We start from the raw sequence: 44911 nt of genomic DNA, 5'->3' as shown, positions 1-44911 counted from the left end.
CTAGCACCACTTACACTCACCCACTTGCCTTCCCTAGCGTCATATAGCAGTATCTCGCTTCCTTACTGACATTATTGAAAGCTACGGAGCGAGCCCATGCCGAGCTACAAGGCGCCGGTCGAAGATTTTCTGTTTCTCTTCCACGAACTTCTCGAGATCGAGAAGCGGACCGACCTGCCCGGCTTCGCCGAGCTGACGCCCGACATGACGAGCGCGATCCTCGAGGGCGGCGCGAAGTTCTGCGAGGAAGTCCTCCAGCCGCTCAACCAGTCTGGCGACGAGGAAGGCTGCTACCTCGAAAATGGCGTCGTGCGCACGCCCAAGGGCTTCAAGGAAGCCTTCAAGGCCTATGCCGATGGCGGCTGGAACAAGCTCGGCGTGGCCGAGGAGCTGGGCGGCGCGAACCTGCCCTCCGTCATCACCTTCGCCTTCTCCGAAATGGGCTCGTCGTCCAATCAGGCCTTCGCGATGTATCCCGGCCTCACCGGCGCGGCGCTCGGCGCGCTCTGGGCGACGGGCGAGGACTGGATGCGCCAGCATGTGGCCCAGCGCATGGCCGATGGCGACTGGGCGGGCACCATGTGCCTCACCGAGCCCCATTGCGGCACCGACCTCAAGCTCATGAAGACGCGCGCCGTCAAGCAGGATGACGGCACCTACCGCATCACCGGCACCAAGATCTTCATCTCGGGCGGCGATCAGGACATCACCGAGAACATCATCCACATGGTGATCGCGAAGCTGCCGAACGAGGAAGGCAAATATGTCGACGATCTGTCGACGGTGAACTTCTTCATGGTGCCGAAGCTCCTCGTCGATCCCGAGACCGGCGAGATCAAGGGCCCGAACGGCGTCACCTGCGGCTCGGTCGAGAAGAAGATGGGCATCAAGGGCAACGCCACCTGCGTGCTCAACTTCGACAATGCCGTCGCCTACCACCTCAAGGGCCGCGCGCCCGAGAAGAAGGCCGAGGACGGCAAGGTCGTGAAGTCGAAATCGGCCGGCATGGCCGGCATGTTCGGCATGATGAACGGCGCGCGCATGGGCGTCGGCATCCAGGGCATCGCCGCGGGCGAGGTCGCCTATCAGAACGGCGTCGCCTATGCGACGGAGCGCCTCGCCGGCCGCGCGCTCACCGGCGCGAAGAACCCGGACGGCCCGGCCGATCCGATCATCGTCTTCCCCGATGTGCGCCGCCTGCTCATCGCCTCGCGCTCCTTCGTCGAGGGCGCCCGCGCGCTCGCCATGTATGTCTCCTTCCTCTTCTCGGTCGCGCGCTCGAGCCCGGACGAGAAGGAGCGCCAGGAGGCCGAGGATCTGAGCCAGCTCTTCACGCCGGTCATCAAGGCCTATTTCACCGACAAGGGCTTTGAGGCGGCCAATGCCTCGATGCAGGTCTTCGGCGGCCATGGCTACATCCGCGACAACGGCATGGAGCAGTTCGTGCGCGATGCGCGCATCAACCAGGTCTATGAAGGCGCGAACGGCATCCAGGCCCTCGACCTCGTCGCCCGCAAGATGACCATGAAGGGCGGCCGCGCCACGCTGACCTTCTTCGGCAAGCTCGAAGCCTTCATCAAGGAGAACGAGGGCGACGCCGAAATGGCGCCCTTCATCGCGCCGCTGAAGACGGGCTATGCACGTCTCGGCGAGGCGGCCGGCTGGCTCATGCAGAACGCACCCAGGAATTACGACAATGCGGGCGCCGCTTCCTATGACATCCTCAACATCTTCGGCACGGTGACGCTCGCCTGGATGTGGGCGCAGATGGCGAAGGTCGCGCAGGCGAAGCTCAAGGCCGGCACCGATCGGCCCGACTTCTACAAGCGCAAGCTCACGCTCGCCCGCTACTGGATGGAGCGCGAAGTGCCGATGACGGCCGCCTGGCTCGAGCGCGCCAAGGCCGGCGCCGACGGGCTCATGGAACTCGACGTCGTCAATTTCTGATCCGTCACATTCCGGAACGCCGAAAGGGCGCTCCCCTCGCAAGATCGGGGGAGCGCCCTTTTTCTTTCGGCCCGCCGCATCGCCGCCATCTTTTGCTCCTATGTGCTGCGCACCGGCCGGGGCACTGTTCACGGCCCCGACTTCACGTCAGAATATCGCCCGTGCAGACCATCGTTCCGATCTCCCCGCCTGCGGATGGCGCGGCGCTCATCGCGCCGATCGTCTTCCTGGCGGCTGCCGTCATCGCCGTGCCGATCTTCAGGCGGCTGCGGCTGGGGAGCGTTGTCGGCTATCTCGCCGCAGGCATCGCCATTGGTCCACAAGGGCTCGGCTTCTTCAGCGACTCGGAGGCCGTGCTCGCCTTTGCCGAGCTTGGCGTCGTCATGCTGCTCTTCATCATCGGCCTCGAGCTCAAGCTCTCGCGGCTCTGGTCGATGCGCCGCGACATTGTCGGCCTCGGCCTCGTGCAGCTTTTCGCCTGCGGCGCGGCGCTCGGCCTCATCGCCCATATGGCGGGCCTCGGGCCCCGCGGCGCGATCATCGCCGGGCTCGGGCTTGCCCTTTCATCCACCGCCTTCGCCGCGCCGCTGATGGAGGAGCGCGGCGAACTGACCGCGCCCTATGGGCAGCGCGCCTTCGCCATCCTGCTCATGCAGGACCTCGCCATCGTCCCCCTGCTTGCCCTCGTCGCGCTCATCGCGCCGGGCGAAAAGGCGCCGACAGGCGGCATCGGCCAGACGCTGATCGAGCTTGCCGCCGTCGCCGCCGTGGTGCTCAGCGCGCGCTACCTGCTCAATCCGCTCTTCCGCATCCTCGCCAATGCGCAGGCCCGCGAGATCATGACGGCCGCCGCCCTTCTCGTCGTGCTCGGCGCGGCGATGATCATGAAGGCCGCGGGCCTCTCCATGGCCATGGGCGCGTTCCTCGCCGGCGTGCTGCTCGCCGAGTCGAGCTTCCGCCATGAACTCGAGGCCGATATCGAGCCCTTCCGCGGCCTGCTGCTCGGGCTCTTCTTCATCGCCGTCGGCATGGGCATCGACCTCGAACTCGTCGTCGCCAACGCCGCCTTCGTCGCCCTCGGCGTGCTGATCCTCATGCTCGTCAAGACCGCGCTCATCTATGGCCTCGCGCGCATCTCCGGCTCGCCTCACAATGACGCGCTGAGGATAGGCAGCGTGCTGTCGCAGGGCGGCGAATTCGCCTTCGTGCTCTTCAGCGCAGCCGCCGCGGCGAGCGTGATGACGGAGAAGAATTCGAGCCTCCTCATCGCCATCGTCACGATCTCTCTGGCGCTGACGCCGCTCGCCTATGCGCTCGCCAATCGCGCCGCCCGCCCCACCGCCGACCACGAGCCCGATGCCGATTTCTCCGACGCGCATGGCAAGGTCATCATTATCGGCTTCGGCCGCTTCGGGCAGGTGGTGGCGCAGTTTCTCATGTCGCAGGGCGTGGAGGTGACGGCGATCGACCATAATGTCGAGCAGATACGCGCCGCCGCCCGCTTCGGCTTCCGCGTCTATTACGGCGACGGCACGCGGCTCGACGTGCTGCGCGCGGCAGGCGCGGCGGACGCCTCGCTCATCGCGCTCTGCGTGGTGAAGCCCGATGTGGCGCTCCGTATCGTCGATGTCATCCAGGCGCATTTCCCGCTGGCCAAGCTCTATGTCCGCTCGCGCGACCGGCGCCACGCGCTCGACCTGCTCAAGCGCAATGTCGATTACCAGATCCGGGAAACCTATGAATCCGCCGTGGCCTTCGGCGTCGACGCGCTGAAGGCGCTCGGCTTTTCGCCCGAGGCCGTGCGCAATGTCGAGGCGGAAATGCGCCGCCGCGATGAGGAGCGCCTCGCCCTCCAGCTCGCCGAGGGCATGATGGCGGGCGCCCACCTCATGCATACGAAGCCCGTCGTACCGGAACCGCTGATCGAGCCACGCCATCAGGGCCGCGCGCTCAACCCGGAGGCGGAAGCCGCGACCAAACCCACCGAGCCGCTCCCCTCCAGCGTCGGCGGCGTCGCCGGAAACTGAATTTTCCTGAGCGGCATTCGAGAGGTGACGCAACGGCCGGGCCACGATAGCTTCCCACCATCGACACTCAGGCGGGGAAGTCTCCATGAAAAATCTGTTCAATATCGAAGGCAAGGTCGCGCTCGTCACCGGCGGCTCGCGCGGCATCGGCGAGATGATCGCGACGGGCTTCGTCGAAGCCGGCGCCAAGGTCTATATCTCGGCGCGCAAGGCGCAGGCCTGCAACGAGCTTGCGGAAGAACTTTCGAAAAAGGGCACCTGCATCTCGCTTCCCTTCGATCTCGGCACCATGCAGGGCATTGAAGGGCTCGCAAGCGAACTCGCCAGGCGCGAGGAGAACCTCGACATCCTCGTCAACAATGCGGGCGCCGCCTGGGGCGAGCCCATCGACCAGTATTCCGAAAGCGGCTGGGACAAGGTGATGTCGATCAACCTCAAGGGCCCGTTCTTCGTCACGCAGAAGCTGCTGCCGCTGCTGCGCAAGGCTGCGACCTATGAAGACCCGGCGCGCGTCATCAACATCGCCTCGATCAACGGCATCCAGCCGCCGGAACTCGAAACCTATGCCTACTCCTCCTCCAAGGCCGGCTGCATCATGCTCACGCGGCACCTGGCGGGCCGCCTCGCGCGCGAGAACATCCTCGTCAATGCCATCGCGCCGGGGCCCTTCCCGAGCCAGATGATGAAGGCGACGCTCGAAACCTTCGGCGATGCGATCAAGGCCTCGAATCCGAGAAAGCGCATCGGCACGCCCGAGGACATCGCCGGCGTTGCCATCTTCCTTTCCTCGCGCGCCTCGGCCTATACGACGGGAGCGGTCATTCCCTGCGACGGCGGCGCGGCGGAAATCTGATCATATGGCCTTCGGTCATCGGACCGACGCGAAACCATGTCACGATCGGTCCGGTGATCGAAGGAGACTTGTCATGAGAAATATGCTGTTTGCCGCGGGGCTCCTCGCGGCAAGCCTCGCCCTTCCGGCGGGCGCGTTCGCGGCGGATGAGCCGGCTGTGCCGGATCTGCTGAAAATCCTGCCCTGCCCGCCGCAAAGCGATGTGAAGCCCGGCGCAGGGATAACCTGCGCTCAGGACCCCGCCCTTCAGAAGCGCGACTATCAGGCGGTCCTCGACGCGCAGAAGAATGCAAGCGAGGAGGAAAAGAAGCTCGCCATCGCCGATGCCGCGAGACCCTCGCTCGCCCAGTTCGGCCGCCCGATCTGGCAGGAGATCGCCGCGCCCGCCTGCGCCATCGCGCCGGAGATCGCCACCGCGCCGGACGACCAGGCGCTTGCCGCGACCCTGCCCGCGACCGTCGATCTCATTCACGCCATGACCAAGGACAGCATCATGGCCGTCGATGGCGCGAAGCAGGCCTTTGGCCGCCTGCGCCCCTATCAGGCGGAGGTCGAGGGCCTGCCGCGCATCTCCGCGCTGCTGCCGACCGACAATCTGAAGAAGAGCCCCTCCTATCCGAGCGGACACACCGCCTTCGCCTATGAGACGGCGCTGGTGCTCGCCAGCCTTCTGCCCGAGGAGCAGGACAGGATCTACGCGCGAGCGGCGCAATACAGCCACAACCGCCTCGTCGCGGGCGTTCACTTCCAGAGCGATGTCGAACAGGGCCGCCTGAGCGGCGAGCTCGTCGCTGCCGCTTTCATGCAGCGCGAGGATTTCCGCGCGAAACTCGAAAAGGCAAGGCCGGAACTGCGCAAGGCGCTCTGCCAGTAGCGCGTTTCCGGAAGAAGTGGAAGCCGACCGCTTACGGTTCGGAAACGCGGCAGATCAGAAAAGCAGGAGCGGGCTCACCACCACGCGAAAGAACGGCGGCTCCCAACCCTCTCCTTCATCGTGGAAGCGAGAGGGTTGGGTCGCCGCGCGCTCAGAGCCTCAAGCGGGCACGATCGCGCGACGGAAGCGCCGGAACATGCGCGAGAACGGGCCGGGTTTGCCGGCTTCGTCATTCCGCGTCGCGGAGCCTGCTTCCACAGCGGGCCTCGGGCCCGTTGCCCGCTCGGCCGCCGCGACGATCGCCTCGGCGATCGTGCCGGCAAGCGCGGTCGGAAGATCGTGGCCCATGCCGGGCACGACGCGAAGCTCGGCGCCGGGAATGGCCTTCGCCGTGTCCTCGCCCGCCGCGACCGGAATATAACGGTCGGCCGCGCCATGCAGCACCACGGTCGGCGCCTTGATCTTCGCCAGCGCCGCGCGCCGATCGCCGCCTGACATGGCGGCCGCCATCTGGCGGAGGATTCCCGCCGGATAATAGGCGCGCAATGCGTCGCGCATCGCCCATTCCTTCAGCGTCGCCGCCTCGGTCGGATAATCGGGGCTTCCGATCAGCCGGTTGAGCTCGATGTCGCGCGCGACGATCCCGTCGAGATCGCTGACGACCGGCGCCGGGCTGAGCATCAGACGCAGCACGTCCTCGTCCGGCCCCGGCAGGTCGGGATTGCCGCTCGTCGAGCTGATCGACGTCAGCGACAATGTGCGATCGGGATATTCGGCCGCGATCGTCTGCGCGATCATGCCGCCCATCGCCATGCCGACGATGTGAGCCTTGTCGATCTTCAATCCGTCGAGAAGACCGATCGCGTCCGATGCCATGTCGGCGAGCGAATAGGGCGCGAAATCGGACTTGCCGTCGCCAAGCGAAGCAAGCATTTCGGAATAGCTCAGCTTGCTGCCCTTGGTGATTTTGCTCGAAAGCCCGACGTCACGGTTGTCGAAACGAATGACGCGGTAGCCGCGTTCAACGAGCTTTTCGCAAAGCGCAGCCGGCCACTGCGTGAGCTGCGCACCAAGGCCCATGATGAGCAGGACCGCCTCGCTCTTTGCAGAGCCAAGGCTCTCATATTCGATCCTGAGTCCATTTGTCTTGATACGGGGCATGTCCTCTCCTACCTCGGCGCCGACATGGCGCAACCCCCTATATCGGCACCGGGGCAGGAAAGTTGAACGGGGCATAAAGGCACTATGTGTGGCTTATATGCAAAGCACTATTCGGCAGCGTTTTCCTTTTCCGCTGCAAGCGCGTGTTCCGCGATGAGTTCGACGAAACGCGGACACAATTCGGCGGGCAGATCATGTCCCATGCCTTCGATCAGCTCGAGATTTGCGCCGGGTACGGAATTTGCGGTGTCGACCCCGCCTTCCGGCGGCACGAGCGGATCGGCGAGCCCGTGAATCACGAGAAAAGGCACGCGCACGGCCTTCAGCCGCTCCACGCGGCTGCCATCGCCGACGATGGCCGCATATTGCCGCGAGGCCCCTTCGGGATAGTACATGTGGTCGAATTCCGCCGCGCAGCGCGCATAAAGCGCTTCGTCGGTCATCGGATAGGCTGGGCTTTGATAGACGCGGCGGCCCTTCATGCGATGGCGGATCACGGTTTCGCGGTCCTGCGCGTGCGGCTGCTCCTGCAACGCGGCCATGGCGGCCTCGCTCGCCTTCGGCAGATCGGGATTTCCCGTCGTCGACATGATCGAGGTGACGCTGAGAAGACGGCCCGGATGATCGATCGCCATCGTCTGCACGATCATGCCGCCCATCGAAATGCCCATGACATGCGCGCGGGCGATGCCGAGCGCATCGAGAACGCCGATGCCGTCGGCCGCCATATCGGAAAGCGTATAGGGGATGTCGGGCCTGCGACCCTCGCGCACCGCCGCCGCGACCGCCCGAATATCGGGCATGCCTTTCAGCTTTTCGCTATGCCCGACGTCGCGATTGTCATAGCGGATGACGCGGAAACCGCGCGCCCTGAGCCCGTCCATCAATTCGGCCGGCCAGCTCATCATCGTCGATGTGTAGCCGTTGACGAAAAGGATGGGCCTGCCGTCGGCAGGCCCCAGATCCTCGAAATTGACGGTGATGCCGTTCGCTTGCGTTTGCCGCATCCCCATGCGCGTCACTCCGCCGCGCGGGCGGCAGCCGCCCGTTTCGTCGCCGCCGTGATCGCATCGGCGAAAGTGCCGACGAGCGCGACCGGGAAGTCGTGCCCCATGCCGGGAACGATGCGAAGCTCGGCGCCGGGAATATTGGCCGCCGTATCCTTGCCACCCTCGACCGGCACGAGCGGATCGTCCGCGCCGTGGAGCACGACGGCCGGAACAGCGATGTTCTTCAGCTTTTCGCGCCGGTCGCCATTGGCGACGATGGCGGCCATCTGCCGGGCGACGCCGACGGGGTAGAAGCTGCGCTTTGCATCGCGCATCACCCATTCGCGCAGGATTTTCTCATCGGTCGGGAAGCCGGGGCTGCCGATGGTCTTCCACGCCTTGATGCCGCGCGCGATGATCGCCTCCCAGTCACCCTCGGGCGCGGCCGGCGACATCAGCACTTCCATCGCCTCGGGCTTTGCCTGCGGAAGCGCGGGATTGCCCGTCGTCGACATGATCGAGGTGAGCGACAGCACGCGCTCCGGATGGTTCGCCGCGACGAGCTGCGCGATCATGCCGCCCATGGAAGCGCCCGCTATATGCGCCTTCTCGATGCCGAGCGCATCGAGAAGCCCGACCGCGTCCGCCGCCATGTCGTCGAGCGAATAAGGCGCGTTGGCCTTCTGCCCGCTCATCAGCGCGCCGAAAATCGCCGCCATGTCGGGCATGCCCGCTTCGTCGAACTTGGTGGAGAGCCCCACATCGCGATTGTCGAAGCGGATGGCGCGATAGCCGCGCTGCACAAGCTCGTTGCAAAGCTCGGTCGGCCACATGGTGAGCTGGCCGCCAAGCCCCATGATGAGCAGAACGGTCTCGCGATTGGCCGGGCCGAAGCTCTCATACTCGATGGTGATGCCGTTCGCCTGAACTTGCGGCATGGAAACCTCCGTGATTCTTGTGTGTTTTGCTGAAGCTTATCAGCGCGACTACGAAGCGGGCACAGTAAAAGCGCATTTTTAATGAAGATCATTAAGGCGGCAAGGAGGAAGCGGCAGGCCGCCTTTGGCCCGCGATCAGGCGCTTGCCTTCGCGGCGCGCCGGCCGCACATTAATGAAATCCATTATCCGGCCGCCGGACGGCCGGGCCGCCCCCCAGGAAAGTTCCTCATGACCCTCGAATACGACCTCTTCTGGTCCTTCCGCTCGCCCTATTCCTATCTCGTCACGCCGCGCCTCATCGAACTCGAGCGCGATTATGACGTGCGCTGCAACGTCCGGCCGGTCTATCCGATCGCCGTCCGCATCGAAGGCTTCTTCAAGAAGGTCAACCCGATGTGGCCGCCCTATCTCATGAAGGACACCATGCGCATCGCCGAAATGCTCGGCCTGCCCTATGCCTGGCCCTCGCCCGACCCCATCGTCATGAATATCAGGACAGGCGATGTCGCCGCGGAGCAGCCCTATATCCACCGCCTCACAAGGCTCGGCGTCGCGGCCACCGAGGCCGGAAAAGGTCTCGCCTTCCTCCGCGAAGTGAGCGGCATCGTCTTCGGCGGCGTGAAGAACTGGCATGAAGGCGACCATCTGAAGGATGCCGCCGCGCGCGCGGGCGTCGATCTCGCCGCGCTTGACCGCCTCGTCGAAGCCGATCCCGATCGCTACGAGGCCGTCATCGCCGCCAACGAGGCCGCGCAGAAGGAAGCCGGCCACTGGGGCGTGCCGCTGATGGTCTTCGAGGGCGAGCCCTTTTTCGGCCAGGACCGCGTCGATCACCTCCGCTGGCGGATGGAAAAGCGCGGCCTGAAGAAACGGGCCTGACAGCACACTGGACCGGCCGCCGCTCTGCCGGTAGCCTCGCCCGCAAGCCTGACAAAGCGAGCGGAATTCCCATGCAGCGCGATCTGAAGAAAATGAGCGCCACCGAATACGATCTCGTGATCGTGGGCGGCGGCATCAGCGGCGCCTCGATCGCATGGGACGCGGCGCTCCGGGGCCTCAAGGTGGCCCTCCTCGAAAAGGAAGACTTCGCCCATGCCACGACTTCGGGCTCATCGAAGCTCGTGCATGGCGGCCTTCGCTATCTCGTCAATGGCGAGCTGAGGCTCGTTCGCGAATCGCTCCGTGAACGGCGCATATGGGAGAATATCGCGCCGCATATGGTTCACCCGCTGCCCTTCATCCTGCCGACCTATGGCTACGGGATGAAGGGCGGGCCCGTGCTCGCCATCGGCCTCGCCTTCTACGATCTCCTCTCCTACGATCGCAATTTCGTCTCCGACGACGACAAGAAGATCCCCGGCTTCCGCTCGATCTCGCGCGACGAGGCGCTGACGCTCATGCCGACGCTGAAGCGCGAGGGGCTCACCGGCGCCAAGATCTATTACGACTGCCAGATGTTCGCGCCCGAGCGCCTCTGCCTCGAATGCATCGAGGGCGCGGTCGAATTCGGCGCCGATGCCGCGAATTACGCCGAGGTCACGGGCTTCGAGATGGAGAACGCGGCTGGCGCGAGCCGCCGCATCTCGGGCGTCCAGGTGAAGGACCGCCATACCGGTGAGACGCACCGCATCCGGGGCCGCATCGTCATCAACGCCGCAGGTCCCTGGGCCGACACGCTGATGGGCCTTGCCGAAGGCGGCAAGCCCGCCCGCCGCCTCATCCGCTCCAAGGGCATCCACATCATCACGCGCGAGATTTCGGGCAGCAACGCGCTCGCCATCCAGTCCGATATCGGCGGGCATTTCTTCGTCATTCCATGGCGCGGGCACACGATCATCGGCACGACCGACACGGTCTTCGACGACGATCCCGACAAGGTCGGCGTCACCGAGCAGGATCTGCGCGATTTCCTCAGCGTCGTGAATGATGGCCTTCCGGGTCTCGACCTCAAGCGCGAGGACATTCTTCACTTCTATGTCGGCATCCGCCCGCTCGTGGATTCAAGCCCCGCCTCCGGCGAGGAAGAGGGCAAGGATTCCTACAATGCGAGCCGCGCCGCCGAAGTCCTCGATCACGAGAAGATCGACGACACTTTCGGCTTCATCTCCGCCATGGGCGGCAAGTGGACCACCTCGCGCCATCTCGCCGAGCAGGTCGTCGATCTCGCGCTGATGAAGCTCGGCCGTCAGGCGAAATGCGAAACCCACTGCACGCCCGTCTATGGCGGCGAGATCGGCAGGCTGAAGAGCTTCATCGCCCGCGCGCGGAAGCGCCACCCGCATCTGCCCGCCGAGGTCGTCGAAAATCTCTGCAACTACTACGGCAGCCGCATCGACGAGGTGCTGGCGACGGCCGACGAGCGGCCGGGCGAACGCGAGGAGCTTCTGCGGCGGCTCGCCGGCAATACGAGCGTGCTCGCCGTGCAGGTGATCCACGCCATTCGCCATGAAATGGCGCGCCATCTCTCCGACGTTCTCTTCCGCCGCACCGGCCTCGGCACGCTCGGACATCCCGGCGTGCCCATCGTCAACCGGGTGACCGAGCTGATGGCGCGCGAACTCGGCTGGGACGACACGACGATCGCCAATGAAATCGCCGACGCGCTTCGCCTCTTCGGGACGCAGCCGCCCGCCAATGAAGGCGGCATGAAGGGCGCATCCCTCGCCGAGGCGACAAGGAGCGCGGATCGGTGATGACGATGCCGGGCATGCCCCATATCGCAGCCATCGTGAACCCGCGCTCGGGCGGCGGACGCACGGGCCGCGCCTGGCGGCTCATTCGCGCGACGCTCGAACGCGAGCTTGGGCCCGTCCGCGCGCATTTCACGCAAGGCGCCTCCACGCCCCGCTACCTTCCCGCCGCCGCCCTTGCCCGGAAAGCGCTCAAGGAAGGCGCCCAGCTCGTCATCGCCGTCGGCGGCGACGGCACGATCAGCGAGGTCGTGAACGGCTTTTTCGAGAATGGCGCGCTCATCAACCCCGAGGCGCATCTCGCCATTCTCAACACCGGCACGGGCGGCGATTTCCGCAGGAGCTTCGGCCTGCCGGACGAGCTTGAAGCCTGCGTCGCCCGCATCGCCCAGGGCACGACGCGCCGGATCGACATCGGCCGTCTCACCTTCGTCGCCGAGGATGGCGGCGAGGCGGCGCGCTATTTCAACAACATTGCGAGTTTCGGCCTTTCGGGCGAGGTCGTGCGCGCCGTCAACCGCGCGAAATTCTCGAAACTCTTCGGCGGCAGCTTCGCCTTTCTCTGGGCAACGCTCGTCACCGCCGCGCGCTACAGGCCCCATGCCGTCCGTATCGTCACCGATCAGGGGTTCGACGAGGTGGTGAATGTCGGCGTCGGCGCCATCGCCAATGGACGCTTCTTCGGCGGCGGCATGATGATGGCGCCCATGGCCGAGCCCGATAGCGGCCATTTCGAGGTCATCATCATGCGCGACACGACCTTCGGCGACATGCTGACAGGCTCGAACGAGCTGCGTGCCGGCACGCATATCCACAATCCGAAAGTCCTCCACATCCGCGCGACGAGCCTGACGGCGACGCCCATCGGCGACGCGCCCGTGCTCCTCGATGTGGATGGCGAAGCGCCGGGCCGGCTCCCCGCCCGCTTCGAAATTCTGCCCTCCGCCATCACGCTCCGCTGCTGAGAGAAGACAAGAGGTTCCGATGACGATCGACCGCGCATCGCTTCGCTGGAATGGCTGGGGTCCGGCCGCACAGGAAAACGTGCTGCCCGACGGCGCGCCGCAATGGGAGTGGATCAGGACGACGCTCGGCCTTTCGCGCCTTCCCGCAACGCCCGCAAAGCCGCTGTCGGAGATCCGGATTCCCGCCTGCCGCCTCGACACGCCGCAGCTCGACCGGCTGCGCGCGATCGTCGGCGCGGAGCAGGTGAAGCTCGACGATTACGAGCGCGCCTTCCATGCGCGCGGCAAGAGCTATCACGATCTCCTCTATCTGCGCGCCGGCATGCTCGACATGGTGCCCGATGCCGTCGTCTATCCCCGCAGCGCCGATGAAACGCTGGCGCTGGTGAAGCTCGCGGCGGAAGAGGACATCACCCTCATTCCCTTTGGCGGCGGCTCTTCCGTCGTCGGCGGCATCAACGCCATGCCGAAATCATTGGGCGGCGCCGTCATAACCCTCGACACGACGCTGATGTCGCGCGTCATCCAGATCGACAAGATCGCGATGACCGCGACGGTGGAAGCGGGCATATACGGCCCCGCGCTCGAAGCGGCGCTTCAGCAGCATGGCGTGACGCTCGCGCATTATCCGCAGAGCTTCGAGTTCTCGACGCTGGGCGGCTGGATCGCGGCGCGCGGCGCGGGCCAGCAGTCGAACCGCTACGGCAAGGCGGAGAAGTGGCTCGTCTCGGCGAAACTCGCGACGCCCCGGGGCTTTTGGTCGACGGAAACGACACCCGCCTCGGCGGCAGGCCCCAATCTCAACCAGCTCGTCGCGGGCTCGGAGGGAACGCTCGGCGTCATCTGCGAGGCGACGGTGAAAATCCACGCCCTGCCCGCGCGGAAGGATTATCGCGGCTATCTCTTCAAGAATTTCGAGAGCGGCATCGAAGCGGCGCGCCGCATCAACCATGCCGATATTCCCGTCGCCATGGTGCGCCTCTCGGACGCGCCGGAGACGCATTTCTTCCAGGCCTTTTCATCGACCTCGTCGCCGACGAGCCTCAAGGCGCGGGCGCAGCGCGCCTATCTCCGCCTCAAGGGTTTCGATGAAACGCCCTGCCTCATGCTGATCGGCCATGAAGGCGACGCCGACACGGTCGTCTGGGCGCAGGCGCAGACACAGGCGATCTGCAAGAAGCTCGGCGCGCTGGCGCTCGGCACCGGCCCCGGCCACAAATGGTATCACGGCCGCTTCCACGCGCCCTATTCGCGCGACCCCATGCTCGACCACGGCATCGGCATCGACACGCTCGAAACCTCGACGCGCTGGTCGAACATCGCGAACCTTCACAAAGCGGTTGTCACGGCGATCGAGGGCGCGATGGCCGCCAACATGCCCGAGCGCGGCGCGCGCGGCATCGTCATGGCGCATGTGAGCCATTCCTATCCGGACGGGGCGAGCCTCTACTTCACCTTCGTCTTCCCCCGCCAGCTCGACCGCGAGGTCGAGCAATGGCAGGCGATCAAGCGCGCGGCCTCGGATGCCATTCTCGAACATCGCGGCACGATCAGCCATCACCACGGCGTCGGCATCGACCATGCGCCGTGGCTTGCCGAGGAGAAGGGCCCCGTCGGCTATGAGGTGCTGAAGGCGCTGAAGCGCGAACTCGACCCGGCCGGCGTCCTGAACCCCGGCAAGCTCATCGGCTGACGAAAGCCACGCCGGTCAGCTCCCGGCGTCTTCGCTCTCCAGCGCGTTGCGAAGCTCGGCCTTGGCGATCTTTTCAAGCGTCGAGCGGGGCAGCGCATCGACGATGCGGATATCGCGCGGCACCTTGAAGTCGGCGAGCGACTTGCGGCAGGCAGCCATGACGCGCTCCTTGAGATCGCCGGGCGCCGCCGCCTCGCCGCCCGGCACCAGCAGAAAGGCGACCGGCACCTCGTCGAGCATCGGGTCCTTGCGCCCGACCACAGCGCATTCCTGAATGCCGCCGACCGCCATGATCACGGTTTCGATCTCCGAGGCGGCGACATTCTCGCCGCCCACTTTCAGCATGTCCTTGTCGCGGTCGGCAAAGCGGATATAGCCATCCTCGAGAAGCGTCACCCGGTCGCCGGTGATGAAGAAGCCCTGCTCGTCATAGCTCGATGCCGTCGCTTCCGGATTGTTGAGATATTCCTTGAAAAGCGAGAGCCCCGGAATGCCGCGAATGAGCAGCGCGCCCGTATCGCCCGCTTCGGCAGGCAGGCCGTCCTCCCTGATGATCGCGATCTCATAGGCAGGCGACGGCTTGCCGATCGTCATGGGCGGCGCGGGCACGAAGGGATCGCTTACGATGCCATGGGTGATCGTTTCGGTCATGCCCCACCAGCCCATAGTCCGCACACGGAAATGCGCGTCGGTCGGCAGCGACGCGATGCCGTTGCCCCAGAGCCTGTAGTGATGCGCCTTCGGCACCTCCTGCCCCATCAGCGCGCGCACGCAGAACGGCACCATCGAGGTCCAGGTGCAGCGATGGCGGAGAGAAACCTCCCAGAAGCGCGAGGCGGAGAAGCGCGGCTGCACGACCACCGTGCCGCCGACCCAGAGCGTCGCCAGCACCGAATAGGACTGCGCATTGGTGTGGAAGAGCGGCAGATAGACGAGGTGAACGTCCTCCGGCGTCAGCGTTTCGTGCATGGCGCAGAGCTTCGCGCCCCAGAGCGCATTGGCATGCGTCCAGACAACGCCCTTCGGCCGCGAGGTAGTGCCGGATGTGTATTGAATGCCGACATTGGCCATGGGATCGGGGGCGCGCATCGGCACCGTCGCCGGATCGCCATGGAGCGCGGCGAAGCTCTCCGCCTTGCCGGGCCGGTGGCCTTGCGCGGCGGGCGCCCCATTGTCCGTCTCGGTGATGGCGAGCCATTTGATGTCATGACAGCTCGACTGCACGAGCTCGGCGAATCTCGGCTGCGTGATGGCGCCGACCGCCCCCGCATGAGCGGCGAAATAGGTGAGTTCGTCCGCCGCCGAGCGCGCATTGGTGGTGACAGCAACCGCGCCGAGATGCGCGCAGGCATACCAGGCGATGAGCGCTTCCGGGCAGTTGTCGAGATGGAGGAGCACGCGCTCGCCGAACTTCACGCCGCGCGCCTTCAGCCCCGCCGCGACCCGCGCCACCTCATCGGCGAAGCCCGCATAGGTCCAGACGCGGGACGGCCCCTCGAAGGGCTCCCAGATCAGAAACGGGTGATCGGGCCGCGTGGCCGCGTGATGGGCAAGCAGGCGCGGCACATCGAACCCCGAAAAAGGGTGGATGGCGGGCGAACGCAATCGGGGCGAAGTCGGGACTGGCATCTCTTCCTCCTCGGGCTTTTTTTGTTCTCTATACCATGCTTGTCTGACGTTCCATTCAGGTTCTAGACTCGCGCTCCCGCAAGGGGCGGCAGGCGAGGACCCCATGGGCGCCATCAAGGGACTGCTGCTCGATGTCGACGGCGTGCTCTATCAGGCCGAGAGCGCGCTTCCGGGCGCGGCGTCCGCTCTCGCGCGCCTGCGTGAAGCCGGTTTCCCCTTCCGCCTCGTCACCAACACCACGCGCAACTCGAAGGCGGGCCTTCTTGGAAGGCTCTCCCGCATGGGCCTCGACGTTGCGCCTTCCGAACTGGTGACCACCGGCGAAGTCGCCCGCGCCGCGATCGCGCGCGACGGCGCCCGGCCCTTTCTCCTCGTCCATGAAAATCTGCGCGTGGATTGCCCGCCAGAGGCGGACGAGCCCGACAGCGTGCTCATCGGCGATGCGGGACCGGGCTTCACCTATGAGCGCCTCAACCGCGCCTTCCGCATTCTCATCGAGGGAGGGCGCCTCTACGCCCTCGCGCGCAACCGCTATTTCCGGGGCGCGGACGGGCTCGATCTCGATGCGGGCCCCTTCGTCGCCGCGCTCGAATATGCAAGCGGCGCGAAGGCACAATTGCTCGGAAAGCCCGACCCCGCCTTCTTCCTCGCCGCAGCCGCAGGCATGGGGCCCGATCCCGCCGAAACGCTGATGGTCGGCGACGATGTCGATGCCGACGTGCTCGGCGCGATCGCGGCGGGCTTCGAGGCCACTCTGGTGCGGACAGGAAAATTCCGCGAAGGCGACGAGACAAGGGCGATGAAGGGCGGCGGCCGCGTGCTGCCCTCCATTGCCGAGGTCGTGGACGAAGTGCTGGGCCGCTCGCCTATGCGTTAGGCGAGCGCGTCCTTCAGCGCCTTTGCGGCTGCCTTCACCGCATCGCGCGCGACATCGAGCACGGCCTGCAGATTGAAGAAGCCGTGGATCATGCCTTCGTAATTGACATATTCGACGGAGACGCCCGCCGCCTTCAGCGCCTCGGCATAGGCGCGGCCCTCGTCGCGCAGCACGTCATGTCCGGCCGTGACGACATAGGCGGGCGGCAGGCCCTGAAGCGAGCGCGCCTTGAGCGGCGCAAGCCGCGGATCGGCGCGGTCGGCCTCGCCTGCATAGTGATCGAAGAACCAGACCATCCCGTCGCGCTCGAGAAAATGCCCCGTGCCGAAGGCGCGATAGGAACCTGTATCCGTATCCGTGTCCGTCACCGGATAGATCAGCATCTGAAAGGCGATGCGCGGCCCCTTCGCGTCGCGCGCGAGCTGCGAGACGACGGCGGCGAGATTGCCGCCCGCGCTGTCGCCGGCAACGGCGATGCGATTGGGATCGACGCCGATGGAGGCCGCATTCGCTTCGACCCATGAGACGGCGGCAAGCGCATCCTCCGCCGCGGCGGGAAATCTGTGCTCCGGCGCGAGACGATAATCGACGGCGACGACCTTGCAGCCGCTTTCATTGGCAAGGCTGCGGCAGAGCGCGTCATGCGTCTCCAGATCGCCGATCACCCAGCCGCCGCCATGGAAATAGACGAGCACGGGCAGCGGCGCGCCGCCCGCGGCGACCGGCGTGTAAAGGCGCACGGGGATCTCGCCCGCGGGCCCGGCGATCTTGCGATCCTCGATCTTCCCGATCGGGAGGCCCGAGAGATCGAGCTGCGCCGCCATGGCGCGGTAAAGTTCGCGGGCGCCGGCCGGCGGCAGATCGATGATCCTCGGCGCGTCCTTGTTGGCCGCCATGCCGTCGAGAAGAGCCTTTGCCTGCGGGTCGAGCGCCATATCCATTTCCCCCTTTGATCGAAAATCCGGAGGATGGTTTTAGCGGCGCAGGCGCGGTTTCGCAAAGCGATCCCGGAAAGGAGTGCCGGACGCTGCGTCAGCCGCGCTTTGTCAGTGCAGAACCTCGCCGTCGCGCGAACGGCGGCCCTCGATCATGTCGACGACGACGCGGCGCAGGCTCCGCCAGGCTTCCGCCCTGGTCCGCTCGCCGATCTGCTCAAGCTCGTCCACCGCCGTGTCCGCATACTGAAGCGCCTTCGCGCCATGCGTATCGAACATGTAGGCGGCGAGAAGATTGAGTTCGTGATCGGTCATCATGGGACTGGACTCCGGCTAGGCGAGTGAACTGCCCATGACACTGCAACCGCCGGGCCAGACCCGTTCGTAAGTGGAATCAATGCGTTATGAGGCATGCGCCGGGCCGGGCGGCAAAGCTTACCGGAAAGGAAATGCCTTCGGCCCGGCAGATTCTTTCCAATCCGGCGCGGATTAAGTTCCCTTTTACGGACCCACGCTAAAACCGCTGTTCAAGAAAGTACCTCTAGGGGAGAGGCGCTGCATCCACCAACGGTCACGAGGTGCAGGACGATGAAGCTGACGAGCCCGACGAAATTCAGCATGCCGCGCATGCCGCGTCTGCCGCGTATTCCCACCGACCGTCTTCCGACACTGCGCATCGCGATCAAGATGCAGCTCATCGTCGTCTCGGCGGCGCTTCTGCTCGCCATCGGCATCGGCGTGTCGAGCTACATGGAGGCGGCCAGCAATACCAACAAGGAAATCAAGGAACGCTTCGACGCCCTCCTCCACGGACGCAAGGCCGCGCTTCAGGATTATCTCGCCTCTGTCGATCAGGATCTGCGCTACATGGCGCAGAGCCCGTTCGTGCAGGACGCCATGTACGACTTCGCCTCCGCCTGGCGCTCGGCAAAGAATGACAGCGACCCGGTCGCGCATTTCCGCGAGCTTTACAAGAACGGCAGCGAAGACGTGATGACGGACGGCACCGAATATGCGGGCCTTCACGACGGCTACCACCATGGCTTCCGCAAGTTCCTTCAGGAACGCGGCTATGAGGAACTTTATCTGATCGACCAGGACGGCAACGTCGTCTACACGGTCAACAAGGGCGCCGATTACGGATCGAACGTCTATCCGCCTTCCGTCACCAGGAAGGACCGCACGGATCTCTCCTACGCCTTCGAAGTCTCCGACGGCGAGAGCGACCCCAACAATCTCGTCTTTTTCGACTATGCGCCCTACGGGCCCATCGGCGACAAGCCGGCAAGCTTCATTGCCGCACCGATCTTCGATCGCGCGGGCGCGCGCCTCGGCGTCATCGCCTTCCGTGTGCCGGTGAGCCGTTTCAATGCGATCATGAACGTCACCGAGGGCCTCGGGAAGACGGGCGAGCTGATGCTCGTCGGCGAGGACTTCCTGATGCGCAACAATTCGCGCCTCATGAAGGAGCCGACGATCCTGACGCGCGAGATCGACGCCGACGCGGTGAAGATGCTCTTCAACACCAATACACATACCGAGCAGGTCGGCGAAAACACTTTCAGCATCGACAAGGGCACGCTCGGCTACGAGGTCGAGACATTCGCCACGCCCATCGAGTTCAACGGCGTTCGCTGGGCGCTCGTGGCGCAGGTGGCGACGAGCGAGGTCAAGGCGCCGCTCATGGCCATGCGCAACACCATGCTCGGCGTCGCGCTTCTGCTGCTCATCTGCGTCTCGGCGGGCGGCGTGTTCTTCGCGCGCCAGATTTCCAAGCCCATCAGCAACCTGACCGGCGCGATGCGCCAGCTCGCCAATGGCGATACGTCGGTCGAACTGAACGGCGCCGACCGCCGCGACGAGATCGGCGAGATGACCGCCGCCGTCGAGATTTTCCGCGCCAATGCGATCGAGCGCCAGCACCTCGAGCGGCAGCAGGAGATCGAGCGCGCCGAGAAGGAAAAGCGCGCCGCCGCGATCGAGACGATGATCGCCGACTTCGACGCCTCGATGAAGGAAATGCTCGGGAGCGTGAGCACGGCCGCATCCGAGATGGAGCAGACCTCCGTCGCCATGACGCAGACGGCCGAGGTCACGAACGAGCGCGCCTCGATGGTCGCAAGCGCCTCCGAACAGACGACCGCCAACATCCAGACGGTGGCAAGCGCTGCGGAGGAGATGGCGATCTCGATCGAGGAAATCCGCCGGCAGACGGCGAAATCGAACGAGATCGGCGCTCAGGCGAACTCGACCGCCGTCGAAACCAACGCCAAGGTCGAGGCGCTCACCACCGCCGCCCGCCAGATCGGCGAGATCGTGACGCTCATCCAGCAGATCGCCGGCCAGACGAACCTGCTCGCCCTCAACGCCACCATCGAGGCGGCGCGCGCGGGCGAGGCTGGCCGGGGCTTTGCCGTGGTTGCAACCGAAGTGAAGGCGCTCGCCACCCAGACCGCGAAGGCGACCGAGGAAATCGCCCAGCAGATCGGCGCCATTCAAGGCTCGACCGGCGAAACGGTGGCCGCGATCCAGCAGATCAGCCACATCATCGCGCAGATCAACGAGATCGGACGCTCGATCTCGGAATCGGTCGATCAGCAGAACGTGACGACACGGGAAATCTCGCGCAACGTCTCCGAAGTCGCGGATGGCAGCCGCGAGGTGGCGAACAATATTCTCGACGTCACTGGCGCCGCGAATGAATCGGCGGGCGCCGCGAGCCTTGTGCGCCGTGCCGCGACCGAACTCTCGGCGCAGGCCGCAAAGCTCAGCGCCGAAGTCGACCGCTTCCTGACCGAAGTGCGGGCCGCCTGACGGGCGCACCCCGAGAAGCTCACGGGCTCAGCCCGCGAAGCCGCCATCATCGAGATAGCTCTGCTCCTCGGCCGTCGTCTGACGGCCGAGGACGGCATTTCGATGCGGGAAACGCCCGAAGCGGCGAATGATCTCCGCATGCTCCCTGGCGAAGCGCAGGGCCACGGGATCGTCGATCCTGGTCGCATAGAAATGCAGGCTCTCCTCCTGCACCGCCATGTCCTCGGAATGCATGAAGGGCAGATAGAACCATTGCCGCGCCACCGCCGGCACCTCGACATCGAAACGCCGCCGGATCGCTTCGCGCGCGAGGCCTAGCGCCTTCGCATCGTTTGAAAAGGCGCGATGATCGCCGCGATGGAGATTGCGCGAAAACTGATCGAGCACGATCACGAGCGCCAGCGCGCCTTGCGCATCCCGTGCCCAGTCGTCGAGCCTGCCCTCGCAGGCGGCTGCATGCGTCCCGGCGAAGCGGCGGCCGATCTCGGCATCGAAGGCGTCATCCTTCGCGAACCATTTTTCCGGCCCCGCGCCGAACCAGAAGTCGAGAATTTCGCGGGGCCTCGCAATGGTCATGCCGGTTCCTGTGCATTGAAGCTCCCTGCCGCGCAGCGCGACAGGGAGCGTTTTCCTTCAGATGACGATCACGTCTTCCGGCGCCGGCTCCTCATAGAGCCGCGCGACGAGATGGGCGCGCCGGTCGAGCGTCGCGCGCTGATTGACATAGCCCTTGTCGGTGATCTCGTGCCCGTCGATCGAGGGCGGCTCGACCATGAGATGAATGCGCGCGATGCGCGTCGACGAACCGCCGCCCGCCTTGTTGTGACGCTGCAATGCCTCGCGCACATAGGCGACGAGCTTCGGATGGGAGACGATCTCCTGCGGGGTCGCCGCGTCGCCAAGCCCGGCGACGGCTCTCGCCGCGGCGAGATTGGGCCAGGCGAGAAGCCCGATATAGGGCTTGTCGAGACCGCAGATGACCGCATCCTGAAGCACGGGCGTGCAGGCGCCGACCACATCGGCGCGCAGCGTGCCCGTCGAAACCCATGTGCCCGACGAGAGCTTGAAGTCTTCCGTCACACGGCCGTCGAAGACGATGCCTTCCTCCGGCCGCTCGGGATCGAGGAAGCGCGCCGCATCGCCCAGCGCGTAGAAGCCTTCCTCGTCGAAGGCCTCGGCCGTCTTCTTCGCATCGTTGAGATAGCCCGGCGTCACCGTCGGCCCCTTGACGCGCGCCTCGAGCTTGGTGCCGAAGGGCGCGAGCTTGAGCGTGATGCCCGGCAGCGGCAGGCCGATAAGGCCGACACGCTCCGTCACCCAATGGACGACCGTGATGCCCTGCGTCTCCGTCGCGCCATACATGGTCGTGAGCGGGATGCGGTATCCCGTCTCCTCGATGGCGAGCGCCTGCATGCGGTCATAGATGTCGCTGGAAAGCGTCGCGCCGCCATAGCCCATATATTCGAGATTGCGGAAGAAGCTCTTGCGAAGCTCGGGATCCTTCTCCATCGCGTCCGCAAGCATCGCGAAGGCGACGGGCGCCGAACCGAAGACGCGCGGGCTCACATCGCGCAGATTGCGGATCGTCTGCTCGAAGAGCCCCGGAACGGGCTTGCCCGCATCGAGATGCACCGTGCCGCCCGCCTGAAGATTGGCGTTGAAACCGATATTGCCGGCCGAGATGTGATTCCACGGCATCCATTCGAGGCTCTGCGGAATATCCTCCGGGTCGGGCTCCTCGGTCCTGAGCGCCTCCTGCGCGGCGACGAGCGCCATCATCATGCGATGCGTCTGGATGACGCCCTTGGGCATGCCCGTGGAGCCCGAAGTGAAGAGATACTTCGCCACCGTGTCGTGGTCGATCGCCTCCATCGAGCGGCGCACAGCCGCCTCGTCGACCGGCGTGGCAAGAAGCGCATCGTAATGGAAGCTCGCGACGCCCTCCGGCACGCCGTCGCAGGTGACGACATCGACGCTCGAAAGATCGAGCGCCCGAAGCGCGCGCTCGAATAGCGCCCCCTGCTCGGCGAAGATCATGCGCGGCCGCGTCAGCTCGAAGACATGGCGCAGCTTGGAGAAATCCGAACTCATCAGCGAGTAGGGCACGCTGACAGGCGCGACCGGCACGCCCGCCTTCATCGCGCCCAGCATCATCACCGCATGCGGAATGGAATTGCCCGACAGGATGAGGAGCGGCGTCGACTGGCCCATGCCGCGCGCGAGAAGCGCGGTGGCAACGGCGTTCGCGGCGCGGTCCGCCTCGCCATAGGTGATGTAGCGCCATGCGCCGGACTTGTCGCGCTCGCCGATATAGTTGCGCGCCGGATGGAGCGCCGCCTTCTCCTCGAGAATATGCACGGTCGAGCGCTGCATCGGCCCGAGCGGATATTCCGACGAGATATAGACCGTCCCGTCGGCCTTGCGCTCGACCCTGATCTTCGGCGGCTTCTGCTTCAGCGGCTTGAAGGGTGGCAGGCTCGTCTTCCCGGCAGTGGCAAGGCTCATCTGGGGTTTCCTCTCGTTTCAAATTCCTGCTGCGGCCCCATGAGCCGCTCGTCCATCTTCCGGGACGCGATCAATTGACCATGCGCGCGCGGCCTTCCCAGAAGGGCTTGCGCAATTCGCGCCGGAGTATCTTGCCCGAGGGGTTGCGCGGCAGCGCTTCGATGAAATCGATCGACTTCGGCACCTTGTAGGAGGCGATGCGCGTCTTGGCGAAGGCGATGATCTCGCCCGGCTCCACCGACATGCCCGGCTTCAGCACGACGCAGGCCTTCACCGCCTCGCCCCAGCGCTCGTCCGGCACGCCGATGACGGCGACGTCGGCGACCGCCGGATGGCCGAACAGCGCATTCTCGACCTCGGCGGGATAGATGTTCTCGCCGCCCGAAACGATCATGTCCTTCACGCGGTCGTGAATGTAGAGATAGCCATCCGCGTCGAAATAGCCGGCATCGCCGGAATGGAACCAGCCATCCTTCACGGCCTCGGCCGTCGCCTCGGGCCGGTTCCAGTAGCCCTTCATCACCATGCCGCCCTTGATGACGATCTCGCCGACGTCGCCCTGCGGCACGTCGTTGCCCTTCTCGTCGACGACGCGGATCTGCATGTTGGGGTAGGGAATGCCGCAGGAGCGCAGCTTGCCCTTTGCCGGGTCATGCGCCTCGGGCGGCAGATAGGTCGCGCCGCCCGTCGTTTCGGTGAGGCCGTAGAGCTGGATGAAATCGGCGTTGAAGGTCGCCTGCGCCTGGCGCAGCACGTCTTCCGCGATGGGCGAGGCGCCATAAAGGATCTGGCGCAGTGAGGAAACGTCGGTCGTCTTGATGTTCGGCTGCTGAAGCAGGAACAGGATCACCGCCGGAACCATGAAGGCGACGTTGATCTTCTCGCCCTCGATGAGCTTGAGGATGGCCTGCGGATCGACATCCTTGAGAATGATGTTCTTCGTGCCATGGGCATGGCCGATGACGCCGATATTGACGCCCGCGACATGGAAAAGCGGCATGCAGACGAGATTGACCTCGCCACGCTTCCAGTCCGCCCAGCCCGAAGTCTCGCCCTCCTCGAAGACGGAGAGATAGTTCCTGTTGGTGAGCTGCACGCCTTTCGGGTGGCCGGTCGTCCCGCTCGTATAGAGCTGAATGACATCGTCGTCGATATGATGCTCGAACTTCGGGTCCGTGGCGGGAAAGCTGTCGCGCCACTCGTCGAACGAGATCCAGTCGACGCGGCCGCCATCGAGCGCCACCACGCGCTTGACGCTGGGGCACTCGGCGAGAACCTGCGCCACGATGTCGTAGAATTCCGCTCCGACGAAGACCATCTCGGCCTTGGCGTCGTTGAGCACATAGGCGATCTCGGGCGCGGCGAGGCGCCAGTTGACGCCGACGACCACCGCCTTCGCCTTGAAGGCGCCATGCAGCATCTCGAAATAGCGGTCGGAATTCTTGCCGATGAAGCCGACCCGCGCGCCTGGCTTGCAGCCTTCGGCGATGAAGCCCTGAGCGATGCTGTTCGAGCGCGCATCGAGCTGGCCATAGGTCGTGACGCGCCCCTCGAAAACCTGCGCGACGTCATTCGGAATGACCCTGGCCTGCGCGCGCGTGATATCGGCGGCAGCACGGATTTGCTCGCGGTCGAACATCGAATCTCCCCTCCCGGATAAAGGCTTTATTCACGGCCGTGGGGCGTTTCCACCCTCATAATTGGACCTGAGTTTAGCGGCGAATTTCCGACGGGCAAGCAGGTGCGAAAAGGCGCCGCCGCTTCCCGCTGGACGCTGGGGAAGTTCGCCCCCAAACTGGCGCCAACAACGAATAACGACCCAGGGAGACACGCAATGGCACGCATTCCGTATTTCGATCCCGCGCAGGCCGAGGGCCGCGCCAGGGAGGCCTACCGGAAGCTTCCGCCGCTCAACATCTTTCGCATGCTCGGCCATTCGGGCGACATGCTCGACGCCTTCGTGAAGCTTGGAAACGCCATTCTGGTGTTCTCGAAGCTCGATCCCATCCTGCGCGAAATCGCCATCGTCCGTGTCGGCGTGCTCCGGGGCTCGACCTATGAGGTCCACCAGCACGAGCGCATCTCGCGCCAGCTAGGCATGTCGGAAGAAAAGATCAGGGCGATCCATGAGGGGCCGGAAGCCGCCGCCTTCAACGAGATGGAGCGCCTCGTCATGCGCTTCACCGACGACATCGTGAAGAACACGCGCGCCTCCGACGCCACATTCGACCCGCTGGCCGCGAAACTCTCCCACAGGGAGCTTCAGGAGCTTGTCGTCACCATCGGCTATTACACCATGGTGAGCTGCTTCCTCGAGACATTCGACGTCGATATCGAGGAGAAGGGCAAGGAACCGACCGTGAAGCTGCCGGGGATGGCGGACTGAACGATGGCGCGCATCCCCTATCCCGATCCGGCCAACCTGCCGGAGGCGAGCCGCAAGCTGCTGGAAACGCTCCCTCCTCTGAACATCTTCCGCATGATCGCGGGAAGCGGCGCCTCCTTCGTGCCCTTCATATCGCTCATCAATGCCTATCTCAATGAAGGCGTTCTCGATGCCGAGCTTCGCGAGCTTGTCATCCTGCGCGTCGGCCATCTCTGCGGCTCGGCCTATGAGCTGCATCAGCACATCCGCGTCTCGCGCACGATCGGCATGTCCGAGGCGCGCATCGAAGCGGCTGGCGGCAGGCTCCCCTCCGCCATTTTCAGCGAGGCCGAAAACGCCGCCCTCGCCCTGGCCGACGATCTCGTCGCCCATGTGAAGGCCGACAAGGCGCTTTTCGATGCGGCGCGCGCCCATCTCGGCGATACGGGAATTCAGGAACTCGTCATCATCGTCGGCGTCTACATTCTCGTCTGCCGCTATCTCGAAACCTTCGAGATCGAGCTCGAGGCGCAGGACATAGAGGGAAGCGGCCTCGAGGAAATCAAGCGGGGAGTGGGCGCAAATGGCTGACGAAGACAGACAGTCCGAACGCTATGTCCGTCCGCCCTCGGCGGAATCGCAAGGAGAGGCGCCGGGCCGCGGCCGGCTCAAGGGCCGCAGGATTCTCGTCGTCGGCGGCGGCCAGCGCACGGTTGATGCCGCGACCGACCCGATCGGCAATGGCCGCGCCATGTCGATCCTGTTCGCCCGCGAAGGCGCGTCTGTCGCCGTCGCCGACATGAACCTTCCCGCAGCGGAAGAAACGGTGGCGCGGATCGCGGCCGAGGGCGGCACGGCGATGGCGATCGAGGCCGACATCTCGAAGCCCGGCGATGTCGCCCGCATGGTGGATGAGGCAGCCACGCGCCTCGGCGGGCTCGACGGCCTCGTCCTCAATGTCGGTGTCGGCGTCGGCGCGCTCGGCCTTGGCGGCGCGACGCCCGAGGACTGGGACAAGACGCTCGCGATCAATCTGCGCGGACCGATGCTCACCTGCAGGGCGGCCCTGCCGAAACTCGCCGATGGCGCCTCCATCGTCTTCATCTCCTCGATCGCCGGCCTCGTCGCCGGCTCGCGGCTTCCTGCCTATGACGCCTCCAAGGCGGCGCTTGGCGGCCTCATGCGCCATGTCGCGCTCGAAGGCGCGCGGCGCGGTATTCGCGCCAACATCGTCGCCCCCGGCCTTGTCGATACGCCGCTCGGCCGCCTCGCCACGCGAGGCCGCCCCTCGCGCGGCCGCGCGCCGACGCCCTTCGGGCGCCAGGCGACCGGCTGGGAAATCGCTTATGCCGCGCTTTTCTTCATCTCGGATGAGAGCGTCTATGTGAACGCGCAGGTCATGGCCGTCGACAGCGGCATGACCGGCATTTCGTGAGGAACGGAAAATGGGATTGGGCCTCGGCCGCTATCAGTACACGAAGGGTTTGCACGACCTCGGAAACGGCGCCTATGCCTGGCTTCAGCCGGATGGCGGCTGGGGCTGGTCGAATGCGGGGCTCATTGTCGATCAGGGCGAGTCGCTCATCGTCGACACGCTCTTCGACGTGCCGCTGACGCGCGAGATGCTCGCGGCGATGCGCAAGGCGGAGCCCAGGGCGGCCGCCCGCATCGGAACCGTCGTCAACACGCATCACAATGGCGACCATTGCAACGGCAACGAATGCTGCGAAGGCGCCGAGATCATCGCCCACAAGCTCGCGAAAGAAGCGATGGCGCATGAGCCGCCGCAGCTTCTGGCCGGTTTTCTCGACATGGCGCCGCAGCTTGGCGATCTCGGAACCTTCATCACCCGCTGCTTCGGTGCCTTCGACTTCAAGGGCGTGACGCAGACGCTGCCGACGACGACCTTCGAGACGGAACTGACGCGCCATGTCGGCTCGAAAACGGTGAAGATCATGCATGTCGGGCCCGCGCACACGCCGGGCGACGCGCTCGTCCATGTGCCGGAGGACCGGATCGTCTTCACCGGCGACATTCTCTTCATCGAAGGCCACCCGATCATGTGGGAAGGCCCGGTGGCGAACTGGATCGCCGCCTGCGACCGCATCATGGGCATGAATGTCGAGACGGTGGTGCCCGGCCACGGCCCCATCACCGACAAGAAGGGCGTCAAGGCCGTGCGCGACTATCTCGTCTATGTGCGCGACGAGGCCAGGAAGCGCTACGATGCGGGCCTCTCGCCGCTCGATGCCGCTCTCGACATCGACATGTCGGATTACGATAGCTGGGGCGACGGCGAGCGCATCGTCGTCAATGTCGCGACGCTCTACAAGGAATTCTCGGGCGACGAGACGCCCAATGACGCGGCCTCGCTCTTCGGGCAGATGGCCGCCATCGCCAAGGCGAAGGGCCGCCTCTGACGCGCATCACGAAGGCGTGATCGAGCCCCGCCCGGCAGCGCATGGACAGGCCGCGGTGAACTCCGGATGATCGCGCCCATCCGGAAATTGGGGAGGCTTTCATGCTGACGCTCTACGAACATCCGCTTTCGCCCTATGCGCAGAAGGTGAAGATAGCCCTGCGCGAGAAGGGTGCGCCCTTCGAGGCGAAGATGCCGGGCGGCATCGGCGCGGGCGGCGCCTCCGGCGAATTCGCCGAGGCCAATCCGCGCGCCGAGGTGCCGGTGCTCATCGACGGCGAGACGCGCATCTTCGATTCGACCATCATCCTCGAATATATCGAGGACAAATGGCCGGCCCCCGCTCTGCTGCCCGAAACGCCCGCCGGACGGGCCCGCATCCGCATGATCGAGGATGTCTGCGACACGCATTACGAGGCGATCAACTGGGGTCTTGGCGAGATCGGCTGGTTCCGCCGCGCCGAGGGCAAACTGGGCGAGACGCTGCGCGAGCGCGCCGCCGAGCAGACGGAAAGACTGCAAGCCTGGCTTGCAAGGCAACTCGGAGCGCGCGACTGGTTCAACGGCGCGTCCTTCGGCTGGGGCGATCTTGCTGTCGCGCCCTTCGTCAACACTTCGGCCGGCTTCGGCAATGCGCCGGACGAGGGCTCGGCTCTCGGCCGCTGGTTCGCCCGCGCGAAGGCGCGCAAGAGCGTCGCGCTGACGCTGAAGGAGGCTGCCGCTTCGATCGCCGGCATGGAGGTCGTCGCCAATATTCTGGAGCAAGGGCTTTTCAAGCGCGAATATCGCGACCATCGCCTCGAATGGATGATCAAGTCGGGCGGCATCGAGGTCGTGCTGAAGGGGCTCGAAAAGAACAACATCCGCTTCAGCGCCGATTTCGAGTGAGGGACGCCATGGCCGCCGATGCGAATTCGATCATCCTTCATCAATACGATGTGTCGCCCTTCTCGGAGAAGGTGCGCGTCGTGCTCGGGCTGAAGAAGCTCGAATGGTATGCCTGCGACGAGCCCGTGATCATGCCGAAGCCGGAACTCGTGGCGCTCACCGGCGGCTATCGCAAGATCCCCGTGATGCAGATCGGCGCCGACATCTATTGCGCCACGCAGATCATCATTCGCGAGCTTGAGCGCCGCTTCCCCTCGCCCTCGATCTTCGTCGGCGGCGACAAGGGTCTCGGCTGGGGCACGGCAATGTGGACCGACCGCGTCTTCTTTCAGGCGGCGGTCGCCATCATCTTCGGCGGCGGCACGGCGCTTGCCGACGAAGCCTTCATCAAGGATCGCGAGAAGCTGACGGGCCGCCCCTTCGACATCGCCGCCATGAAGCAGGCAGCGCCCCTCATGGCGGAGCAGTTCCGCGCGCAACTCGGCTGGATCGACGATCAGCTTGCGGATGGCCGCGCCTTCCTCATGGGAGAACGAGCGGGCCTCGCCGACGCCAGCGTCTTCTACAACCTCGCCTTCATCCGCTGGACATCGCCCGCAGGCGCGAAACTCATCGCCGCCTGGCCGCGCGTCGCCGAATGGGAAGCCCGCGTAGCGGCGATCGGCCATGGCACGCGCCACGAGATCGCGCGGGAAGCGGCGCTCGACATCGCGAGAGCCGCGACCTCAACCGAAGAGCCGCGCGCGGACACGGGCGAGCCCAACGGATTGAAGCCCGGCGACCGCGTGAGCGTCATGGCGGACGATTACGGCCGCGACCCGATTATGGGTGAACTCGTCTCCTCCTCCGCGCAGCACATCGCGATCAGGCGGGCCGACCCGCGCGTCGGAGAAGTCGTTGTGCATTTCCCGCGCGCAGGCTTCCTCGTGATGAAGGCGTGACGGCCGTAACCGCGCGGGCGAATCTTCAAATTTAATGTTCGCGGAGGGACCGGAAACGCCGCCGCGGACGTATATTTGGCGGAGGAATTCTTTCGCAATCGAGGAGACGGACCATGTCGATCATCGGACATGCAGGAAGAAGGATGAGGGCCGCCTCCATCGCCGCGGCAGCGGCGCTCGGCATCTTCGCCATGGGCGCGGCCGCGACGCCCGCATCCGCCCATGGACGCGTGAGCATCGGGATCGGCCTCGGCTTTCCGATCTTCGCCGCGCCGGTCTGGGGCGGCTATTACGGCCCTTACTACAACCCCTATTATTACGCGCCGCCACCCGTGGTTTATGCACCGCCGCCGGTCGTCTACCGGGCGCCGCCGGCTTATTACGGCCCGGCCTATTACGATTATGGCGCGCCGCTGGAAGCGACGCCCACCTCTCCGGTCTATCAATCGCCGTCGGGGCAATATTGCCGCGAATACCGCACCACCGTGCGCGTCGGCGGCCACTATGAGGATGCCTATGGCACGGCCTGCCAGAAGGCCGATGGAAGCTGGCGGGTCGAAAACTGATTTCCGGCTTGTGAGGCAACAAAGGCGGAGGTTTCGAAATGACCTCCGCCTTCTTTTTGCCCACCAGGCGCGCGTCGGCGCGCCGTCATGCCAACATCACAAGGCGCGTCAGCGCGCCGTGATGCCGCCATCGATAACGAGTTCGGAGCCGGTCATGTAGCGCGACTCGTCGGAGGCGAGGAAAACGATGCCCGCTGCGATGTCCGCCGGAAGTCCCGCATAGCCGAGCGGCGTGGTCGCGGCGATCATGTTGGGATCGATCGCATTCGCGCCGGCCGGGATGAGTTCCGAACGCATGGCACCAACGCCACCCTGCGGAATCTTCTGCCAGATCGCCGTATCGATGATGCCGGGATGAACCGAGTTCACGCGCACATTCATCTTGGCCTGCGCGCATTCGAGCGCGACCGCTTTCGTGAAGAGCCGCACCGCGCCCTTTGTCGCGCAATAGCCGGCAAGCCCCGGCGCGCCCTGAAGTCCGGCCACGGACGAAATATTGATGACCGATCCGCCGCCCGACGCCGCAATGAGCGGAATGGCATGCTTCACGCCGAAGAAGACGCCATCGACATTGATCGCCATCTGGCGGCGCCAATCCTCATAGGACATCTGGAAGATGTCGGCGCCGATGCCGATGCCCGCATTGTTGACGAGAACATGCAGCGCGCCTTCCGTCTTCTTGATGTCCTCGATGATCTCGGCCCAGCGCGCTTCGCTGGTCACATCCTGATGGTAGGTCGAAACCGCGCCGCCCGCCTTGGCAATGAGATCGGCGGTTTCGGCAAGCCCCTTGTCGTCGACATCGCTCGCCACGATCTTCGCGCCCTCGGCCGCCAGCGCCAGCGCCGCCCCCCGGCCGATGCCGCTACCGGCTCCGGTGATCAGCGCAATCTTTCCGCTCACACGTCCCATCGTTTCTCTCCTTTTTCCGGCTGTTTCTTTGGCCGGGCCTCGCGGCCCCGATTTTTGCCTTGCTCCCTATGAACTCTCTCTTAGGGTACATCCCCTAGGACCGGCAACGGCATTTTCCGTTGCGTGGGCTTGGGTTGGGATGATCCAGCGGACCCGGAGAGGGACGGCGCGGACCTTCCCTTCAGGGGTTTCGGCCCGGCGCAAAACTGTTGGAGATAAGTGGACTTCGGTCTATTTTCATGGGCGCCGGATTTGGCAATGGGAGAGCATCATTAGCGACCTCAAGGAAGTGGACGAGGCAGGCCCGGGCGGCGGAACCAGGCGCGCCCGCAAGAAGGAGCGCACGCGGCGCGAAATCTATCGCACGGCGATGGAGCTCTTTTCGATGCGCGGCTATGACGGCGTCACCATCGAGGACATCTGCGCGGGCGCCGGCGTCGCCAAGGCGACCTTCTTCCTGCATTTCGAGAACAAGGCGGCGCTGATCAAGGAATTCAACGACGAGATCACGCAATCGCTCGCCGAGCGCCTTGCCGGCCATGAAGGCGATACACAAGACCAGTTGAGCCTCATTCTCTCCGCCTTCGAGGAAGCCTGGGAGACCAACGGCCCCGTCATGCAGAAGATGCTGCGCGACTTCCTCGATCAGCCGACGCTGCTTGCCACCGCCGCCGCCGTCAACGAGAGCATCGTCGATCTCGTCAGCGCGATCGTGAGGCGTGGGCAGGAGCGGGGCGAGCTGCGCCCCGGCATCGCGCCGGAACTCGCCGCCATGGCGATCGTTTCGACCTGGAGCGCCATCAGCGCCTGGTGGGCGGAGCATCCCGAGGCGGAGGCGGAACTTGCGAGCCGCCAGATCATCGACATCACACTCAACGGGCTCAAGAAGAAAGCCTGACGAGGAAAAAATCCGAACGAAACAGGAAGGCACTCACATGACCACCGAAGGCAAGCTCAGAAGCGGCATATTTCTGGCCCCGTTTCACCCTGTCGATGAAGACCCGACACTGGCGATCCGCCGCGATCTCGAACTCGTCGAATGGCTCGACAAGCAGGGCTATGAGGAAGCCTGGATCGGCGAGCACCACTCGGCGGGCTACGAGATCATCGCCAGCCCCGAGCTTTTCATCGCCGCCGCAGCCGAGCGTACCGAGCGCATCAAGCTCGGCACGGGCGTCGTCTCGCTGCCCTATCACAACCCCCTCATGGCGGCGAACCGGATCATCCAGCTCGATCATCAGACGCGCGGACGCGTCATGTTCGGCGTCGGCCCCGGCCTTCTGCCCTCGGACGCCTTCATGCTCGGCATCGAGGTCGCCAAGCAGCGCGACCGCATGGTCGAGGCGCTGGAAGTGATCCTGCGTCTCTTCAAGGGCGAGACGGTCAGCGCCGAGACGGAATGGTTCAAGCTCCAGAACGCGCGGCTCCAGCTTCGCCCCTTCTCGACGCCGCACCCGGAAGTTGCGGTCGCAAGCTCGGTCACGCCATCGGGCGGCAAGCTCGCCGGACGCCACGGGCTCGGCATGCTCTGCGTCGCGGCCACGAACACGGCGGGCTATGACGCGCTCGGCATCAACTGGGACGTGGCGCAGAAGACGGCCGCCGAAAACGGCCGCGTCATGGACCCCGCGCGGCTTCGCCTCGTCGGTCCCATGCATCTCGCCGAAACGCGCGAGGAGGCCCGCGCCCAGGTGCGCTACGGCTTCGACAAATGGCGGCACTATTTCGGCTCGATCAACCCGATGGGCCTCGACACGCAGGAGGGCAAGGACCCCCTCGACGCCATGATCGAATCCGGTCAGGCCGTGGTCGGCACGCCTGAGGACGCCATCGCCCAGCTCGAGCGGCTGCAACAGAAGATACCGGGCTTCGGCGCCTTCCTCATGCTCGCCCACAACTGGGCGAATTTCGAGAACACGAAACGCTCCTACGAGTTATTCGCCCGTCATGTGAAGCCGAAATTCCACCGCGCCAACGAGGCGCGCGAGGCATCGCTGAAATGGGCGACGGAGAATTCTGGCGAGTTCATCGGCGCCGCCATGAACGCCGCCTTGCAGACCATCGCCAAGCATCAGGCGGAAGAAGAAGCCAAGGCGAAAGCCAAGGGCACGCAGGCCGCCGACTGACACCCCGAAATCGAAACCCCGAAATCGAAACGAGAGAACCGGAGACAAGACAAAATGCTCGGACAGAAATTGCGCTTCGGCGCCTTCATTGCGCCCTTCCACCCGCTCGACGAAAACCCGACCCTCGCCCTCGAGCGCGACATCGAGCTTGTGCAGTGGATGGACCAGCTCGGCTATGACGAAGCCTGGATCGGTGAGCACCATTCGGCGGGCTACGAACTCATCGCGAGCCCCGAACTCTTCATCGCCACGGTCGCCGAGCGCACGCGCAACATCAAGCTCGGCACGGGCGTCTCCTCGCTCCCCTATCATCACCCGCTGATGCTCGCCGACCGCATCAACCAGCTCGATCACATCACGCGCGGCCGCGTCATGCTGGGCGTGGGCCCCGGCTCGCTGCCCTCCGACGCGATCATGATGGGCATCAACGTCCAGAAGCAGCGCGACATGATGGACGAGGCGCTCGACGCCATCGTGCCGCTGCTCCGCGGCGAGACGGTGACGATGAAGACCGACTGGTTCGAGCTCAACAATGCCCGCCTGCAAATGACGCCCTGGTCGCGGCCGAGCGTCGAGATCGCGGTCGCAAGCCAGGTCTCGCCCACGGGCGCGACGGCGGCCGGCCGCCACGGGCTCAGCCTCCTCTCCATCGGCGCGACCTCGGCCGGCGGCTTCAACGCGCTCGCGACCAACTGGGCGATCTGCGAGGACACAGCGAAAGACAACGGCAAGACGGTCGACCGCTCCGGCTGGCGCCTGGTCGGCCCGGTGCATATCGCCGAGACGCGCGAGAAGGCGCGCGAGAACGTGCGCTTCGGCCTCGACAAGTGGCTCTACTACTTCCGCGAAGTGGCGGCCCTGCCGCTCGCGCCGACCGACGGCTCCGATCCCGTCGATGCGCTTATCGCCTCCGGCATGGCCGTTGTCGGCACGCCTGACGATGCCATCGCCCAGATCGAGCGGCTTCAGAAGCAGTCGGGCGGCTTCGGCTGCTTCATGCAGCTCGCCCACAACTGGGCGAACTGGGAGAACACCAGGCGTTCCTACGAGCTGATGGCGCGCTATGTGTTCCCGAAGTTCCAGAACCTCAACGACAATCGCGAGGTCTCGCTGAACTGGGCGAAGGACAATCGCGAAAGTTTCATGGGCCAGGCCATGATGGCGGTCGGCGCCCGCGTCGCCCAGCATGTCGAGAAGAAGGGCACGGAGAACATCCGTCCCGAAATCCTCGCCGCCATGGGTCTCGACAAGAAGTCCGGCGCCGCGGAGTAACGCCGCTTCAGGCCTGCGAAGATACGAAAAGGGCGGCCCGCAAGGCCGCCCTTCCTGTTTTCTCAGTGGCGATCAGAGCCTGAATTCGCCGGAACAGATCTTGTCGTGAAGCGCCTCGTCGAGTGGCACGAACTTCCGGTCCACGGGCGAGTTGAAATAGATCGGATCGCTCACCCGCTTCACATCGAAACCCTCGCGCACAAGCTCGACCTTGCGATGCTTGAACGTGCCCGTGACCTCGATCTCGGGGCTCACGCGAATGAAGAGCGGGCGCGCATATTCGGGAAGTTCCTTCTCGATATGACCGCGCAGCTTGTCGAGATCGAGCGAGCCGTCGGCGACGATCGAGGCCATGCCCGCGCGGCCGTCCGTGCCCGGAACCTGCACGCCATAGACATTCGCTTCCTTGATACCGGGGAAGACCGAGATCGCTTCCGTGACTTCGGCCGTGGACACGTTCTCGCCCTTCCAGCGGAAGGTATCGCCGATGCGATCGACGAAATAGAAATAGCCGAGCTTGTCCTGACGCAGCAGATCGCCGGTGCGGAACCACGCATCGCCCTTCTCGAAGACGTCGCGAAGGATCTTCTTTTCCGTCTCTTCCTTCTTGGCATATCCGTCGAAGCGCCCGGTCGGCGTGTCGGGATCGTCGGAGATCTTGCCGATCGCCTCGCCTGCCTCGCCCGGCGCGCATTTGATGCAGAAACCATCCGCGCCGCGCACCACCGTTTCGCTTTCGAGATCGAAACGCACCAGCTCGACATTGAAGCGCTTCTTCGCCCAGCCCGGAATGCGCCCCACGGAGCCCACCGTGCCGTCATAGTTCATGAGCGCGACATTGCCTTCCGTCGCGCCGTAGAACTCTAGAACGCGCGGGATGCGGAAACGCTTCTGGAAGGCTGGCCAGATTTCCGGGCGCAACCCGTTGCCGATGGCGAGCCTGATCTTGTGCTTGCGCTCGCGCGGCTGCTTCTCCGTGTTGAGAAGATAGCGGCAAAGCTCGCCGATATACTGGAAGAGCGTCGCCTCGTATTTCGCGCAATCGGCGAAGAACTCGCGCGCCGAGAATTTGCGCCGGATGATGACGGAGCCGCCGACCGTGAGCGTGGTGCCGACCGCGCAGACGCCGCCCGCCGAGTGATAGAGCGGCAGCGCGATATACATCCGGTCCTTCTCCGTCGCGTTCGCCCCGGCCGAGAAGCCGGTCATCATGGTCAGCACGCGCGCATGTGGCAGCCGCGCCGCCTTGGGATTGCCCGTCGTGCCGCTCGTATAGATGAAGAGCGCGTTGTCGTTGAGCGTGAGCCCATTGCGCGTGTCGGCCGGCAGCGGCTCGCCCGATTGCTGCGCGAGGGCGGCATCGAGGTTCTGCATGCCCTGCACCGCGCCGCCGGTCGCCCAGACGGTGAGCGGGCGCTCGAGCCCCTCGGTCGCCGTCGCATACGCGTCCGCAAGTTCGGCACCGAGAACGAGATGCTGCGCGCCCGAAATGTTGAGACTATGCGCGAGCGGCCCCTTGACGAGATTGGTGTTGATGAGCGCCGCCGACGCGCCGATCTTGATGATACCGATCCAGGCGATCAGATATTCCGGCCGGTTCTCCATCATCAGCGCGACAACATCGCCCTTGCCGATGCCTTGCGCCTGCGCCCAGCGCGCATAGCGGTTGGCCGCCTCGTCGAGTTCGCGATAGGTGATCTTCCGGTTCTCGAAATAGATCGCGACGTTTCTGGGCTTCGATTTCGCGAGATCCTCGATCGTATCGGCGAAGGTGCGATTGGGCGTCTTGTAGATGGCGCTCAATCGGCCGAGCGTGCGGAGCGCCGCCCGCAGATAGATGATCTCATTGCGGATTCGTCTGAAAAAGCCCATCGCGATCTCCTTCCCCCCTGATGCGGCTCTCGAGAGAGAACGCGCATTCGACTTGCGTTTATGCCTGCGGAGGCTCCGCGAGGTCAAGGTGACGCAAGGAAAGCCTTGTCGTTACGCTTGCCCCCACGGGATGACAGGGGGCTCTTTTGGGGCCATGATCCCGCCCCCGAAGATGCCTCGCTCACGCTCGAAAGCGAAACGGACCAGAAGCAGGACAGCCGCCCAATGCAGGAAATGACCGAGCCGGAACTCATTCTCGACGTCATGGGCCAGAACTGTCCCCTGCCCGTGCTGCGGACGAAGAAGCGCCTTGCCAATCTGGAGCCCGGCACGCTGCTTCGCGTCTTCACGACCGACCCCGTTTCGCGCGTCGACCTGCCCCATTTCTGCGCCGAGAGCGGCCATGAGCTTCTGGAAACCCGCGACAGGGGAAGCTGGATCGAATTCCTGATCCGCAGGGCCGCGGAGCTTCGCGAAACGTCTAGCTGAGAAATTCCTCGGCGAGGATGGCGTAGAGATATTCGTCGCGCCAGTCGCCCTGGATGAATTTCGATTGCCGGAACGCGCCCTCCCGGCGCATGCCGATCCTCTCCATCACCCGGGCCGACGCCTTGTTGCGCTGATCGCAACTGGCAACGATGCGCCGAAGGCCGAGCTCGCGGAAACCCGCATCAAGAAGCGCGCGCGCCGCCTCGGCGGCAATGCCGAAGCCCCAGAAATCCGGGTGCAGAACATAGCCGAGATCGCCGAGCCTGTTCGCCCGGTCGACGATGGAGAGCCCGGCGCCGCCCACAACCTCGCCACCACCCTTCAGCGTGATGGCGAGATCATAGGCGATGCGCGGCCGCCGGCGCTGATCCTCCAGAAACCCCTCGACCGCCTCGCGGCTCTGCGTAGGCGTGTTCGGACCCCAGATCATGTAGCGCGCCACATCCTCGCGCGACGCATAGGCATGCACGTCTTCGACGTCGCCCGCCCTGAAATCTCGGAGCACGAGACGCGGCGTCTCGATCGGCAGCGCGATCCCGCGATGAGTGGGGGCGCGCTTGCGCAAGATCATGCCTTCGCCGCCCGGACCGCCGCCTTTTCCGCGTCGCGGAAACCCGCGATGACGGTCTTTCCCATGTCGAACACCGGCCGCTTGATGAGTGCCGGATGCTTTTCCATGAGAGCGATGGCGGCGGCTTCGTCGGGCAGGCTCTTTTCGTCGTCGGCAAGCCCGCGCCAGGTCGTGCTCGCCTTGTTGAGAAGCTTTTCGATGCCCACGGCCTTTGCGAAGCGCGCAATGTCGGCCCGCGCGATGCCGTCGGCCCTGAGATCGACGAAACGATATGCGATCTTCTCCTGCTGGAGCCAGGCGAGCGCCTTGCGGCACGTATCGCAATTCTTCAATCCATAGACGGTAATCAATCCTGCCTCTCAACCTTCATCGACTGCAAATACGCCAAGGCACCCGCGGCGGATCGCGAAGATCCGCCGGGGCGCATGGAGGCAGCATATCAGCAATGAGGGAGGGGCCGGAAATCCCGTGGCCGCCCTTCAGGCAAGGAGGCGCGCTCAGGCGGCCGTCTTCATGCCCTGGCCGGTCATCTTGGTCTTTTCGGCGGCGGAGGTGACCGGCTCGATGCGCTGGTAGATGACGGGTGCGGCGATGCCGAGCCTTGCCCGCACATCGGCGAGCGGCAGGGAGAGCAGCGTCTCCCAATCGGCGAGCGGCAGCCACTGCGCGGCCTTGCCGAGGCGATAGCCCTCGCGGACCGCGCGCCAGATGCCGAGACCCGGCGCCTGCTTGCTCGCGACGCGGGCACCCACAAGCACGATGAAGCCGATGCCGCGATTGCGCGTCTGCGCATAGGTGAAGGCAAGCAGGCAAAGCTCGCCGAGCCCGTCGCGGCCATAGCCCGTCGTCACATGCCAGAGGTCGTGCGAGTCGCGCATCCGGTCGCGGAAGATCGTGGCGGCCTCGGGCATCTCGCCATAGCGCCGCGGCGCTTCCGCGCTGGCCTCCACAAGCCCGTCCGCCGTCAGGTTCTCGGACGCCATGAATTCGTGATAGATGCGCCCGAGCGTGCCCTCGGGAAGCCGCGACAGCCGCTCGCGATCGCTGAGCGTCGCGAGGAGGGAGCGCTTCTCACCGACGATGCGCTGGCCTGTTTCGTTGGCGATGAAGCGGCCAAACATGCGCTCGTCCGACCCGCCGGACAGAGCGTCGATGATCCTGAAGACCTGGCCCGTATCCTCCTTGTCGGCGATGAGCGCGCGAATGGCCCTGATCGCCTTCAGCGGCTCGATACGCTTGCGCACCGGCCTCGAACCGCCCTTAGTGGAAATGTCGGAGATCGTCGTCATCGCTTGGCCTCTCCTGATAGAATACCCAAAGCAGAATTCCGTCTTCAGAAAATATGGATTATACTGACATTGCTGTCAATATCCGTCCGGGAGGTATCGCATAGTGACGACTGCAACGAAGCCGGGCACACCCCCTCTTCATGCCACCGCGAACGCGCCGGCCGGATCGAAGCCCGCCGCCAAGCGTGTCCGGCGCTCGGCCGAGGAGGCGAGGCGCCTCATCCTCGACGCCGCTGAAGTCAGGCTGGCGACGCAGGGCCCGGAAGGGATCAGGCTCCAGGACATAGCGCGCGATGTCGGCATATCGCACCCGGCGATCCTCCATCACTTCGAAAGCCGCGAGGGCCTCGTCCGTGCGCTGATCGCCAGAACGTCCGAGCAATTGCGCGACAAGCTGATGGCGGCCCTGAAGGGCAAGTCCGGCAGCGAACTCGAAGCTGCCGAACTCATCGAGAATGTGTTTCAGGCGCTGAGCGATCGTGGCACGGCGCGCCTTCTCTCCTGGATGATGCTCACGGGCCGCATCGTCGATCAGGGCACGTCGCGCTCCATGATGACCGATATCGCGCGCGAGCTTCATGCGGGCCGGGAGAGATACGCGACGAAGGCAGGCGCGTCCGCGCCCGATCGCGAGGACACGCTGTTCATCGCCATGCTGACGGCGAGCGCCGCCTTCGGCGACGCGATCATCGGACGCCAGCTTGCCGAGGAAGCGGGCCTCGATCAGGAAGGCGTGCTGCGCTTTCGCCGCTGGTTCGCCGATCTTCTGAGCGAACATGCGGGGGTGCCGCGCAAATTGAAGGCCTGACCCCCCGCCACAGGCCTTTCAGAAAGGCGTCTCATGGTCTCCGTCCGTAGCGCGACCATCGAGGATATTCCTGCCATTCTCTCGATCTACAACGACGCGGTGAGACACACGACCGCCATCTGGATCGACGAGGAGGCCGATTTCGACAACCGCCGCGACTGGTTCATGGAGCGGCGCGTAGCGGGATTTCCGGTGCTCGTCGCAACGGACGGCGACGAAATTCTCGGCTACGCGACCTATGGCCCCTTCCGGCCGCATGAAGGCTACCGCCACACCGTCGAGAATTCGGTTTATGTGCGCGCCGACCGGCGCGGCAGGGGCATCGGCGCCATGCTGCTCGCATCGCTCATCGAAGCGGCGCGGTCGGAAGGCCGCCACGTCATCGTCGCCGCCATCGAAGCAGGGAATGAAGTCTCGCTCGCCCTTCACGCCCGCTTCGGCTTCAGGGAAACGGCGCGCATGCCGGAAGTGGGCCGCAAATTCGGCCGCTGGCTCGACCTCGTCATGATGCAGCTCATCATCGAAGACTGACAGAAGAACTGCTCACACGGCAATTATGGTGAGTACATTTTGAGTCAGATTTTCTGCATTCAAGGAATGTAGAGAAAGACCTTGAATAAAGGCGAATTTCGCGTCCGCATGAACGCAGAGCCATTATTTACCCGCGTAATCACATTTTTTTGCGGGCATCAGCGCCGGAGTGCGGTTATCTAGAACGTATCTCGAAATTACCGGACAACTGACCTTCACGGGCGATATGGATTATCATGTAAAAATTCGACTGCTGCCGCCGAAGCTCAACATCAAGAAAGCACGGCGCGATCCGGCTGTGCCGCTATGGGCGGCGGAGGACGACGTCTGGATCTGCTCCTATCCGAAATCCGGGAACACCTGGATGAGGTTCTGCCTCGCAAATCTTCTCCGGCCGGCCGAGGCTGCCGATTTCCGCACCGTCAACGATCTGATCCCGGACATCTACCGGCTGAACAGGGGCAATTTCTCGAACGGTTCTCGCTCGCGCTACCTGAAGAGCCACGAGGTTTTCAGACCCGATTATCGCCGCGTTCTCTATCTCTGCCGCGATCCGCGCGACGTTCTCGTGTCCTATTTCCACTACAGCCGGAAGCAGGAAGACATCGCCGACGACATGACGATCGCCGAATTCGCCGAAATTTTCCTTGAGGGCAACGTACCGGCACGAAGTGCCGGTTCCTGGGCGGAAAATGTCGGAAGCTGGCTTGGCGCGCGGCGCGCGAGCAAATCCTTCCTCATGCTGCGCTATGAGGACCTGCTGGCCAATCCGCATGCGCGGCTCGCACAGGCCGCCCGCTTTCTCGGCATTCCTTTCACGGACGAAATGATCGCCGGCGCGATCGAGGCATCGGCCGCCGACAGGATGCGCGCCATCGAGGCGCGGGAGGCCGACAGCGACCCTGCGCTGAGAAAGCGGCGCGACATCCCCTTCGTCCGCAAGGCGACATCCGGCGGATGGCGAAAGGAACTGCCCGCCCCGGTCGCCCGCAAGGTCGAGCAGCGCTGGGCGCCGCTGATGCGCGAACTCGGCTATCTGAACTGAAGCTGCCGGATTGCGGCAAGACCTTGAATTGGTGCCCCTGGCCGGACTCGAACCAGCACGCCCGTGAAGGCAACAGATTTTGAGTCTGCCGCGTCTACCATTCCGCCACAGGGGCCCCCTTAGGGAGCGCGCATGATAGTCGGCGGTTTCTGCCGATCAAACAAAATGTGAGCACGGGGCCGGGCCCGCCCCGGCCGCCCCCAACCGGCGCGAGATGGACACGCCCCGCCGGAGCCTGCTAAACCCGGTGCGGCTCCAACCGGGACGATGTCATGCTGCGCGGCCTCTACGACTGGACGATCCGCCTATCGGGGCACAAGCATGCCCATTGGGCACTCGCTGCTGTTTCCTTCGCCGAAAGCTCCTTCTTTCCGGTGCCGCCGGACGTGATGCTGGTGCCGATGACCGTCGCCCGGCCCGAGCGCGCGTGGTTCTACGCCACCGTCTGCACGATCGCATCGGTCGCCGGCGCGCTTCTCGGCTATGCGATCGGCGCCCTCCTCTATGACACGCTGGGCCACTGGCTCATTTCCATTTACGGCTATGAGGACAAGCTGGAGGAGTTCCGCGCGCTCTATGCCGAATGGGGAGCCTGGATCATCCTCATCAAGGGCGCGACGCCCATCCCCTACAAGCTCGTGACCATCGCCTCGGGTTTCGCGGGCTACAGCCTCTTCTGGTTCATCGTGCTGTCACTTATCACGCGGGGCGCGCGCTTCTTCCTCGTCGCGGGCATCCTCAACCGCTTCGGCGAGCCCATAAAGCTCTTCATCGAAAAGCACCTCGGCCTCGTCTCCGCGGCCTTCGCCTTGCTGATCGTTGCGGGCTTCGTCGTCGCCCGTTACGTCATCTAGCGCCCGCCCGCGAAGAAGCGACACACCGCGACACAATTTCGCGCCACCCTTCCCGCGGCAGCGCGGGTTTTCCATTATTTTTCTCGCCTGTACCTCTCCCTATCGGCCACATTATAAGTCTACACAACATACGGAACCGCCAGACGCTACAGGGAGGCGCATGCTTCATAACACCCCCCTCATAACCACCATCGTCGGCGGCCTCGTGCTCGCGTTCATCTTCGGCGCGATCGCCAATCGTTTCCGCGTTTCGCCCCTGGTCGGTTACCTGCTGGCGGGTGTACTTGCCGGGCCGTTCACACCGGGCTTCGTCGCCGACCGCGCGCTCGCGCATGAACTGGCGGAAATCGGCGTCATCCTGCTGATGTTCGGCGTCGGGCTGCATTTCTCGCTGAAGGATCTCCTCTCCGTAAAGGGCATCGCCATCCCCGGCGCGCTCGCCCAGATCGCCGCCGCGACCCTCCTCGGCATGGCGCTGGCATGGTCCCTCGACTGGTCCATCGGCTCCGGCATTGTCTTCGGCCTCGCGCTCTCCACCGCCAGTACAGTGGTGCTGCTTCGCGCGATGCAGGAGCGCCGCCTCGTCGACACGGAGCGTGGCCGCATCGCCATCGGCTGGCTGATCGTCGAGGACCTCGCCATGGTGCTGACGCTGGTGCTGCTGCCGGCCCTTGCCGGCATCCTCCATGCGGCGGGCAGCGGCGCGGAGGGCGCCAGTATCGACGCATGGGGCGTGACCAAGACCCTCGTCATCACGCTGGGCAAGGTCGCCGCTTTCGTGGCGCTGATGCTCGTCGTCGGGCGAAAGATCATTCCCTGGATTCTGCATTTCATCGCCCATTCCGGCTCGCGCGAACTTTTCCGGCTGGCCGTGCTCGTCATCGCGCTCGGCGTCGCCTATGGCGCGGCCGTGCTTTTCGGCGTCTCCTTCGCGCTCGGCGCCTTCTTCGCGGGCATGGTGCTGAGCGAATCTCCGCTCAGCCAGCGCGCCGCGGAGGAAACGCTGCCGCTGCGCGACGCCTTCGCCGTCCTCTTCTTCGTGTCCGTCGGCATGCTGTTCGATCCGAGGACAGTGCTCAACGAACCGCTGACCGTGCTCGCGACGCTGCTCATCATCGTTCTGGGCAAATCCGCCGCGGCCTTCATCATCGTTCGCGCCTTCGGCCACCCTACCTCGACCGCGCTCACCATTTCGGCAAGCCTCGCCCAGATCGGCGAGTTCTCCTTCATCCTCGCGACGCTCGGCGTCAGCCTCGAACTTCTTCCGGCGCGCGGGCGCGACCTCATTCTCGCGGGCGCCCTGCTCTCGATCGTCGCCAACCCGCTCTTCTTCATGGCGCTCGACCGCCTCAAGCCCTGGCTTGAAAAGCTCGGTTACCCCGACCTTGCCGACAAGCTCGAAGTGAAAAACGAAGAGGACATTCCGCCAACGACGCTTCGCGATCATGCCGTCGTCATCGGCTTCGGCCAGGTCGGCAGCCTTCTCGGCAAGAGGCTCCAGCAAGCGGGCGTGCCCGTGCTCGTCATCGAAACGGCGGAGGACATCGTCGCGAAACTGCGCGAGCAGGATTACGCGGTCATCAAGGGCAATGCCGCAAGCGCCAGCGTTATCGCTGCGGCCAATCTTCCCGCCGCGCGCTGGCTCTTCGTCGCCATCTCCAACGCCTTCGAGGCGGGGCAGGCCGTCCAGCAGGCGCGGAAGCTGAACCCCTCGCTCGAAATCATCGCCCGCGCCTATTCCGACGCCGAGATCGACTATCTGCGCCAGCACGGCGCAAACCTCATCATCATGGGCGAACGCGAGATCGCGCGCGGCATGATCGAACATGCCCTGGGCAATGGCGCCAGCGACGACATGAAGGGGGCGGTCATAGCCCCGCACACGGCCTGATGCCCCCGCCCCGTGCGGCGACAAGCCTCTCGTCCTTCGGCGCGAGGCATGATTGAATGCCGCCCATGCTGGACCGGATCTCGCCTCTCTCGATCCCCTGGATCGTCCTTGCCGCAAGCGTCGCCACGCTTGGTGGCGCCTATTTCTTTCAGTACGTGCTCGGCTACGCGCCCTGCCACCTCTGCCTGATCGAGCGCATGCCCTATTACTTCGCCATTCCGGCAGCGCTGTTCGCCGGGCTCCTGTCGCGCGAGGCCAATCTCGGCATCGGCCCGGTCGTCCTTCTCGCGCTCTGCGCGGCCGCCTTCGCCATCAATGCCGGGATTTCCGGCTATCACGCGGGCGTCGAGTACAAGTGGTGGGCGGGCCCCTCGAGCTGCACGGGCGGCGGCCTCGTCTCGAACTCGCTCGAAACTCTTCAGGCGGAGCTTCAGTCAGGCATGAGAACCCCTCAATGCGACAAGGCGCCCTGGACGCTTTTCGGCATCTCGCTTGCCGGGTTCAATTTCCTTCTGTCGCTCGCGCTTTTCGCGCTTTCCTCCCTTCCCGTCATCCGCTTCAGGCGCGATGCGCGCGGCCTGGAATGAGGCGACCCGACCATGCCGAGACAACCCCGCAAATCGCCCCGCCCCGTTTCCGCCCAGCCCGGCCGCCCGCGCAACAGCACGGTGGAGGAGATCCTGCGCGTCGATCACGCGGGCGAATATGGCGCCGTCCGCATCTATGCGGGCCAGCTCGCCGTCTTCAAATATCTGCCCGGCAAGCAGGAGACTGTCGAGGCGCTGACGCGCATGTCGAAGGATGAGGAGCTTCACCTCGCCCGCTTCAACGATCTCGTGAACGAGCGCCGCGTGCGGCCGACGGCCTTCGCGCCGATCTGGCATGTCGCGGGCTTCGCGCTCGGCGCCGCTACCGCGCTCATGGGCGAGAAGGCGGCCCATGCCTGCACCGAGGCGGTCGAGGATGTCATCGACGAGCATTATGCGGGCCAGGTGCGCAAGCTCGAGGCCATGGGCGATGAGGAAGCGCCGCTCCGCGAAACGATCGAACGCTTCCGTCTCGAGGAAGTGCAGCACCGCGACGAGGCGATCGCCAAGGGCGCCAAGGAAGCGCCCGCCTATCCCCTGCTGTCGAGCCTCATACGCACGGGCTGCCGCATCGCCATCAGGCTGTC

Annotated in this window: 42 protein-coding genes and 1 tRNA gene; 28 read left to right on the top strand and 15 right to left on the bottom strand. The window is 64.9% G+C overall.

Features of this window, described 5'->3' with window-relative positions; translation table 11 throughout:
* Positions 1–96 precede the first annotated feature (96 nt).
* From PKA57_RS10905 to PKA57_RS10890, 4 genes are all read left to right on the top strand, one after another.
* A complete protein-coding gene (locus PKA57_RS10905) occupies positions 97–1947 on the top strand; it encodes an acyl-CoA dehydrogenase C-terminal domain-containing protein (RefSeq protein WP_324300448.1) in 1851 nt (616 codons plus the stop codon).
* A gap of 161 nt (positions 1948–2108) precedes the next feature.
* The gene (locus tag PKA57_RS10900; RefSeq protein ID WP_324300447.1) at positions 2109–3974 is read left to right on the top strand and encodes a monovalent cation:proton antiporter-2 (CPA2) family protein; all 1866 of its coding nucleotides are present in this window, start codon (positions 2109–2111) and stop codon (positions 3972–3974) included.
* A gap of 85 nt (positions 3975–4059) precedes the next feature.
* A complete protein-coding gene (locus PKA57_RS10895; protein ID WP_324300445.1) occupies positions 4060–4827 on the top strand; it encodes an SDR family oxidoreductase in 768 nt (255 codons plus the stop codon).
* 73 nt (positions 4828–4900) lie between these two features.
* Complete coding sequence (locus tag PKA57_RS10890) at positions 4901–5701, top strand: phosphatase PAP2 family protein (RefSeq protein ID WP_324300443.1); 801 nt, start codon at positions 4901–4903, stop codon at positions 5699–5701.
* 159 nt (positions 5702–5860) lie between these two features.
* On the opposite strand, the gene PKA57_RS10885 is transcribed toward PKA57_RS10890, so the two are convergent.
* From PKA57_RS10885 to PKA57_RS10875, 3 genes are all read right to left on the bottom strand, one after another.
* Complete coding sequence (locus tag PKA57_RS10885) at positions 5861–6862, bottom strand: alpha/beta hydrolase (protein WP_324300441.1); 1002 nt, start codon at positions 6860–6862, stop codon at positions 5861–5863.
* 107 nt (positions 6863–6969) lie between these two features.
* Positions 6970–7875 (bottom strand): alpha/beta fold hydrolase, encoded by a 906-nt coding sequence (locus PKA57_RS10880; RefSeq protein WP_324300440.1) that lies wholly within the window; start codon positions 7873–7875, stop codon positions 6970–6972.
* A 5-nt stretch (positions 7876–7880) separates the two neighbouring features.
* Positions 7881–8789: an alpha/beta hydrolase gene (locus tag PKA57_RS10875; protein WP_324300438.1), complete on the bottom strand. Its 909-nt coding sequence runs from the start codon at positions 8787–8789 to the stop codon at positions 7881–7883.
* A 229-nt stretch (positions 8790–9018) separates the two neighbouring features.
* Here PKA57_RS10875 and PKA57_RS10870 point away from each other — a divergent pair, with 229 nt between their 5' ends.
* The 4 genes from PKA57_RS10870 (at position 9019) to PKA57_RS10855 (ending at position 14138) form a co-directional block, all read left to right on the top strand.
* Positions 9019–9669 carry a DsbA family protein gene (locus PKA57_RS10870; protein WP_324300436.1) on the top strand — a complete coding sequence of 217 codons (651 nt, stop codon included), beginning with the start codon at positions 9019–9021 and terminating at the stop codon, positions 9667–9669.
* 71 nt (positions 9670–9740) lie between these two features.
* The gene (locus PKA57_RS10865; protein WP_324300434.1) at positions 9741–11483 is read left to right on the top strand and encodes a glycerol-3-phosphate dehydrogenase/oxidase; all 1743 of its coding nucleotides are present in this window, start codon (positions 9741–9743) and stop codon (positions 11481–11483) included.
* Between the two features lie 14 nt (positions 11484–11497).
* On the top strand, positions 11498–12445 hold the full coding sequence (locus tag PKA57_RS10860; RefSeq protein ID WP_324300432.1) for a diacylglycerol kinase family protein: 948 nt from the start codon (positions 11498–11500) through the stop codon (positions 12443–12445).
* Between the two features lie 19 nt (positions 12446–12464).
* Positions 12465–14138: an FAD-binding oxidoreductase gene (locus PKA57_RS10855; RefSeq protein ID WP_324300430.1), complete on the top strand. Its 1674-nt coding sequence runs from the start codon at positions 12465–12467 to the stop codon at positions 14136–14138.
* A 15-nt stretch (positions 14139–14153) separates the two neighbouring features.
* On the opposite strand, the gene PKA57_RS10850 is transcribed toward PKA57_RS10855, so the two are convergent.
* On the bottom strand, positions 14154–15767 hold the full coding sequence (locus tag PKA57_RS10850; protein ID WP_324300428.1) for an AMP-binding protein: 1614 nt from the start codon (positions 15765–15767) through the stop codon (positions 14154–14156).
* Positions 15768–15870: 103 nt separating this feature from the next.
* Here PKA57_RS10850 and PKA57_RS10845 point away from each other — a divergent pair, with 103 nt between their 5' ends.
* On the top strand, positions 15871–16644 hold the full coding sequence (locus PKA57_RS10845; RefSeq protein WP_324300426.1) for a TIGR01458 family HAD-type hydrolase: 774 nt from the start codon (positions 15871–15873) through the stop codon (positions 16642–16644).
* Here PKA57_RS10845 and PKA57_RS10840 read toward each other — a convergent pair.
* Together PKA57_RS10840 and PKA57_RS10835 are read right to left on the bottom strand one after the other, a co-directional pair.
* Positions 16641–17579, bottom strand: coding sequence for an alpha/beta hydrolase (locus PKA57_RS10840; RefSeq protein ID WP_324300424.1), 939 nt, complete (start codon positions 17577–17579; stop codon positions 16641–16643). The two genes, PKA57_RS10845 and PKA57_RS10840, sit on opposite strands and share 4 nt — an antisense overlap.
* A 111-nt stretch (positions 17580–17690) precedes the next feature.
* On the bottom strand, positions 17691–17897 hold the full coding sequence (locus tag PKA57_RS10835) for a hypothetical protein (protein ID WP_324300422.1): 207 nt from the start codon (positions 17895–17897) through the stop codon (positions 17691–17693).
* Between the two features lie 270 nt (positions 17898–18167).
* On the opposite strand from PKA57_RS10835, the gene PKA57_RS10830 reads away from it, so the two are divergent.
* On the top strand, positions 18168–20393 hold the full coding sequence (locus tag PKA57_RS10830) for a methyl-accepting chemotaxis protein (RefSeq protein ID WP_324300418.1): 2226 nt from the start codon (positions 18168–18170) through the stop codon (positions 20391–20393).
* 27 nt (positions 20394–20420) lie between these two features.
* On the opposite strand, the gene PKA57_RS10825 is transcribed toward PKA57_RS10830, so the two are convergent.
* From PKA57_RS10825 to PKA57_RS10815, 3 genes are all read right to left on the bottom strand, one after another.
* Positions 20421–20969, bottom strand: coding sequence for a DUF924 family protein (locus PKA57_RS10825; protein ID WP_324300416.1), 549 nt, complete (start codon positions 20967–20969; stop codon positions 20421–20423).
* 57 nt (positions 20970–21026) lie between these two features.
* Positions 21027–22898 (bottom strand): AMP-binding protein, encoded by a 1872-nt coding sequence (locus PKA57_RS10820; protein ID WP_324300414.1) that lies wholly within the window; start codon positions 22896–22898, stop codon positions 21027–21029.
* A 70-nt stretch (positions 22899–22968) separates the two neighbouring features.
* Complete coding sequence (locus PKA57_RS10815) at positions 22969–24537, bottom strand: fatty acid--CoA ligase (protein WP_324300413.1); 1569 nt, start codon at positions 24535–24537, stop codon at positions 22969–22971.
* A 195-nt stretch (positions 24538–24732) separates the two neighbouring features.
* On the opposite strand from PKA57_RS10815, the gene PKA57_RS10810 reads away from it, so the two are divergent.
* The 7 genes from PKA57_RS10810 (at position 24733) to PKA57_RS10780 (ending at position 30077) form a co-directional block, all read left to right on the top strand.
* The gene (locus PKA57_RS10810) at positions 24733–25284 is read left to right on the top strand and encodes a carboxymuconolactone decarboxylase family protein (protein WP_324300410.1); all 552 of its coding nucleotides are present in this window, start codon (positions 24733–24735) and stop codon (positions 25282–25284) included.
* A 3-nt stretch (positions 25285–25287) separates the two neighbouring features.
* Positions 25288–25854, top strand: coding sequence for a carboxymuconolactone decarboxylase family protein (locus PKA57_RS10805; RefSeq protein WP_324300408.1), 567 nt, complete (start codon positions 25288–25290; stop codon positions 25852–25854).
* A complete protein-coding gene (locus PKA57_RS10800) occupies positions 25847–26698 on the top strand; it encodes an SDR family oxidoreductase (RefSeq protein ID WP_324300406.1) in 852 nt (283 codons plus the stop codon). The genes PKA57_RS10805 and PKA57_RS10800 overlap by 8 nt, the downstream gene beginning before the upstream one ends.
* A gap of 10 nt (positions 26699–26708) precedes the next feature.
* On the top strand, positions 26709–27683 hold the full coding sequence (locus PKA57_RS10795) for an MBL fold metallo-hydrolase (RefSeq protein ID WP_324300404.1): 975 nt from the start codon (positions 26709–26711) through the stop codon (positions 27681–27683).
* A 101-nt stretch (positions 27684–27784) separates the two neighbouring features.
* Positions 27785–28570 (top strand): glutathione S-transferase family protein, encoded by a 786-nt coding sequence (locus PKA57_RS10790; protein ID WP_324300402.1) that lies wholly within the window; start codon positions 27785–27787, stop codon positions 28568–28570.
* Between the two features lie 8 nt (positions 28571–28578).
* On the top strand, positions 28579–29511 hold the full coding sequence (locus tag PKA57_RS10785; RefSeq protein ID WP_324300400.1) for a glutathione S-transferase: 933 nt from the start codon (positions 28579–28581) through the stop codon (positions 29509–29511).
* Between the two features lie 143 nt (positions 29512–29654).
* Entirely contained in the window at positions 29655–30077 is a 423-nt protein-coding gene (locus tag PKA57_RS10780) for a hypothetical protein (RefSeq protein ID WP_324300398.1), read from the top strand.
* Positions 30078–30185: 108 nt separating this feature from the next.
* On the opposite strand, the gene PKA57_RS10775 is transcribed toward PKA57_RS10780, so the two are convergent.
* Positions 30186–30989 carry an SDR family oxidoreductase gene (locus tag PKA57_RS10775; RefSeq protein ID WP_324300396.1) on the bottom strand — a complete coding sequence of 268 codons (804 nt, stop codon included), beginning with the start codon at positions 30987–30989 and terminating at the stop codon, positions 30186–30188.
* 289 nt (positions 30990–31278) lie between these two features.
* Between PKA57_RS10775 and PKA57_RS10770 the strand changes: the two genes are divergently transcribed.
* From PKA57_RS10770 to PKA57_RS10760, 3 genes are read left to right on the top strand one after another with little or no spacing between them, the layout of a single operon-like run.
* Positions 31279–31887 (top strand): TetR/AcrR family transcriptional regulator, encoded by a 609-nt coding sequence (locus tag PKA57_RS10770; RefSeq protein WP_324300394.1) that lies wholly within the window; start codon positions 31279–31281, stop codon positions 31885–31887.
* Between the two features lie 37 nt (positions 31888–31924).
* Positions 31925–33115: an LLM class flavin-dependent oxidoreductase gene (locus PKA57_RS10765; RefSeq protein WP_324300392.1), complete on the top strand. Its 1191-nt coding sequence runs from the start codon at positions 31925–31927 to the stop codon at positions 33113–33115.
* A 54-nt stretch (positions 33116–33169) separates the two neighbouring features.
* Positions 33170–34387 (top strand): LLM class flavin-dependent oxidoreductase, encoded by a 1218-nt coding sequence (locus PKA57_RS10760; protein WP_324300391.1) that lies wholly within the window; start codon positions 33170–33172, stop codon positions 34385–34387.
* 72 nt (positions 34388–34459) lie between these two features.
* On the opposite strand, the gene PKA57_RS10755 is transcribed toward PKA57_RS10760, so the two are convergent.
* Positions 34460–36259 (bottom strand): long-chain-acyl-CoA synthetase, encoded by a 1800-nt coding sequence (locus tag PKA57_RS10755; RefSeq protein WP_324300389.1) that lies wholly within the window; start codon positions 36257–36259, stop codon positions 34460–34462.
* Between the two features lie 234 nt (positions 36260–36493).
* Between PKA57_RS10755 and PKA57_RS10750 the strand changes: the two genes are divergently transcribed.
* The gene (locus PKA57_RS10750) at positions 36494–36748 is read left to right on the top strand and encodes a sulfurtransferase TusA family protein (protein WP_324300450.1); all 255 of its coding nucleotides are present in this window, start codon (positions 36494–36496) and stop codon (positions 36746–36748) included.
* Here PKA57_RS10750 and PKA57_RS10745 read toward each other — a convergent pair.
* The 3 genes from PKA57_RS10745 to PKA57_RS10735 all read right to left on the bottom strand — a co-directional run bounded on the left by PKA57_RS10745 (position 36741) and on the right by PKA57_RS10735 (position 38608).
* Positions 36741–37319, bottom strand: a complete 579-nt coding sequence (locus PKA57_RS10745; protein WP_324300387.1) for a GNAT family protein — start codon at positions 37317–37319, stop codon at positions 36741–36743. The genes PKA57_RS10750 and PKA57_RS10745 overlap by 8 nt on opposite strands.
* Positions 37316–37669, bottom strand: a complete 354-nt coding sequence (locus PKA57_RS10740) for a Spx/MgsR family RNA polymerase-binding regulatory protein (protein ID WP_324300385.1) — start codon at positions 37667–37669, stop codon at positions 37316–37318. Before PKA57_RS10740 ends, PKA57_RS10745 begins: the two co-directional genes overlap by 4 nt.
* Before the next feature lie 147 nt (positions 37670–37816).
* Positions 37817–38608, bottom strand: coding sequence for a Coq4 family protein (locus PKA57_RS10735; RefSeq protein ID WP_324300383.1), 792 nt, complete (start codon positions 38606–38608; stop codon positions 37817–37819).
* A gap of 103 nt (positions 38609–38711) precedes the next feature.
* Between PKA57_RS10735 and PKA57_RS10730 the strand changes: the two genes are divergently transcribed.
* From PKA57_RS10730 to PKA57_RS10720, 3 genes are all read left to right on the top strand, one after another.
* Complete coding sequence (locus PKA57_RS10730; protein ID WP_324300381.1) at positions 38712–39416, top strand: TetR/AcrR family transcriptional regulator; 705 nt, start codon at positions 38712–38714, stop codon at positions 39414–39416.
* Between the two features lie 33 nt (positions 39417–39449).
* Entirely contained in the window at positions 39450–39947 is a 498-nt protein-coding gene (locus tag PKA57_RS10725; protein ID WP_324300379.1) for a GNAT family N-acetyltransferase, read from the top strand.
* A 226-nt stretch (positions 39948–40173) separates the two neighbouring features.
* Positions 40174–40992: a sulfotransferase domain-containing protein gene (locus tag PKA57_RS10720; RefSeq protein ID WP_324300377.1), complete on the top strand. Its 819-nt coding sequence runs from the start codon at positions 40174–40176 to the stop codon at positions 40990–40992.
* 29 nt (positions 40993–41021) lie between these two features.
* Here the strand turns inward: PKA57_RS10720 and PKA57_RS10715 are convergent.
* Positions 41022–41107 (bottom strand) — tRNA-Leu (locus PKA57_RS10715).
* A gap of 157 nt (positions 41108–41264) precedes the next feature.
* Between PKA57_RS10715 and PKA57_RS10710 the strand changes: the two genes are divergently transcribed.
* The 4 genes from PKA57_RS10710 to PKA57_RS10695 form a co-directional block, all read left to right on the top strand.
* Positions 41265–41846, top strand: coding sequence for a YqaA family protein (locus PKA57_RS10710; protein WP_324300376.1), 582 nt, complete (start codon positions 41265–41267; stop codon positions 41844–41846).
* A 160-nt stretch (positions 41847–42006) separates the two neighbouring features.
* Positions 42007–43737: a YbaL family putative K(+) efflux transporter gene (gene ybaL / locus PKA57_RS10705; RefSeq protein WP_324300375.1), complete on the top strand. Its 1731-nt coding sequence runs from the start codon at positions 42007–42009 to the stop codon at positions 43735–43737.
* 56 nt (positions 43738–43793) lie between these two features.
* Positions 43794–44324 carry a disulfide bond formation protein B gene (locus tag PKA57_RS10700; protein ID WP_324300373.1) on the top strand — a complete coding sequence of 177 codons (531 nt, stop codon included), beginning with the start codon at positions 43794–43796 and terminating at the stop codon, positions 44322–44324.
* A 12-nt stretch (positions 44325–44336) separates the two neighbouring features.
* The coding region (locus PKA57_RS10695; RefSeq protein ID WP_324300371.1) for a demethoxyubiquinone hydroxylase family protein at positions 44337–44911 on the top strand (575 nt) is incomplete at its 3' end.

Origin of the sequence: Parvibaculum sp., from assembly GCF_035325945.1 — a bacterium.
Lineage (GTDB): Bacteria > Pseudomonadota > Alphaproteobacteria > Parvibaculales > Parvibaculaceae > Parvibaculum.
This window is presented reverse-complemented; position numbering and strand designations above follow the sequence as displayed.

Excerpts from the sequence above, each read along its gene's own strand:
- PKA57_RS10905 (WP_324300448.1), top strand. The coding sequence starts at position 97 with ATGCCGAGCTACAAGGCGCCGGTCGAAGATTTTCTGTTTCTCTTCCAC.
- PKA57_RS10895 (WP_324300445.1), top strand. The coding sequence starts at position 4,060 with ATGAAAAATCTGTTCAATATCGAAGGCAAGGTCGCGCTCGTCACCGGC.
- PKA57_RS10890 (WP_324300443.1), top strand. The coding sequence starts at position 4,901 with ATGAGAAATATGCTGTTTGCCGCGGGGCTCCTCGCGGCAAGCCTCGCC.
- PKA57_RS10885 (WP_324300441.1), bottom strand. The coding sequence starts at position 6,862 with ATGCCCCGTATCAAGACAAATGGACTCAGGATCGAATATGAGAGCCTT.
- PKA57_RS10880 (WP_324300440.1), bottom strand. The coding sequence starts at position 7,875 with ATGGGGATGCGGCAAACGCAAGCGAACGGCATCACCGTCAATTTCGAG.
- PKA57_RS10875 (WP_324300438.1), bottom strand. The coding sequence starts at position 8,789 with ATGCCGCAAGTTCAGGCGAACGGCATCACCATCGAGTATGAGAGCTTC.
- PKA57_RS10870 (WP_324300436.1), top strand. The coding sequence starts at position 9,019 with ATGACCCTCGAATACGACCTCTTCTGGTCCTTCCGCTCGCCCTATTCC.
- PKA57_RS10865 (WP_324300434.1), top strand. The coding sequence starts at position 9,741 with ATGCAGCGCGATCTGAAGAAAATGAGCGCCACCGAATACGATCTCGTG.
- PKA57_RS10860 (WP_324300432.1), top strand. The coding sequence starts at position 11,498 with ATGCCCCATATCGCAGCCATCGTGAACCCGCGCTCGGGCGGCGGACGC.
- PKA57_RS10855 (WP_324300430.1), top strand. The coding sequence starts at position 12,465 with ATGACGATCGACCGCGCATCGCTTCGCTGGAATGGCTGGGGTCCGGCC.
- PKA57_RS10850 (WP_324300428.1), bottom strand. The coding sequence starts at position 15,767 with ATGCCAGTCCCGACTTCGCCCCGATTGCGTTCGCCCGCCATCCACCCT.
- PKA57_RS10845 (WP_324300426.1), top strand. The coding sequence starts at position 15,871 with ATGGGCGCCATCAAGGGACTGCTGCTCGATGTCGACGGCGTGCTCTAT.
- PKA57_RS10840 (WP_324300424.1), bottom strand. The coding sequence starts at position 17,579 with ATGGCGCTCGACCCGCAGGCAAAGGCTCTTCTCGACGGCATGGCGGCC.
- PKA57_RS10835 (WP_324300422.1), bottom strand. The coding sequence starts at position 17,897 with ATGATGACCGATCACGAACTCAATCTTCTCGCCGCCTACATGTTCGAT.
- PKA57_RS10830 (WP_324300418.1), top strand. The coding sequence starts at position 18,168 with ATGAAGCTGACGAGCCCGACGAAATTCAGCATGCCGCGCATGCCGCGT.
- PKA57_RS10825 (WP_324300416.1), bottom strand. The coding sequence starts at position 20,969 with ATGACCATTGCGAGGCCCCGCGAAATTCTCGACTTCTGGTTCGGCGCG.
- PKA57_RS10820 (WP_324300414.1), bottom strand. The coding sequence starts at position 22,898 with ATGAGCCTTGCCACTGCCGGGAAGACGAGCCTGCCACCCTTCAAGCCG.
- PKA57_RS10815 (WP_324300413.1), bottom strand. The coding sequence starts at position 24,537 with ATGTTCGACCGCGAGCAAATCCGTGCTGCCGCCGATATCACGCGCGCG.
- PKA57_RS10810 (WP_324300410.1), top strand. The coding sequence starts at position 24,733 with ATGGCACGCATTCCGTATTTCGATCCCGCGCAGGCCGAGGGCCGCGCC.
- PKA57_RS10805 (WP_324300408.1), top strand. The coding sequence starts at position 25,288 with ATGGCGCGCATCCCCTATCCCGATCCGGCCAACCTGCCGGAGGCGAGC.
- PKA57_RS10800 (WP_324300406.1), top strand. The coding sequence starts at position 25,847 with ATGGCTGACGAAGACAGACAGTCCGAACGCTATGTCCGTCCGCCCTCG.
- PKA57_RS10795 (WP_324300404.1), top strand. The coding sequence starts at position 26,709 with ATGGGATTGGGCCTCGGCCGCTATCAGTACACGAAGGGTTTGCACGAC.
- PKA57_RS10790 (WP_324300402.1), top strand. The coding sequence starts at position 27,785 with ATGCTGACGCTCTACGAACATCCGCTTTCGCCCTATGCGCAGAAGGTG.
- PKA57_RS10785 (WP_324300400.1), top strand. The coding sequence starts at position 28,579 with ATGGCCGCCGATGCGAATTCGATCATCCTTCATCAATACGATGTGTCG.
- PKA57_RS10780 (WP_324300398.1), top strand. The coding sequence starts at position 29,655 with ATGAGGGCCGCCTCCATCGCCGCGGCAGCGGCGCTCGGCATCTTCGCC.
- PKA57_RS10775 (WP_324300396.1), bottom strand. The coding sequence starts at position 30,989 with ATGGGACGTGTGAGCGGAAAGATTGCGCTGATCACCGGAGCCGGTAGC.
- PKA57_RS10765 (WP_324300392.1), top strand. The coding sequence starts at position 31,925 with ATGACCACCGAAGGCAAGCTCAGAAGCGGCATATTTCTGGCCCCGTTT.
- PKA57_RS10760 (WP_324300391.1), top strand. The coding sequence starts at position 33,170 with ATGCTCGGACAGAAATTGCGCTTCGGCGCCTTCATTGCGCCCTTCCAC.
- PKA57_RS10755 (WP_324300389.1), bottom strand. The coding sequence starts at position 36,259 with ATGGGCTTTTTCAGACGAATCCGCAATGAGATCATCTATCTGCGGGCG.
- PKA57_RS10750 (WP_324300450.1), top strand. The coding sequence starts at position 36,494 with ATGACCGAGCCGGAACTCATTCTCGACGTCATGGGCCAGAACTGTCCC.
- PKA57_RS10745 (WP_324300387.1), bottom strand. The coding sequence starts at position 37,319 with ATGATCTTGCGCAAGCGCGCCCCCACTCATCGCGGGATCGCGCTGCCG.
- PKA57_RS10735 (WP_324300383.1), bottom strand. The coding sequence starts at position 38,608 with ATGACGACGATCTCCGACATTTCCACTAAGGGCGGTTCGAGGCCGGTG.
- PKA57_RS10725 (WP_324300379.1), top strand. The coding sequence starts at position 39,450 with ATGGTCTCCGTCCGTAGCGCGACCATCGAGGATATTCCTGCCATTCTC.
- PKA57_RS10720 (WP_324300377.1), top strand. The coding sequence starts at position 40,174 with ATGGATTATCATGTAAAAATTCGACTGCTGCCGCCGAAGCTCAACATC.
- PKA57_RS10710 (WP_324300376.1), top strand. The coding sequence starts at position 41,265 with ATGCTGCGCGGCCTCTACGACTGGACGATCCGCCTATCGGGGCACAAG.
- ybaL (WP_324300375.1), top strand. The coding sequence starts at position 42,007 with ATGCTTCATAACACCCCCCTCATAACCACCATCGTCGGCGGCCTCGTG.
- PKA57_RS10700 (WP_324300373.1), top strand. The coding sequence starts at position 43,794 with ATGCCGCCCATGCTGGACCGGATCTCGCCTCTCTCGATCCCCTGGATC.